Annotated in this window: 52 protein-coding genes (1 of these 52 only partly in view); 32 read left to right on the top strand and 20 right to left on the bottom strand. The window is 69.0% G+C overall.

Going from position 1 to position 57,498, the window contains the following annotated elements; translation table 11 throughout:
• Nucleotides 1–88: 88 nt before the first annotated feature.
• Nucleotides 89–394 (top strand): hypothetical protein, encoded by a 306-nt coding sequence (locus NGR01S_RS19300; protein ID WP_063038755.1) that lies wholly within the window; start codon nucleotides 89–91, stop codon nucleotides 392–394.
• A gap of 30 nt (nucleotides 395–424) precedes the next feature.
• On the opposite strand, the gene NGR01S_RS19295 is transcribed toward NGR01S_RS19300, so the two are convergent.
• The gene (locus tag NGR01S_RS19295) at nucleotides 425–1,312 is read right to left on the bottom strand and encodes a PAC2 family protein (protein ID WP_030521346.1); all 888 of its coding nucleotides are present in this window, start codon (nucleotides 1,310–1,312) and stop codon (nucleotides 425–427) included.
• Nucleotides 1,313–1,456: 144 nt separating this feature from the next.
• Here NGR01S_RS19295 and metH point away from each other — a divergent pair, with 144 nt between their 5' ends.
• The 8 genes from metH to hisG all read left to right on the top strand — a co-directional run bounded on the left by metH (nucleotide 1,457) and on the right by hisG (nucleotide 13,121).
• Entirely contained in the window at nucleotides 1,457–5,053 is a 3,597-nt protein-coding gene (gene metH / locus NGR01S_RS19290; RefSeq protein WP_063038753.1) for a methionine synthase, read from the top strand.
• A gap of 318 nt (nucleotides 5,054–5,371) precedes the next feature.
• Nucleotides 5,372–6,958 (top strand): serine/threonine-protein kinase, encoded by a 1,587-nt coding sequence (locus NGR01S_RS19285; protein WP_063038751.1) that lies wholly within the window; start codon nucleotides 5,372–5,374, stop codon nucleotides 6,956–6,958.
• 109 nt (nucleotides 6,959–7,067) lie between these two features.
• Complete coding sequence (locus NGR01S_RS19280) at nucleotides 7,068–7,766, top strand: HAD family hydrolase (protein WP_063038749.1); 699 nt, start codon at nucleotides 7,068–7,070, stop codon at nucleotides 7,764–7,766.
• 375 nt (nucleotides 7,767–8,141) lie between these two features.
• The gene (locus tag NGR01S_RS19275; RefSeq protein WP_063038747.1) at nucleotides 8,142–9,002 is read left to right on the top strand and encodes a HalD/BesD family halogenase; all 861 of its coding nucleotides are present in this window, start codon (nucleotides 8,142–8,144) and stop codon (nucleotides 9,000–9,002) included.
• 44 nt (nucleotides 9,003–9,046) lie between these two features.
• Nucleotides 9,047–9,868: a class I SAM-dependent methyltransferase gene (locus tag NGR01S_RS19270; RefSeq protein WP_063038986.1), complete on the top strand. Its 822-nt coding sequence runs from the start codon at nucleotides 9,047–9,049 to the stop codon at nucleotides 9,866–9,868.
• A 43-nt stretch (nucleotides 9,869–9,911) separates the two neighbouring features.
• Nucleotides 9,912–11,726, top strand: a complete 1,815-nt coding sequence (locus tag NGR01S_RS19265; protein ID WP_063038746.1) for a choline/carnitine O-acyltransferase — start codon at nucleotides 9,912–9,914, stop codon at nucleotides 11,724–11,726.
• A 244-nt stretch (nucleotides 11,727–11,970) separates the two neighbouring features.
• Nucleotides 11,971–12,234: a phosphoribosyl-ATP diphosphatase gene (locus tag NGR01S_RS19260; protein WP_030521337.1), complete on the top strand. Its 264-nt coding sequence runs from the start codon at nucleotides 11,971–11,973 to the stop codon at nucleotides 12,232–12,234.
• Nucleotides 12,235–12,269: 35 nt separating this feature from the next.
• On the top strand, nucleotides 12,270–13,121 hold the full coding sequence (gene hisG / locus NGR01S_RS19255) for an ATP phosphoribosyltransferase (RefSeq protein ID WP_063038744.1): 852 nt from the start codon (nucleotides 12,270–12,272) through the stop codon (nucleotides 13,119–13,121).
• A gap of 497 nt (nucleotides 13,122–13,618) precedes the next feature.
• On the opposite strand, the gene NGR01S_RS19250 is transcribed toward hisG, so the two are convergent.
• A complete protein-coding gene (locus NGR01S_RS19250) occupies nucleotides 13,619–14,515 on the bottom strand; it encodes a RecB family exonuclease (RefSeq protein WP_063038742.1) in 897 nt (298 codons plus the stop codon).
• Nucleotides 14,516–14,599: 84 nt separating this feature from the next.
• Here NGR01S_RS19250 and NGR01S_RS19245 point away from each other — a divergent pair, with 84 nt between their 5' ends.
• On the top strand, nucleotides 14,600–15,433 hold the full coding sequence (locus tag NGR01S_RS19245) for a tRNA (adenine-N1)-methyltransferase (RefSeq protein ID WP_063038740.1): 834 nt from the start codon (nucleotides 14,600–14,602) through the stop codon (nucleotides 15,431–15,433).
• 65 nt (nucleotides 15,434–15,498) lie between these two features.
• Here the strand turns inward: NGR01S_RS19245 and NGR01S_RS19240 are convergent, their stop codons facing one another.
• Nucleotides 15,499–16,035 carry a nuclear transport factor 2 family protein gene (locus tag NGR01S_RS19240; protein WP_063038738.1) on the bottom strand — a complete coding sequence of 179 codons (537 nt, stop codon included), beginning with the start codon at nucleotides 16,033–16,035 and terminating at the stop codon, nucleotides 15,499–15,501.
• A gap of 179 nt (nucleotides 16,036–16,214) precedes the next feature.
• Here NGR01S_RS19240 and arc point away from each other — a divergent pair, with 179 nt between their 5' ends.
• The 4 genes from arc (at nucleotide 16,215) to NGR01S_RS19220 (ending at nucleotide 20,830) form a co-directional block, all read left to right on the top strand.
• Entirely contained in the window at nucleotides 16,215–17,975 is a 1,761-nt protein-coding gene (gene arc / locus NGR01S_RS19235; RefSeq protein WP_063038736.1) for a proteasome ATPase, read from the top strand.
• Between the two features lie 193 nt (nucleotides 17,976–18,168).
• On the top strand, nucleotides 18,169–19,695 hold the full coding sequence (locus tag NGR01S_RS19230) for an ArnT family glycosyltransferase (protein WP_063038981.1): 1,527 nt from the start codon (nucleotides 18,169–18,171) through the stop codon (nucleotides 19,693–19,695).
• Between the two features lie 18 nt (nucleotides 19,696–19,713).
• Nucleotides 19,714–20,079, top strand: a complete 366-nt coding sequence (locus NGR01S_RS19225; RefSeq protein WP_063038734.1) for an arsenate reductase family protein — start codon at nucleotides 19,714–19,716, stop codon at nucleotides 20,077–20,079.
• 73 nt (nucleotides 20,080–20,152) lie between these two features.
• Nucleotides 20,153–20,830, top strand: a complete 678-nt coding sequence (locus tag NGR01S_RS19220) for a TIGR00266 family protein (protein ID WP_063038732.1) — start codon at nucleotides 20,153–20,155, stop codon at nucleotides 20,828–20,830.
• Nucleotides 20,831–21,141: 311 nt separating this feature from the next.
• On the opposite strand, the gene NGR01S_RS19215 is transcribed toward NGR01S_RS19220, so the two are convergent.
• The 4 genes from NGR01S_RS19215 to NGR01S_RS19200 all read right to left on the bottom strand — a co-directional run bounded on the left by NGR01S_RS19215 (nucleotide 21,142) and on the right by NGR01S_RS19200 (nucleotide 25,398).
• Complete coding sequence (locus tag NGR01S_RS19215) at nucleotides 21,142–21,702, bottom strand: dihydrofolate reductase family protein (RefSeq protein WP_063038731.1); 561 nt, start codon at nucleotides 21,700–21,702, stop codon at nucleotides 21,142–21,144.
• Complete coding sequence (locus NGR01S_RS19210) at nucleotides 21,703–22,623, bottom strand: helix-turn-helix domain-containing protein (RefSeq protein WP_063038728.1); 921 nt, start codon at nucleotides 22,621–22,623, stop codon at nucleotides 21,703–21,705. It lies immediately after the preceding gene.
• 87 nt (nucleotides 22,624–22,710) lie between these two features.
• Nucleotides 22,711–24,054, bottom strand: a complete 1,344-nt coding sequence (locus NGR01S_RS19205) for a YhgE/Pip domain-containing protein (protein WP_084481417.1) — start codon at nucleotides 24,052–24,054, stop codon at nucleotides 22,711–22,713.
• Nucleotides 24,055–24,210: 156 nt separating this feature from the next.
• Entirely contained in the window at nucleotides 24,211–25,398 is a 1,188-nt protein-coding gene (locus tag NGR01S_RS19200) for a DUF418 domain-containing protein (RefSeq protein WP_084481415.1), read from the bottom strand.
• Between the two features lie 92 nt (nucleotides 25,399–25,490).
• Between NGR01S_RS19200 and dop the strand changes: the two genes are divergently transcribed.
• The 11 genes from dop (at nucleotide 25,491) to NGR01S_RS19145 (ending at nucleotide 38,764) form a co-directional block, all read left to right on the top strand.
• A complete protein-coding gene (gene dop, locus NGR01S_RS19195) occupies nucleotides 25,491–26,990 on the top strand; it encodes a depupylase/deamidase Dop (RefSeq protein WP_039825236.1) in 1,500 nt (499 codons plus the stop codon).
• 165 nt (nucleotides 26,991–27,155) lie between these two features.
• Nucleotides 27,156–27,350: a ubiquitin-like protein Pup gene (locus tag NGR01S_RS19190; protein WP_030521323.1), complete on the top strand. Its 195-nt coding sequence runs from the start codon at nucleotides 27,156–27,158 to the stop codon at nucleotides 27,348–27,350.
• Entirely contained in the window at nucleotides 27,347–28,219 is an 873-nt protein-coding gene (gene prcB, locus NGR01S_RS19185; RefSeq protein WP_063038726.1) for a proteasome subunit beta, read from the top strand. The genes NGR01S_RS19190 and prcB overlap by 4 nt, the downstream gene beginning before the upstream one ends.
• Nucleotides 28,216–28,968 (top strand): proteasome subunit alpha, encoded by a 753-nt coding sequence (gene prcA, locus NGR01S_RS19180; RefSeq protein WP_063038724.1) that lies wholly within the window; start codon nucleotides 28,216–28,218, stop codon nucleotides 28,966–28,968. The genes prcB and prcA overlap by 4 nt, the downstream gene beginning before the upstream one ends.
• Before the next feature lie 759 nt (nucleotides 28,969–29,727).
• Nucleotides 29,728–31,086, top strand: coding sequence for a Pup--protein ligase (gene pafA / locus NGR01S_RS19175; protein WP_218020796.1), 1,359 nt, complete (start codon nucleotides 29,728–29,730; stop codon nucleotides 31,084–31,086).
• 496 nt (nucleotides 31,087–31,582) lie between these two features.
• A complete protein-coding gene (locus NGR01S_RS19170) occupies nucleotides 31,583–32,578 on the top strand; it encodes a helix-turn-helix transcriptional regulator (RefSeq protein WP_157107337.1) in 996 nt (331 codons plus the stop codon).
• A complete protein-coding gene (locus tag NGR01S_RS19165; protein ID WP_063038720.1) occupies nucleotides 32,575–33,558 on the top strand; it encodes a helix-turn-helix transcriptional regulator in 984 nt (327 codons plus the stop codon). Before NGR01S_RS19170 ends, NGR01S_RS19165 begins: the two co-directional genes overlap by 4 nt.
• A 156-nt stretch (nucleotides 33,559–33,714) precedes the next feature.
• The gene (tatA, locus tag NGR01S_RS19160) at nucleotides 33,715–33,969 is read left to right on the top strand and encodes a Sec-independent protein translocase subunit TatA (RefSeq protein WP_063038718.1); all 255 of its coding nucleotides are present in this window, start codon (nucleotides 33,715–33,717) and stop codon (nucleotides 33,967–33,969) included.
• Between the two features lie 169 nt (nucleotides 33,970–34,138).
• A complete protein-coding gene (tatC, locus tag NGR01S_RS19155; protein ID WP_063038716.1) occupies nucleotides 34,139–35,107 on the top strand; it encodes a twin-arginine translocase subunit TatC in 969 nt (322 codons plus the stop codon).
• A gap of 69 nt (nucleotides 35,108–35,176) precedes the next feature.
• Nucleotides 35,177–37,876: a DEAD/DEAH box helicase gene (locus NGR01S_RS19150; RefSeq protein WP_063038714.1), complete on the top strand. Its 2,700-nt coding sequence runs from the start codon at nucleotides 35,177–35,179 to the stop codon at nucleotides 37,874–37,876.
• 141 nt (nucleotides 37,877–38,017) lie between these two features.
• The gene (locus NGR01S_RS19145) at nucleotides 38,018–38,764 is read left to right on the top strand and encodes a DUF4333 domain-containing protein (RefSeq protein ID WP_063038976.1); all 747 of its coding nucleotides are present in this window, start codon (nucleotides 38,018–38,020) and stop codon (nucleotides 38,762–38,764) included.
• A gap of 63 nt (nucleotides 38,765–38,827) precedes the next feature.
• Here the strand turns inward: NGR01S_RS19145 and NGR01S_RS19140 are convergent, their stop codons facing one another.
• Nucleotides 38,828–39,796: a 5'-3' exonuclease gene (locus NGR01S_RS19140; protein ID WP_063038712.1), complete on the bottom strand. Its 969-nt coding sequence runs from the start codon at nucleotides 39,794–39,796 to the stop codon at nucleotides 38,828–38,830.
• Between the two features lie 71 nt (nucleotides 39,797–39,867).
• Here NGR01S_RS19140 and NGR01S_RS19135 point away from each other — a divergent pair, with 71 nt between their 5' ends.
• Entirely contained in the window at nucleotides 39,868–41,007 is a 1,140-nt protein-coding gene (locus tag NGR01S_RS19135) for a M24 family metallopeptidase (protein WP_063038710.1), read from the top strand.
• 184 nt (nucleotides 41,008–41,191) lie between these two features.
• Here NGR01S_RS19135 and NGR01S_RS19130 read toward each other — a convergent pair whose 3' ends face one another.
• Nucleotides 41,192–42,085 (bottom strand): NADP-dependent oxidoreductase, encoded by an 894-nt coding sequence (locus NGR01S_RS19130; protein WP_063038709.1) that lies wholly within the window; start codon nucleotides 42,083–42,085, stop codon nucleotides 41,192–41,194.
• A 76-nt stretch (nucleotides 42,086–42,161) separates the two neighbouring features.
• Here NGR01S_RS19130 and NGR01S_RS19125 point away from each other — a divergent pair, with 76 nt between their 5' ends.
• On the top strand, nucleotides 42,162–42,746 hold the full coding sequence (locus tag NGR01S_RS19125) for a TetR/AcrR family transcriptional regulator (RefSeq protein ID WP_245664677.1): 585 nt from the start codon (nucleotides 42,162–42,164) through the stop codon (nucleotides 42,744–42,746).
• Nucleotides 42,747–42,860: 114 nt separating this feature from the next.
• Here the strand turns inward: NGR01S_RS19125 and NGR01S_RS19120 are convergent, their stop codons facing one another.
• On the bottom strand, nucleotides 42,861–43,265 hold the full coding sequence (locus NGR01S_RS19120) for a PPOX class F420-dependent oxidoreductase (protein WP_063038705.1): 405 nt from the start codon (nucleotides 43,263–43,265) through the stop codon (nucleotides 42,861–42,863).
• Nucleotides 43,266–43,349: 84 nt separating this feature from the next.
• On the opposite strand from NGR01S_RS19120, the gene dprE2 reads away from it, so the two are divergent.
• From dprE2 to NGR01S_RS19100, 4 genes are all read left to right on the top strand, one after another.
• Nucleotides 43,350–44,114, top strand: coding sequence for a decaprenylphospho-beta-D-erythro-pentofuranosid-2-ulose 2-reductase (dprE2, locus tag NGR01S_RS19115; protein ID WP_063038703.1), 765 nt, complete (start codon nucleotides 43,350–43,352; stop codon nucleotides 44,112–44,114).
• On the top strand, nucleotides 44,111–45,379 hold the full coding sequence (locus NGR01S_RS19110) for a bifunctional cobalt-precorrin-7 (C(5))-methyltransferase/cobalt-precorrin-6B (C(15))-methyltransferase (RefSeq protein WP_063038701.1): 1,269 nt from the start codon (nucleotides 44,111–44,113) through the stop codon (nucleotides 45,377–45,379). The genes dprE2 and NGR01S_RS19110 overlap by 4 nt, the downstream gene beginning before the upstream one ends.
• Before the next feature lie 93 nt (nucleotides 45,380–45,472).
• Nucleotides 45,473–46,096, top strand: a complete 624-nt coding sequence (locus tag NGR01S_RS19105) for a DUF8020 domain-containing protein (RefSeq protein ID WP_063038699.1) — start codon at nucleotides 45,473–45,475, stop codon at nucleotides 46,094–46,096.
• Nucleotides 46,093–46,866, top strand: coding sequence for a cobalt-precorrin-6A reductase (locus tag NGR01S_RS19100; protein WP_063038975.1), 774 nt, complete (start codon nucleotides 46,093–46,095; stop codon nucleotides 46,864–46,866). Before NGR01S_RS19105 ends, NGR01S_RS19100 begins: the two co-directional genes overlap by 4 nt.
• A 170-nt stretch (nucleotides 46,867–47,036) precedes the next feature.
• Here NGR01S_RS19100 and NGR01S_RS19095 read toward each other — a convergent pair whose 3' ends face one another.
• The 10 genes from NGR01S_RS19095 to NGR01S_RS19050 all read right to left on the bottom strand — a co-directional run bounded on the left by NGR01S_RS19095 (nucleotide 47,037) and on the right by NGR01S_RS19050 (nucleotide 57,353).
• The gene (locus tag NGR01S_RS19095) at nucleotides 47,037–47,564 is read right to left on the bottom strand and encodes a PadR family transcriptional regulator (protein WP_063038697.1); all 528 of its coding nucleotides are present in this window, start codon (nucleotides 47,562–47,564) and stop codon (nucleotides 47,037–47,039) included.
• A gap of 57 nt (nucleotides 47,565–47,621) precedes the next feature.
• A complete protein-coding gene (locus NGR01S_RS19090; RefSeq protein ID WP_063038695.1) occupies nucleotides 47,622–49,196 on the bottom strand; it encodes a precorrin-2 C(20)-methyltransferase in 1,575 nt (524 codons plus the stop codon).
• Nucleotides 49,193–49,828, bottom strand: coding sequence for a precorrin-8X methylmutase (locus NGR01S_RS19085; RefSeq protein WP_063038693.1), 636 nt, complete (start codon nucleotides 49,826–49,828; stop codon nucleotides 49,193–49,195). The genes NGR01S_RS19090 and NGR01S_RS19085 overlap by 4 nt, the downstream gene beginning before the upstream one ends.
• 550 nt (nucleotides 49,829–50,378) lie before the next feature.
• Nucleotides 50,379–51,488, bottom strand: coding sequence for a 4Fe-4S binding protein (locus NGR01S_RS19080; RefSeq protein WP_084481411.1), 1,110 nt, complete (start codon nucleotides 51,486–51,488; stop codon nucleotides 50,379–50,381).
• Between the two features lie 67 nt (nucleotides 51,489–51,555).
• Nucleotides 51,556–52,566 (bottom strand): SDR family NAD(P)-dependent oxidoreductase, encoded by a 1,011-nt coding sequence (locus tag NGR01S_RS19075; RefSeq protein WP_063038691.1) that lies wholly within the window; start codon nucleotides 52,564–52,566, stop codon nucleotides 51,556–51,558.
• A gap of 4 nt (nucleotides 52,567–52,570) precedes the next feature.
• On the bottom strand, nucleotides 52,571–53,842 hold the full coding sequence (locus tag NGR01S_RS19070; protein WP_084481452.1) for an SAM-dependent methyltransferase: 1,272 nt from the start codon (nucleotides 53,840–53,842) through the stop codon (nucleotides 52,571–52,573).
• Nucleotides 53,843–53,844: 2 nt separating this feature from the next.
• Entirely contained in the window at nucleotides 53,845–54,567 is a 723-nt protein-coding gene (locus tag NGR01S_RS19065; protein WP_063038689.1) for a DUF1365 domain-containing protein, read from the bottom strand.
• The gene (locus NGR01S_RS19060) at nucleotides 54,564–55,889 is read right to left on the bottom strand and encodes an NAD(P)/FAD-dependent oxidoreductase (RefSeq protein WP_063038972.1); all 1,326 of its coding nucleotides are present in this window, start codon (nucleotides 55,887–55,889) and stop codon (nucleotides 54,564–54,566) included. Before NGR01S_RS19060 ends, NGR01S_RS19065 begins: the two co-directional genes overlap by 4 nt.
• A gap of 174 nt (nucleotides 55,890–56,063) precedes the next feature.
• A complete protein-coding gene (locus NGR01S_RS19055) occupies nucleotides 56,064–56,906 on the bottom strand; it encodes a MerR family transcriptional regulator (protein WP_063038687.1) in 843 nt (280 codons plus the stop codon).
• A gap of 81 nt (nucleotides 56,907–56,987) precedes the next feature.
• The gene (locus NGR01S_RS19050) at nucleotides 56,988–57,353 is read right to left on the bottom strand and encodes a hypothetical protein (protein WP_063038684.1); all 366 of its coding nucleotides are present in this window, start codon (nucleotides 57,351–57,353) and stop codon (nucleotides 56,988–56,990) included.
• Between the two features lie 88 nt (nucleotides 57,354–57,441).
• On the opposite strand from NGR01S_RS19050, the gene NGR01S_RS19045 reads away from it, so the two are divergent.
• Nucleotides 57,442–57,498 carry the start of a lipocalin family protein gene (locus NGR01S_RS19045; RefSeq protein ID WP_373861438.1) on the top strand. Its footprint extends 558 nt past the window's final position, so 57 of the gene's 615 nt are visible here — the first part of the coding sequence; the start codon lies at nucleotides 57,442–57,444; its stop codon lies off the right edge, out of view.

Below are 57,498 nucleotides of genomic sequence, written 5' to 3'. Positions count from 1 at the left end.
AAGCAACACCCCCGCGAATGCGGGGAGGTGATCCCGGAGCAGGAAATGGTTCCCCGCCCCCGTGTGGGGAAGGATTCAGGAGGTTCGGGTGGAAGCGTTGGTATACGGGTATTTACGCGACGATCTGGCCGCGGGCGACGGTGACGATATGGAGGCCGCGCTACGTGAGCTGGCCGAGGCCCGGGGACTGTGCTTCGCCGCGACGTTCCGCGAATCACGTCCCGGTGACGGGACGGCGTTCGCCGAACTGACCCGGGAGCTCCAGCGGGCGGACGCCCATCACGTGGTGGTTCCCTCGCTCGATCACCTCACCGGCCAGACGATTCCACGCGAACTGCTCATCGCGAAACTGGCCAGTGATGCCGCCGCCCGTATCTGGTCGGTGGCCGGCTGAACCGAGGACCCGGTGGCCCGGCGTACCCCCTCAGCGCCCGAAGCCGCCGGGTCCTCGTCTGCGCAGGTACTTCTCGAATTCGGCGGCCAGGGCGTCGCCGTCGATCTTGGCCATCACCTCGTTGACATCGATCGCGGCGTCGCCGCGCTCCTCCAGCGAATGCACGTACTCGGCGATCTCGTCGTCCGCGACGGTCATCTCGTTCACCGTCGACTCCCACTCCTCGGCCTGCTGGGGCAGCTCCCGCAGCGGCACCTCGATATCGAGGACGTCCTCGACCCGGTGCAGCAGCGCGATCGTCGCCTTCGGGTTCGGCGGCTGCGACACGTAATGCGGCACCGCGGCCCAGAACGACACCGCCGGGACCCCGGCCTTCACGCACTGGTCCTGGAGCACCCCGGTGATACCGGTGGGCCCCTCGTAGCGGGTCTGTTCCAGGCCGAACTGCTCGGCCGCCTCCTTGCTGTAGGCCGAACCCGTGACCGGCACCGGCCGGGTGTGCGGGGTATCGGCGAGCAGCGCCCCGAGGATCACCACGGTCTGCACGCCGAGCTGATCGATGAACTCCAGCAGATCCGCGCAGAAGCGCCGCCACCGCATATTCGGTTCGATCCCGCGTAAGAGCACCACATCGCGATCGCTGCCGGGCGGGGAGCACACCGACAGGACGGTCGCCGGCCAGACGATCTCCCGGGTGACGCCCTCCACCTGCCGGACCATCGGCCGGTTCACCTGGTAGTCGTAATAGTCCTCGGAATCGAGTTCGGCCAGCGGCCGCGCATCCCAGATCAACTCCAGATGCTCCACCGCGCCGCTGGCGGCGTCACCAGCGTCGTTCCAGCCTTCGAAGGCCGCAACGAGCACGGGGTCGCGCAGTGCGGGCAGTTCCCGATCCACCGGAGATTCACTCGAGCTCACCCCTGCCAGCCTACGGGGCAGGGCGCCACCGGCGCGCAGTATCGGTCCCGCCGCGCCTGTCGGCGGCGTCGCCGGTTGTGGTCGCCCGCACAGGGCAGGAAGGAGGGCGACACCGTGACGGAGGCGCACACTAGTCTGGAATCCATGTCTGCCTCCCGCTCCGCCGAGTTCGATACCACATTGCTCGACACTCTTACCAGGCGTGTCGTGATCGGTGACGGCGCGATGGGCACGATGCTGCAGGCCGTGGATCTCACGCTCGACGATTTCCGCGGGCTGGAGGGCTGCAACGAGATCCTCAACGACACCCGACCCGAGGTGCTGCGGCATATCCATCGTGCCTATTTCGAGGCCGGCGCCGATGCCGTGGAGACCAATACCTTCGGCTGCAACCTGCCCAATCTGGGCGACTACGGGATCGCCGACCGGGTTCGGGATCTCTCGGAGAAGGGGACCCGGCTGGCCCGCGAGGTCGCCGACGAGATGGGGCCGGATCCCGACGGCGTGCCGCGGTACGTGCTGGGCTCCATGGGGCCCGGGACCAAACTGCCTACGCTCGGCCACGCGCCGTACGCGGACCTGCGCGACGCCTACACCGAGGCCGCGCTCGGCATGCTCGACGGCGGCGCCGACGCGGTGCTGATCGAGACCTGTCAGGACCTGCTCCAGGTCAAGGCCGCCATCACCGGTACCCACCGCGCCATGGAGCGGGCCGGTCGCCGGATCCCGATCATCACCCACGTCACGGTGGAGACCACCGGCACCATGCTGGTCGGCAGTGAGATCGGCGCGGCGCTGACCGCGCTCGAACCGCTCGGTATCGACCTCATCGGCCTCAACTGCGCCACCGGCCCGGATGAGATGAGCGAACATCTGCGCTACCTGTCCCAGCACGCGCGCATCCCGGTGTCGGTGATGCCCAATGCGGGCCTGCCGGTGCTCGGCGCGCAGGGCGCCGAGTACCCGCTGACCCCGGAGGAACTGGCCACCGCGCTGCGCGGGTTCGTCGCCGACTACGGCCTGGCCCTGGTCGGGGGCTGCTGCGGTACCACCCCGGAACATATCCGCCAGGTGGCCGAGGCGGTCCGGGAGGTCGAGACCGGGCTGGCGCCGATCGGGCAGCGCCGCACGCCCGAACCCGAGCCGAGCATCTCGAGCATGTACACCGCGGTGCCGTTCCGGCAGGACGCGAGTGTGCTGATGATCGGCGAACGCACCAACGCCAACGGTTCGAAGGCGTTCCGGGAGGCGATGCTCGCCCAGGATTGGGCGAAATGCCTGGATATCGCCAAGGACCAGACCCGCGACGGCGCCCATATGCTCGACCTCTGCGTCGACTACGTGGGCCGCGACGGAACCGCCGATATGTCGGAACTGGCATCCCGGCTGGCCACGGCCTCCACCCTGCCGATCATGCTCGACTCCACCGAGACGCCGGTGCTGCGCGCGGGCCTGGAACACCTGGGCGGGCGCTGCGCGGTGAACTCGGTGAACTACGAGGACGGCGACGGCCCGGATTCCCGGTTCCAGCAGACCATGGCCCTGGTCGCCGAACACGGCGCCGCGGTGGTCGCGCTGACCATCGACGAGGAAGGGCAGGCCCGCACCGCCGAGCACAAGGTCGCCATCGCCGAACGACTCATCACCGATATCACCGGCAACTGGGGTCTGCGCGAGAGCGACATCATCATCGACACCCTAACCTTCACCCTGGGCACCGGACAGGAGGAGTCGCGTCGCGACGGCCTGGAGACCGTCGAGGCCATCCGGGAACTCAAACGCCGGCACCCCGATGTGCAGACCACGCTGGGTCTGTCCAATATCTCCTTCGGGCTCAATCCCGCCGCGCGCCAGGTGCTGAACTCGGTGTTCATGCACGAATGCGTGCAGGCCGGCCTGGACAGCGCCATCGTGCACGCCTCGAAGATCCTGCCGATGAGCCGGATTCCGGACGAGCAGCGGGAGACGGCTCTGGACCTGGTCTACGACCGGCGTCGTGAGGGCTACGACCCGCTGCAGAAACTCATGCAGTTGTTCGAAGGTGTGTCCACGGCCGACTCCCGCGCCTCGCGGGCCGACGAATTGGCCGCGCTACCGCTGTTCGACCGACTCGAACGGCGCATCGTCGACGGTGAGCGGGCCGGGATGGAAGCCGATCTCGACGAGGCCATGCGGGAAGTGCCGCCGCTGAAGATCATCAACGAGACCCTGCTGTCGGGGATGAAAACCGTCGGCGAGCTGTTCGGGTCCGGGCAGATGCAGCTGCCGTTCGTGCTGCAGTCGGCCGAGGTCATGAAAGGCGCGGTCGCCCACCTGGAACCGCATATGGAGGCCACCGACGACAGCGGTAAGGGGCGCGTCGTCCTCGCCACGGTCAAGGGCGATGTGCACGATATCGGCAAGAACCTGGTGGACATCATCCTGTCCAACAACGGCTACGAGGTGGTGAACCTCGGCATCAAACAGCCCATCGCGACCATCCTCGACGCCGCCCTGGACAAGAAGGCCGATGTGATCGGCATGTCCGGGCTGCTCGTGAAATCCACCGTGGTGATGAAGGAGAACTTGGAGGAGCTCAACTCCCGCGGGGTCGCCGACCAGTTCCCGGTGCTGCTGGGCGGTGCCGCGCTCACCCGGTCGTATGTGGAGAACGACCTCACCGACGTCTACGAGGGCGAGGTGCACTACGCCCGCGACGCCTTCGAGGGCCTGCGGCTGATGGACGAGATCATGTCGCAGAAGCGCGGTGAAGGTCCCGATCCGGACAGTCCGGAGGCGGTGGCCGCGCGCGAGAAGGCGGCCGAACGCAAAGCGCGGCACCAGCGCTCACGCCGGATCGCCGAACAGCGGCGGGCGACCGAGACACCGGTCGAGGTGCCCGACCGATCGGATGTGGCCGCCGATCTGCCGGTCCCGGTGCCGCCGTTCTGGGGCACCCGGGTGATCAAAGGTCTCCCGGTGCACGAGTATTCCGGGTTGCTGGACGAACGAGCGCTGTTCCTCGGCCAGTGGGGGCTGCGCGGCCAGCGCGGCGGCGACGGCCCCAGCTACGAGGAACTGGTGGAATCCGACGGCCGGCCCCGCCTGCGGGCCTGGCTCGACGAGCTCAGTACCGCGGGAGTGCTTCAGCACGCCGCGGTGGTGTACGGCTATTTCCCGGCGGTGTCCGAGGGCGACGATGTCGTGGTGCTCACCGAACCGGAACCCGATGCGCCGCAGCGGCACCGGTTCACCTTCCCGCGCCAGCAGCGGGACCGGTTCCTGTGCGTCGCCGATTTCCTCCGCTCGCGCGAGCGTGCCCGCGAGACCGGGCAGGTGGACGTCCTGCCGTTCCAGCTGGTCACCATGGGTCAGCCGATCGCCGATTACGCCAACCGGCTCTTCGCCGACAACAACTACCGCGACTATCTGGAGGTGCACGGCATCGGGGTGCAGCTCACCGAGGCGCTCGCCGAGTACTGGCATCGGCGTATCCGCGAGGAACTCACCCTGGAGGGGCATGCGATCGCCGATTCCGATCCGGCCGATATCGTCGACTACTTCTCGCTCGGTTATCGCGGCGCCCGGTACTCGTTCGGGTACGGCGCGTGCCCGGATCTCGAGGACCGCGCCAAACTGGTGGATCTACTCGACGCCGGGCGACTCGGGGTGACGCTGTCGGAGGAACTGCAGCTGCATCCCGAGCAGTCCACGGACGCGTTCGTTCTCTTGCACCCGGAGGCGAAGTACTTCAATGTCTGACAGCGCGGATAAACCTGCGGGCAATGTGATTGTCATCACTCATGCGGTGGGTCGGCTGCTCCGAACCGCCGTCAGAGATCGAAAACGCAGGTGATCGGGGTGCGACGGGCTCGGTAAACCCCTACTGCCCGCGCGGCTTCCGGGTGCCGGAGCGTAGGATTTCCGGGAATTTCCGCTGAGGTTACCGCCGAATCAGAAGTCTCGACAATGTTGTCGGGGGGTTCGGTCGCGCCGGGCCGGAGCGGAACCGTAGGCAGCCGCCTGTGACGCGCGGAGTGCTGGAAGACTCGGCGGCGAACAGAAGGGGCCACGACAGAGATGACCAAGGATCGGCTGATCGCCGGACGGTATCGGCTCACGGATCCCATCGGCACCGGCGCCATGGGGGTGGTGTGGCGGGCACTCGATATCCGGCTCCAGCGCACCGTCGCGGTCAAGCAGGTGCTGCTCGGACCCAACCTGACCGAGCAGCAGACCTCGGAGGCGCGCAAACGCGCACTGCGCGAGGGCCGGATCGCCGCGCGCCTGCACCACCCCAATGCCATCTCGGTGTTCGATGTCGCCGAAGAGGACGGCCAGCCCTGGCTGGTCATGGAGTACATGAACGCGCCGAGCCTGGCGAGCCGGTTGAATCTCGACGGCACCATGAGCCCGCTCGAGGTCGCCGGACTCGGTGCCCAGGCGGCGGCCGCACTGGCGGCCGCGCACGACGCCGGAATCGTGCACCGCGATGTGAAACCGGCGAATCTGCTGGTGGGTGATGACGGCACGGTGAAGATCACCGATTTCGGAATCTCGCGTGCCACCGGCGATGTGACCGTCACGGCCACCGGGTTCCTGGCCGGCACCCCCGCGTATCTGGCCCCCGAGGTCGCCCGTGGTGAGCAGCCGATACCCGCCTCCGATGTGTTCGCGCTCGGATCCACGCTGTACCACGCGCATACCGGCCGCCCGCCCTTCGGCGACGGCGACAATCCGCTGGCGGTACTGCACGCGGTGGCCGGTGGACAGGTCGAACCGCCCGCCGGCGCCGGGGCCCTGGGGCCGGTGCTGATGCGCCTGCTGGCGACCGAGGTCGCCATCCGTCCCACCATGCACGAGGCGCAGGTCATGCTCGAGGAGGTGGCCGCCGGGCGAGCACCGGAACCGGTCGATCCGGTGGCCCCCGCCGCCACCAAGATCCTGCCCGCCGATGCGGCCGCGACCACCCCGCTGTCGCCGGACGCCGCTGCCGCAGCCCCGGTGCCGCCGCCGGGCGGCACCCCGCCGGCGTTCCGCGGTGCCCCGCCGCCCGCCGCGGCGGCCGTTCCGGCGGGTGCCCCCGCTCCGGCGCCGCAAACCGCACCGGCCCGCGGTGGTTCCGGGAACCGCACCAGGACGGCGCTGCTGGCGGGTGCCGCCGCATTGATCCTGGTGGTCGTCGCGGGATTGGTCCTCGCGAACTTCGCCGGCGGCGACGACCCCGACGATCCGGCGGCGCTCGGCCCGGACACCTCACAGGCACTCGCCTCCGAAGCCTCCGAATCGGATACGGAGACCACCGCCCGGTCGTCGACCACCACACCGTCGCCGACCACCACGGCGGAGACCGGTCCGCCCTCGGCGGCCCGCGTCGAACAGTTCGTCCGCGGGTACTACGGCCTGCTGCCCGGTAACCCGTCCGCTGCCTGGTCCCAGCTCTCGCCCGCATACCAGGCCACCACCGGCGGCTACGCCGAGTACACCCGCTTCTGGTCGACCATCTCCGCCGTCAGCATCGGCGCGGTGACGCCGTCGGGCACCGGCTCGGCCGTGGCCACCATCACCTACACGATGAGCAACGGTTCCGTGCAGTCGGAGAGCCGGTCGTTCCAGGTGGTACCGGAGGGGGGCCAGTTGGTGATCACCGCGTCCCAGCTGCAGTGAGCCGCCGCCCGAGACCTTCCCACCGGCCACGCGCCCGCGAGGGTCGGCCGGGGGTTCCGGGTCTCCCGGGCACAGACGATGTGACCGACCGCGACGAAAGGCCGTACATATGAACCGGGTTGCCGGAGTGCTGTGGGATATGGACGGCACCCTGCTCGATTCGGAGAAGCTCTGGGATATCGGGGTGCGGGAGCTGGCGCGGGAACTGGGCCGGGAGATGACCCAGGAGATCCGGCACGCCCTGATCGGGGCGTCCGGGGCGAACGCGCTGCGGATCATCTTCACCGAGCTCGGTCTGCCCCCGGAGCCCGAGGCCGTGGCGGCGGCCGGACATTTCCTGGAACAGCGCGTCACGGAACTGATGAGCGGGCCGATTCCGTGGCGGCCGGGCGCGGTGGAAGCGCTGGAGATGGTGCGTGCCGCGAGCCTGCCCACCGCGCTGGTGACCAACACCAAACGGTCCCTCACCGAGCTGGCGCTGGAGACCCTGGGCCGCGATCGCTTCGACGTCTCGGTCTGCGGTGACGAGGTTCCGCACGGGAAACCGGACCCGGCCGTGTATCTGCGGGCGGCAGAGCTACTCGGCCTCGAGCCCGGTGATTGTGTGGCCGTGGAGGATTCCGTCACCGGGGTGGCGGCCGCGACGGCCGCGGGGTGCGCGGTACTGGTGGTGCCGTGTGAGATCCCCGTCGAGGCGCACCCGTCCCGCGTGCACCGCGACAGTCTGATCGGGCTGTCGCACACCGACCTCGACGAGGTGTTGCGGACCTGCCGCGCGGTCGCCGCGGGCGATCCTTCCGTGTCCTGAACAGGTCACTTCCCCCCGGGCGGTATCCACAAATCTCGGATCGGCACGGGTTCTCACCACGGTCACGGCCGCGCTGTGCCGGGACGACGACGAACTACTCGTGTGCCCCCCGACCCTCGACGATGTACCGCCTGCTCGTCCTCCAGCAGGTACACGAATGTGCTCCCCACACGGTGCCGTTCGGGTCCGCGCGCCCGGACATCCGATGATGGGCTGCTTTTCGCGCCGTATCGGTCGCCAACGCTGTGATCAGGGACGAACAGCGGTCGCGAACGATGTTGTGGAACAACAAGACCGAACGGTCCGTGACCGGACTCACCTGCTGTCTCCGGCAAACCCCGGGCGTGTCGCAGACAGTCCGATAACAATGTCGCTATGGCCGCCACGGTGACCTTGAACGACATCGTCGACACATCCCGCTACCCGCTCGCGGAGCCCGATTCCCCCGGCCGGCGTGCCGCGGTGGCGGCGGCCCGGGCCGATCTCGCCGAGGACGGCTGCACCGTCCTGCGCGAGTTCATCCGGCCCGAACTGCACGCCCTGCTCGCCGAGCAGGGGCAGCGGATGGCGCCGCACGCCTACTATCGCACCGAGCGGGTCAACGCCTACAACATCCCGCTCGACAGCGCATTACCCGAAGGCCATCCCGGCCGGATCGTGTTCGAACGCGGTAACGCCTTCGTGCCGCGCGACCGCATCCCCGCCGACGCGCTCATCCACCGCCTGTACACCGATGTGCTGTTCCAGCGTTTCCTCGCCGACTGTTTCGGCCGGGACCGGCTGCACGAATTCGCCGACCCCTTGGCGGGGCTGGTTCTCAATGTGGTCTCCCCGGGGCAATCGCATCCCTGGCATTTCGATACCAACGAGTTCACCGTCAGCATGCTGACCGCCACCCCCGAGATGGGTGGCGTTTTCGAATACTGTCCCGGTATCCGTTCCCCGCAGGCCGAGAACCTGGCGGATGTGCACGCGGTCCTGACCGGATCGGGTGAACGTCTCATCCGGCGCCTCGTACTGCGCCCGGGCGATCTGCAACTCTTCCAGGGCCGCTTCTCGCTGCACCGGGTCTCCCCGGTGGCGGGCGCGGCCGCGCGGCATACGGCGATCTTCGCCTACAGCGACCGTCCCGGTGTCATCGGCACCGTGGAACGCACCCGTCAACTGTTCGGACGGGTGCTCCCCGATCATCTCGCCGCGGCCGACGCCGTCCGGGGTGACCGGCTGCTCGATTGACCGGACGCGATCGAGTGGATACCGCCCGAGGAGAGGAACACACCGTGCCAGTTCCGTTGCACACCACCGGGAAAGCATCCTTCGACGACATCTACTCGAGGCCCGACCCACGCGACTACTACGCGCGGATGTCGGAGCTGGGCTATCGCATTCCGGAACTGGCGAAACCGCATCTGTGGCGGCAGATCGCCGAATGCGCCGCGGCCCGGGGGGCCGCACCCGGCGTGCTGGATATCGGCTGCTCCTACGGCGTGAACGCGGCCCTGCTGCGCTGGGATACCACCCTCGCCGAGCTGGCCGGATGGTATGCGGACGGCGACATGGATACGGACGAGCTGATCGCGCGGGACCGCGCCCGGCCGGCCGGCGCCCACGCGCTGCCCGGGGTGCGGTTCCTCGGTATGGATGCCTCCGCGCCCGCACTGGACTACGCGCGCGCGGCGGGGTTGCTCGACGCCGTGGTGCACGCCGACCTCGAGGCCACCGACCCCAGCGACGAACAACGCGCGATCCTCGCCTCGGCGGACCTGGTCGTCTCGACCGGCTGTATCGGATATGTCACCGAGAAGACAATCGTGCGCATCGCCACGGCCCATCCCGACCGGCGCCCCTGGATGGCCCATTTCGTGCTGCGTATGTACGGTTTCGAACCCATCGAGGCGGAGCTGGCCGCCCTGGGTTACCGCACCGAGCGGATGCCCGGCGAGTTCGCCCAGCGCAGGTTCGCCTCGGCGGCCGAGCAGGAGCAGGTGCTGAGTACGCTGGCCGGTAACGGCATCGATACCACCGGCCTGGAGAACGACGGTTGGCTGTATGCCAATCTCTATGTGTCCCGGCCACTTTCGGCGCCCGAATCCATGGCTTGACGCCGGGCGAACCCGACGACCGACAACCGAACCGGAGAACGACTTGACCGAACCCACCTTCGCCGCCGAGGATCAGCTCCCGAGGGTCCCGTTGCCGACCCTCGAGGACAGTTGCGCGCGTTTCGTCCAGTGGTGTACCCCGCTGCTGACCACCGAGCAGCTCGCCGCCACCGAGGCGGCCGTGGCGGATCTGCTACGCCCCGGCGGCCCCGGCCGCGTGCTGCACGCCGCGCTGCGCGAATACGACGAGACCCCGGGCGTGGGCAGCTGGCTCGACCGGTTCTGGCCCTCGCGCTACCTGGGCCGGCGGGACCGGATCGCGTTGAACGCCAACTTCTTCTTCCTGTTCCGTGACGATACGGCGCTGGCGAGTTCCACCGCGGCCGGCCAGGCCGAACACGCCGCCGCGCTGGTCGCCGCCGCGGTCGACTACAAGCTGGCCCTGGACCGGGAGGAGATCCCGCCGATCACCCAGCGCGGGCAGCGCCTGTCCATGTGGCAGAACAAGTACTTGTTCTCCGAGACCCGGATTCCCGGCCTCGAGCAGGACACCGTGCGGGTGCCCTACAGCGAGGCCGAACCCGGCCCGTCCACCGCCCGGCATATCCTCGTACTGCACCGCGGAGCCATGTTCCGGCTGGATGTTCTCGGGCCCGACGGCGACCCGTACGCCTTCGAGGACGTGACCGCGGGTCTGCGCACGATCCTGAAATCGGCCACCGAGCCGGCCCCGGCGGGGACCTCGGTGGGACAGCTGACCACCGCGGCGCGCGCCGACTGGGCCCGCGCCCGCGCCCGGCTGCTGACCGACCCGCACAATGCCGAAGCGCTCGACACCATCGAAACGGCGCTGTTCGCCGTCTGCCTCGAGGATTTCGCCCCGCGCGACGACCTGCACGCCGCCGACACGCTACTGCACGGTGACAGCGCCAACCGGTGGTTCGACAAGTCGATCTCGTTCATCGTCTTCGCCGACGGCCGGGCCGGGATCAATGTCGAACACTGCGGCTTGGACGGCACCACGATCCTGTCCTTCGTCGATACCCTGCTGGAGACCCCCGTCGGCGAACATCTCCAGCGGTCCGGGGCGCGGGAGCAGGGGCTGCCGCCGGCCGAGCCGATCGAGTTCCGACTCGACGCGGAGCAGCAGGCCGAAGTGGTCGCGGCCGGGTCGGCGTTCGGGCAGTACGCCGCGGACAATGCCACCACGGTGGTCTCGTTCACCGATTTCGGCACCGCCCGGGCCAAACAGCTCGGTATCTCCCCGGACGCGTTCGCTCAGCTCAGCTACCAGCTGGCGCACCGGCGCAGTAAAGGCGTCACCGGCGCCACCTACGAATCCATCGCCACCAGGCAGTACCGCAACGGCCGCACCGAGGCGATGCGGGTGGTGACCCCGGAGATGGTGACTTTCGCCGACACCATGACGGACCCGACGGCCGATAACGCCGCGAAACTGGCCGCCGCCCGCGCCGCCGCCACCGCGCATGTGGAACGGGCGAAACAGTGCCAGTCCGGTGCGGCGCCGGAACAGCATCTGTGGGAACTCGAATGGATCCAGCGGCGCCGCGGCGCCGAACTCGGCGTCACCGACCCGATTCCGCTGTACTCCAGCCCCGGCTGGACCGTCCTGCGCGACGACTATCTGAGCACCAGCTCCGCGCCGTCGGTGAACATCAGCTACTTCGGTTTCGGGTCCACCAGCCCGAAATGCATCGGTATCGCCTACGTACTGCTGCCCGACCGGTGGAATCTTTACCTGGCCACCCCGGCGGCTGTCGCCGATCGGATGCACGCGTTCGCCGGGCACCTGCGCACCGCCGTCGCCGAACTGGAGGCGCTGCTCTCCGGAGCATGAGCGAGTCGGGCCCGGAGGCGGTAGCGCAGTGTGACCACGTAGGGCCCTCGCTCATGCGCGATAGGCACAGCATGAGCGAGTCGGGCCCGGAGGCGGTAGCGCAGTGTGACCACGTAGGGGCCCTCGCTCATGCGCGATAGGCACAGCATGAGCGGTACTCGCCGGTCGCCCGAGTGGGTGCCACGACACAGTGGCGCCCACTCGGGCGGAGTCGTGTGGCGGTGGTCTGAAACAATGACCTGCCGTGAAGACTTTCGAGGCCCTGTTCGCCGAGCTCCAGGATCGCGCAGCCACCCGCCCCGCCGGGTCGGGCACCGTCGCCGCGCTGGACGCGGGCGTCCATACCCAGGGCAAGAAGGTGCTGGAGGAGGCCGGTGAGGTGTGGCTGGCCGCCGAACACGAGGGCGACGAGGCGCTCGCCGAGGAGATCTCCCAGCTCCTCTACTGGGTGCAGGTTCTGATGGTGGGCCGCGGGCTGCGGCTGGAGGACGTCTACCGACATCTGTAGACGCCCCGACCGTTCCTCCGACCGAAAGGACCATCATGTTGCGCGTCGCAGTACCCAACAAGGGCGCACTCTCCGAATCCGCGGTCGCCATCCTCACCGAGGCCGGCTACCGTAAACGCACCGACTCCCGCGATCTCACCGTGCTCGATCCGGCCAACCAGGTGGAGTTCTTCTTCCTGCGGCCCAAGGACATCGCCATCTACGTAGGTTCCGGCGAACTCGACCTGGGGATCACCGGCCGCGATCTGTCACTGGATTCGGGCGCACCCGTGCACGAGCGGCTCTCGCTCGGCTTCGGCGGTTCGACTTTCCGCTACGCCGCCCCGCAGGGCCAGGATTGGAAGGTCGAGGATCTGCAGGACAAGCGGATCGCCACCTCCTACCCCAACCTGGTGCTGGCGGATCTGGCGCGCCGCGGGATCGAAGCCGAGGTGATCCGGCTGGACGGGGCCGTCGAGATCTCCATCCAGCTCGGGGTGGCCGATGCGATCGCCGATGTGGTCGGCTCCGGCCGCACCCTGCGCCAGCACAATTTGGTCGCCTTCGGTGAATCGCTGTGCGATTCGGAGGCCGTGCTGATCGAACGAGCCGGGTCCGACCAGCGCGACCGGGCGCGTAACCAGCTGATCGCCAGGGTCAAGGGCGTGGTGTTCGCTCAGCAATACCTGATGCTCGATTACGACTGCCCGAAGAACCTGCTGGAACGTGCCGCCGAGCTCACCCCGGGCCTGGAATCCCCGACGGTCGCCCCGCTGGCCGACCCCGGCTGGGTCGCGGTCCGGGCGCTGGTGCCGCGGAGGCAGGGTAACGAGCTGATGGATCAGCTGGCGGAACTGGGCGCGCGGGCCATCCTGGCCACCGATATCCGCTCCTGCCGCGCTTTCTGAATCAGCGGGCGTAGGGACGGTCTGTTCCGACTCGGCGCCGAGGCCCGACTCGGCGCCGAGCGCCCGTGATGTGTGTTGTGGGCTGTCACCTTGCGTGAGCGGCATAACCCCGGACCTCCCTACCCAGCCCGAATCAGCGCTGTGCCGGTTCTCCGTCCCGGTCCTGGCACATGTCGGCGACTGCTCGTACGGCGGCGACCACTGAGGTCTCGGCCCGCCCCGATTCTGAACTGACGGGGTGAAGGAGCGCAGTGACCGAGCGTGTGCAGCCGACCATCCATGGATCGGTGACCATTGAGCACTTACAGTGCTGTGAGCCTCCCCGGACTGGTCGAGGAGCACGACAGCCTGCACCTTCTGTCTATTCCGGATGGTCTACCTCAGTGGTCGGGGCCCGCCCCCGATTCTGGACCGACGCAGCGACTGAGCGGAGGAGGGAAGAATCGGGGTCACAGTGCCCCGACCCGCGCGCCGGAGGCGCGCAAATGAACACAGTCTCAATCCGATACCGATTCGGCGAAGGATTCGGCCGGGGGTTCGTCGTCCGCGGGCCAGCCGGGGTAGGACGGGGGCGTGCCGTCGAATGCCGGGCACAGGCTTTTGTAGGCGCAGTAATCACACAGCCAACTCGGATTCGGCGGAAAATCTCCGGTCCGGCCCGCTGCGCGCACCGCGTCCCACAGGGCGGTGAGGGTGCGTTCGAAGCGGAGTAGTTCGTCCTCGTCGGGGGTGTAGGTGAGCAGTTCGGCGTCGGCCAGGTAGATCAACCGCAGCTGGGTGGGAACCACGCCGCGGGTGCGCAGCAGCATCAGCGCGTAGAACTTCAACTGGAACAGCGCCCGCGTCTCCTGGGTGGGCCCCGGCGCCCGGCCGGTCTTGTAGTCCACCACCCGCAGTTCGCCGCTGGGTGCCACGTCGATGCGGTCCACGAAACCGCGAAGCGGGGCGCCGTCGGGCAGGTGGACCTCGAGCCGGGTCTCGCAGGATTCGGGATCGAACCGGCGGGGGTCCTCGAGCCGGTAGTAGGTACGCACCAGGGCGCGGACCTCGTCGAGGAAGGGCGCGACGGCGAGGCCGGTGGCGAGGAGTTCGGCCGCTTCGGGGCGTTCGGCCAGCACCCGGGTCCAGGCCGGTTCGGCCAGCGTGCTCGCGCGGTCGGGATCACGTTCGGCGGCCGGCAGGGCATAGAGATCTTCGAGAACGGCGTGTACGACGGTGCCGCGCACCGCCTGGCGGGTCGGCGGCTCGGGAATGCGATCGATGGTGCGGAGCCGGTACTTCAGCGGGCACTGTTTGAAATCGGCTGCGCGCGAAGGGGACAACGCCGGTCGGGCGGAGGCGGGTGCCGGTTCGAGGCCGGAACCGGCCGGGGGCGTGCTCGGTGGCGCTGACATACCTGGCAGGCTATCCGGCGGCACCGACACGGTGCCGCGCCCGGTGATCGTCCCGGGCGCAGTCCTCATCGGGAACGGAGATCCATGACGGCCAGACGGACCGGGCCATTCGTCGTCGGCGACCGCGTGCAGCTGACCGACGCCAAGGGCAGGCTGTACACGGTGCTGCTGGAACCGGGTAAACAGTTCCACACCCACCGCGGCGCCATCGCCCACGACGACCTGATCGGCGCCGACGAGGGCACCCTCGCGCATTCCAACAACGGCACGCCGTATCTGGCCCTGCGCCCGCTGCTGACCGACTACGTGATGTCCATGCCGCGCGGGGCGGCGGTGATCTACCCCAAGGACGCCGCGCAGATCGTGCACGAGGGCGATATGTTCCCCGGTGCCCGGGTGCTGGAGGCGGGGGCGGGGTCGGGCGCGCTGACCTGCTCGCTGCTGCGCGCGGTGGGATCGGACGGGGCGGTCGTGTCCTACGAGATCCGCGAGGATCACGCCGAGCACGCCGTCCGCAATGTGGAGCGCTTCTTCGGCGAACGGCCTGCGAACTGGCAGCTCACCGTCGGCGATGTGGCCGATTACGAGGGGGAGCGGGTGGACCGCGTGGTGCTGGACATGCTGGCGCCGTGGGACGCGCTACCGGCCGTATCGCGGGCCATCGTGCCCGGCGGGGTGCTGATGGTCTACGTCGCGACGGTGACCCAGCTCTCCCGGTTGGTGGAGGCCCTGCGTGAGCAGCAGTGCTGGACCGAACCGCGGTCCTGGGAGTCGATGGTGCGCGGCTGGCACGTGGTGGGCCTGGCGGTGCGTCCCGAGCACCGGATGCAGGGCCATACGGCCTTTCTGGTGAGCGCGCGGCGGCTCGCCGAGGGAGTGGTCACCCCGAAACCGCAGCGCCGGCCGTCGAAGGGCTGAGCGGGCGCTACGGACGGTCGCGGGACCACGGGGCCGGATCACCGGCTCCCGTGGCCCCGTCGTGGTCAGGCGGGGGAGCAGGGGAGCTGCGCGAACCCGAACAGCACACAGGCGCTCGCGTCCGACAGCTTCCAGGTGCCGTCCTCGTATTCCCAGGTCAGCGGCATGGGCGGTGCGCTCTGACCGGAGGGACTGGTGATGGTGGTCCGGCCGGTGGCGGTATCGCCGTCGACGGTGACCTCGTCGACCTGGTAGCTGATCCCGCGATAGGTCTGCAGGGCGGCATTGAGCTTCTCGAGCATGTCCCGCCGGTTCTCGCCGTCGTCGATCAGCTTCACCTTCTCGTCCACCGGGATATCCGGGTTGGTGATCTGCTCGAGGCCGGCCTGTAGGCTCGCCGCGGTGGGCGCGGGCGCGGTCTCACCGTGATCGTCATCGTGGTCGTGCGCCGCGGCGCTGGTGGAGACCGCGACACTGCTGGCGGCGGCGGTATCGCCGCCGTCGTCGGACCCGCAGGCCGTGAGGCCCAGCGCCAGGGCGGCGGCCGCGGCGGTAGCCGCCGCGACGCGGGACAATCGCCGTGTCCGTGCGGGAAGTTGCATATCTGGCAACCTTTCGGCTAGTCGGTGAGCGTGCCCACCATTGTTGGGTTAGGGGAGGCTAACATGGTGTGACCTGCAGAGGGCCGCGGACCAGATGTGATCACGACGAAATCGTGTCGGACAGCGCAAACGGGCCGCGCCCGGTAGCGTTGATAGACCGGGACTGGGAGGAGCAGCACATGAGCCCCATCGAGAATTCGGATTCGGCGGCCTGGAGAGAACTCGAGGCAGTACGCGCCGAAGCGGCTGCACTCCGGAGGCAACTCGCCGACTCACCGGATCGCACACGGGAATTGGAAGCCCGTATCGATTCGCTGACCATTCGCAACACCAAGCTGATGGATACCCTGAAAGAAGCGCGGCAGCAGCTCGTCGCGTTGCGTGAGGAGGTCGACCGGCTCGGTCAGCCACCGAGCGGTTACGGGATTCTGATCGGGGTGTACGAGGATCAGACCGTCGACGTCTTCACCTCCGGCCGCAAGATGCGATTGACCTGCTCGCCGAACATCGAGACCACGACCCTGGCCTACGGCCAGACCGTCCGCCTCAACGAGGCGCTGACGGTGGTCGAGGCCGGCATGTTCGACGCGATCGGGGAGATCGGCACGCTGCGGGAGATCCTCGACGGAGGCCGCCGCGCGCTGGTCGTCGGGCATGCCGACGAGGAGCGGGTGGTCTGGCTGTCCGGTCCACTGGCCAAACTCGCCGACGCCGATGATCTGGCCGATCCGGACTCACCGATCCGCAAGCTGCGGCCCGGTGACTCCCTGCTGGTCGATACGAAGGCCGGGTTCGCGTTCGAACGCATCCCCAAGGCCGAGGTCGAGGATCTGGTGCTGGAAGAGGTTCCCGACGTCGGATACGAGGACATCGGTGGTCTCGGGCGCCAGATCGAGCAGATCCGCGACGCCGTGGAGCTGCCGTTCCTGCACAAGGATCTCTTCCGCGAGTACGCGCTGCGCCCACCCAAGGGTGTGCTGCTCTACGGTCCGCCCGGCTGCGGTAAGACGCTGATCGCCAAGGCGGTGGCGAACTCGCTGGCCAAGAAGATCGCCGAGGCCCGTGGCGAGGATGCCAAGGAGGCGAAGTCCTACTTCCTGAACATCAAGGGTCCCGAGCTGCTGAACAAGTTCGTCGGTGAGACCGAACGCCATATCCGGATCATCTTCCAGCGGGCCCGGGAGAAGGCGTCGGAAGGGACGCCGGTGATCGTGTTCTTCGATGAGATGGACTCGATCTTCCGCACCCGTGGTTCCGGTGTCTCCTCGGATGTGGAGACCACGGTGGTACCGCAGCTGCTGAGCGAGATCGACGGTGTGGAAGGGCTGGAGAACGTCATCGTCATCGGCGCCTCCAACCGTGAGGACATGATCGATCCCGCGATTCTGCGGCCCGGCCGCCTGGACGTGAAGATCAAGATCGAGCGGCCGGACGCCGAATCCGCGCAGGACATCTTCTCGAAGTACCTCACCGAGGGGCTGCCGCTGCACGCCGACGATCTGGAGGAGTTCAAGGGCGACAAGGTGGCCTGCGTCCGCGCGATGATCGAGCGGGTGGTGGACCGGATGTACGCCGAGAGCGAGGACAACCGCTTCCTGGAGGTCACCTACGCCAACGGCGACAAGGAGGTCCTGTACTTCAAGGACTTCAACTCCGGCGCCATGATCCAGAACATCGTGGACCGGTCCAAGAAGTACGCCATCAAGGCGGTGCTCGACACCGGTAACCCGGGTCTGCGGATCCAGCATCTCTACGATTCGATCGTGGACGAGTTCTCCGAGAACGAGGACCTGCCCAACACCACGAATCCGGATGACTGGGCCCGTATCTCGGGTAAGAAGGGCGAGCGGATCGTCTACATCCGCACACTGGTCACCGGGAAGAACGCCAGTGCCAGCCGGGCGATCGACACCGAGTCGAACACCGGCCAGTACCTGTAACCGGCACCGACACCGAGGCCGCGCTCCCGTGGGGGCGCGGCCTCGGTCGTTGCCGGGGTCCATCTCGCGGCGTACGCGGGTACACCGTGTGTCCGACGGGATTCCACCGATAGGTGGACGCCGGAGGGGTGCGGTCGCGGATATGTTCCGAGGGCCAGGTATCACGAAACCCAGGAGTACCTCCGTGACCACGATGACCGATTCCGTCCCGCCACGGCCCGATGCGTATGCCGACCGTCCCTTCGCCACCGCCCCCGTACTCGGTGTGGCCGCCGTGGCGGCCGTCGTCCTGTTGCTCTCGGCGACCCGATACGGCTATTTCGGCGACGAACTGTACTTCCTGGCCGCGGGTCGGCGGCTGTCGTTCGGCTACGCCGATCAGGGCCCGGTACTGCCCCTGCTCGCGGCGCTGGGGGATAGCGTCGCCCCGGGTTCGCTGCTGGTGCTGCGGTTGCCCGCGATCCTCCTGACGGTGGCCGCGATCGTGGTCGCCGCACTCGTCGCGCGGGAGTTCGGTGGCGGTCGCGGCGCCCAGGTTCTGACTGCCGTCGGCTACGCGACCTCGCCGTTCCTGCTCATGCAGGCCAAGAATCTGTCCACCAACGCGATCGACTCCGCCCTGTGGGTACTGATCGCCTGGCTGGTGGTGCGCTGGGTGCGGACCCGCCGCGACGGGCTGCTGTTCGCCGCCACCCTCGTCACCGCGCTGGATATGCAGGTCAAATGGCTGATCCCCTTCTTCTGGCTCGCGGTGGTGGCGAGTTCACTGGTCTTCGGTCCACGGGAGTTGGTGCGCCGACCGCTGCTCTGGGTGGGCGGGCTGGTCGTGCTGCTGGTCTCGGTCCCCGCCCTGCTCTGGCAGGCCCGGCACGGGTGGCCCCAGCTGGGCCTGGGTGCGGTGGTGCGCGCGGAACAGCAGTACTCCGGCGGCCCGATGGCCTTCATACCCTTGGCCGTGCTGCTCGCGGGAGCGCTGGGCGCGGTGCTGCTGTGCTACGGCCTGTGGGCGCTGCTGCGGCACGAATCGCTGCGCCCGTACCGTTTCCTCGGTGTGGCCACGGTGCTGCTGCTCGTGGTGTTCCTCGTCTCCGGTGGTCGTGTCTACTATCTGGCCGGGATGTACGGCGTGGTCTTCGCGGCCGGTGCGGTCGCCCTGGCGGCGGCGGTGCGGCGGGTCGGATCGGCCCGTCGGCGGGCGCTCCTCGGCTCGGGCGCGGCGGTGGTAGCGGTATCGCTCGCCCTGATCGCCGGCTCCACACCCTGGCGGGAACCCGACGCGATCGACCCGCCCGCGAACGATACCGAGGCCGCGTTGAACATCGGGTTGTACGGCGAATTCGGCTGGACCGAACTGGCGGACGCGGTGGTGACGGCCTACCGCTCGCTGCCCGCGGCCGAACAGGCTCGATCGGCGGTGATCACGGAAAGCTACTGGCAGGCAGGTGCATTGGATCAGCTGGCGCGGACGGAATTGCCGCAGGTGCACAGTCCCTCGCGCGGTTTCGGATATTTCGGCGCGCCCGCCGAATCGGCCACCACCCTGGTGTGTGTCGGCGGCGACGAGCACCTGTTGCGCGCGCAGTTCGCCACCCTCGAACCGATCGGCCACGTCGACACCCGGCTCGGCTTCCTGGGCAACACCCGCGATGTCACGCTCTGGAAATGCGCGCAGCCCCGGCGGGCGTGGTCGCAGGTGTGGCCGGAATGGATGCACCTGTAGCGGGCTACGCTCACCCTCATGAGCACTCCGGAGACCGAGATCTGGCATAACCCGCGCTGCAGCAAGAGCCGGGCCGCCGTGGCCCATCTGGACGCCGCCGGCATCGAGTATTCGGTCCGCCGGTACCTCGACGAGCCGCCCACCGTCGCGGAACTCCGTGCGGCACTCGACCGGCTCGGCGCGCAACCCTGGGATATCACCCGCACCGGTGAGGATATCGCGAAGGAACTGGGTATGGCCGCGTGGGGCCGGACCGAGGCGGACCGGGACCGCTGGCTCGCGGCGCTGACCGAGCATCCGCGGCTGATCCAGCGTCCGCTCGTGTTCACCGCCGGGCGTGGGGTCATCGCCCGGGACGCGGAAGCTCTGGATTCGCTGGGCTGAGTCCGCGGCGGTTCGCCGGGGTGTAGCGCTAACGTTGGCGGACTCTCACCCGCGGTGGCGGTAGTGTCGGCTCATGAAAGTTGAACTGCGGCACAACCCGTCGTCGACGGTTGCCCGGTGTGTCCTCGCGGGCGGTGAGCCGGTCCGCGTGGAATCCGGTGCCATGGTGGCGCATTCGGCAGGAGTCGGCCTGGAGGCCAAGGCCGAGGGCGGCGTCCTGGCCGGTATGAGACGGTTGATGTTGTCGGGTGAATCGTTTTTCGTCTCCACCTTCACCGCGCCGCAGCAGGGCGGCTGGGTGGATGTGGCGCCTTCGCTGCCCGGGGACATGCTCGCACTGCAGATCGCTCCGGACCGGCCGTATTTCATCAGCCGCGGCGGCTGGATCGCCAATTCGACCGGCGTCCAGGTGGAGAGCAAATGGGGTGGTTTCGCCAATCTGTTCGGCGGTGAGGGCGGCTTCGGCCTGCGCGCCTCGGGCCAGGGCGAAGTCGTGGTCGGCGTATTCGGAGCCATCGATGTCATCGATCTGGCGCCCGGCGAGCCGGTCACCATCGATACCGGGCATGTGGTCGCCTACGATCTGTCGATCCGGTTCACCATCCGGCGCGCGGTCTCCGGTCGCTCTCTCCAGTCGCTCAAATCCGGTGAAGGCCTGGTCTTCGACTTCGTCGGTCCCGGCCGGGTCCTGCTGCAGACGCGCAACCCCAGCGCCTTCGCCTCCTGGACGGCCTCGGTTTCCTCCGGGTAGGCGTACCGCCGCCTCCGCGCCGGCCAGGTGCTTTCCGGGCGAACTCCGCGCTCGCTCCGGCCGTGCGCTCTGTGCGTACCGCGACCCTCGCTCCGGCCGTGTGTCGTCCGCGTGGCTTCGCGTCGGCGCCGGCCGGGCGCGGGCTGCCGAGGGGGCTCGCCGATCGCGCCGATCCGGGTACCTCCGCATTCGCTCGGTCCGTGTGCGTCCGGGTGTGACCTTCGCGTCCGGCCTGGCGCGGATCGCGGTGGTTTCGCCGCCCGCATCCGCCGGGCGGTGCGGTCGCCCCCCGGCCGACCGCACCGCGCCGTTCATTCGTTCGGCGCGACCACCGTGTAGCGCACGCAGGCGAATTCCCCGTTGCCGGCCACCTCGTCGACCCGCAGCTCCAGCCGGCGTGGCAGCAGCGGTGCGCCGGCGCCCAGGGTCACCGGCGCGATCGAGACGATCACCTCGTCGAGCAGGCCGCGATCGGCGAACTGTCCCGCCAGTTCGCCGCCGCCGACGACCCACAGGTTCTTACCGGCCGCCGCCTCGGTCATCGACTTGTGGACGAGTTCGACCGGATCCTGGGTGAATCGCACATCGCCATCGGTGCGCGGGGCGAATTCGCGATGGGTGCAGACCCAGGTCGCTACCTCGTAGGGCCAGGGTCGCCCGGCCTCGTTGTCGAGCAGCCACTGGTAGGTGTTGGCGCCCATGACGATCGCGCCGACACCGGCCATGAACTCGGTCATTCCCATGGGGCCGTTGTCGTTGTCGGCCTCCCGGGACAGCAGCCAGTCCAGCGAGTGGTCGGGGGTGGCGATGAAGCCGTCGAGGCTGGTCGCCGTGTAGTAGATGGTCCGGGGTCCGGTCGCCGGGGTGGTCATTCACTCTCTCCTTCGCAGCCAGTCGATCGGGTCGCCCCATCCGACGGGATCATCGGGTGCGGTACCGCGTATCCAGTACCGCACCAGCTGGCGGCGATACGCGGAGTAGGTGAGCACATGCGCGACCACGCTGCCGAGGACGAAACTCTCCGGCGGCTCGCACAGCGCATCGATCAGGGTGTCGCCCCAGCCGCCGCGCCGATCGATCTCGCGGACCGTATCCAGCCACCGCGGACCCACCTCGTCGAGGCGGGCCGCGAGCGCGGGCGGGTCGTCGCCGCCGGCTACCGGCGTGTCGGCGCCTTCGATCGAGGCCAGCCAGCACTCCTTGCTGCGGATCAGATGGTGCAATACCGCGGCGACCGAGTCCTCGGGACCGTCCCAGGGCAGCACGGTCCCGGTGCTGCCCCGGGGCCGCCGGTACTGTTCCTCGGTCAATCCGGCGGCCGCCTTCACCAGGAGGGCGGTGTCCTCGAGGTCGTGGTGCAGCAGCAGCGCGGTCGGGTCCATATCGGATCGTCCTCTCGGTTCACCCTCCACCCACAGCGACATGGGCGGGTGGAAGTGGATGCCGTTCGCCGCGGGCAGCCAGCGCGGTGTCCGGCCCGTCAGCGGCGGGGTCGCACTCGGCGGGTGACCGAACGCACGGGTGAACGCCCTGCTGAACCCTTCCACCGTGTCGTAGCCCGCGGCGAAGGCCACCTCGGTGACCGCCGCGCCGCCGCCGAGTTGCCAGCACGCGCGCTCGAGCAGCACGCGCCGCCGCAGGCCCACCGGGGACTCGCCGGTTCCGCGGCTGAACTGCCGTGCGAAGTGATACCGCGAGCTGTACGCGTCGGCGGCCATCTGCCCGAGCGTGGTGTTGTCTTCGTCGAGAACGGCGTCGAGCAGTTCCCGCAGTCGGTCCCGTCGGTTGTTCACCCGTCGAGTCTGACGGATCGGCCGGCCGGTGCGCTTGACCGATCTTGCGCAGACGGCCGGTGTCGCCGGCCGGAGCCGCGCCGACGCTCAGCGGTCGCTGCGGCGCTCCAGGCCCTTGCGGTCGTAGAGGATCGTGAAGACGAGCCCCAGCACCAGCCCGATGGCCAGCCCGGCCAGGCTCATCCAGACCCCGCGCGCCAGTCCGGGGTTGCCGTGTGCGTCGAAGTACAGGATGGCGCGGATGCCCAGGTAGATCTGGTGCATGGGTTCGAAGGCGGCCAACCAGGCCATGTAGTGCGGGGTGGCCTCCAGCGGGATGGTGGCGCCCGCCGAGGGCAGCCCGAGCACGATGAACAGGATCAGGTTGATCAGCAGCCCCGCCGAGCCGAACACCGCGAGTACGGACAGTGCCGTCACCCCGACCGCGAGGATCGCCAGGGTGCCGAAGAGGAACAGCGCCAGGCCGTGTTCGAGCGGTACGTCCAGCAGGGTGGCGATACCGACGAACAACCCGGAGGCGATCGGGGCCACCACGGCCATCACCCCCCACTTCAGCAGCAGGGTGCGGGCCCGGGAATGCGGCGAGGTCGGATGGTGGACGAACCACGGCCCATATTCGGTGGGGACGAAACCGAGCGCCGAATCCACCATGGTGTGCACGATCATGGCGCCGGTGAAACCGGCCAGCACCACCAGCAGGGTGTAGAAGAACGCGGACAGGCCCTGCCCGGTCCCTTCCGGAAGCGGCCGGTACTGCTCGATGAGCACATCGATCGGTTCGGCCAGTATCAGCCTGGACGCGCCGGAGACCTGGGTGCCGCCACCTGGGCCGGAACTCAGCTCGCTGTCGACAGTTGCGGTGAGTTGTCTGCCGACCTCGGCGTTCACCTGGGTGAGCGCCTGCCGGGCGATGAGCTGGGTGATCTGGGTGGCGAAGGTCCCGGTACGCGGATTGGTCACCACGGTGATCACCGGCTGCTGGATATCGCCGGGCACCACACTGCCCGCACCGAGGATCGACAGTCGTTTGGACAGATCGCTGGGCAGGATGATCGCGCCGTAGACCTCGCCGTTGTCGAGCAGGCGCTGGGCCTCACCGATACCGGTCACGCGCAGATCCACCTTGTCGGCCGGGACACGCTCGGTGAGCGCCGCGGTGATCTGATCACCGATATCGATCTGCTGTCCATCGCGGATATCGCCGTCGTCCTGGTTCACCAGCGCGATCGGGAAATCATGCAGATTCTCTTCCGGGTTGACGACGTAGCCCAGATACATCGTCGACAACAGTGCCATCAGCAGCGTGACCACCACGATCGGACCGGCCCAGATACGGATACGGCGCCGCACCCGGGCGCGGGTGTCGGTATCGCCCGTCTCGTCCGGTACGGCGTGTGCGCCCGGGTCGTCGCCGGTGCTGTCGGTCCCCATCGCGTCCTCCGTCGAAGCTGCGCGTCCGGCCCTGGTGTGCGGGCCGGGCGTCTGCCGGTACGGCCGGGTCAATGGTGGCAGCTACCCGGGCGCGCAGTGGTACCGCGACCGGGTGTGTCTGCTCACTGTGGCGGGCGTATCAGCGCAGCGCAGCGGCTATGCCCGATTCAGCAGCCGGTAGCTCGAATGCCACAGCCACTCCACCGGACCGCGTGCGAACCGGCGCAGCCAGCAGTGCGCGAACAGCGCGATCACCGTGCATACGGTCACATAGACGACGACGGTGAAAGGTACCCGGGACTCCGGCGCGAACCGCGCGGCCAGCCCGAACCCCCAGCCGTAACACAGGATCGACGCCACCAGGTTCTGCAGGATATAGCAGCTCAGCGCGGCCCGGCCGATCTCGCTCAGCCGGCGTCCGGCGAAGCCGGTGTGGGAGCGGCGCGCATAGAACTCCGCGACCAGCGCGAGAATGCCCAGCGAGACCACCGGCGCCACGACGTAGCGGGTGATCAGTACCAGATCGCCCCCGCCGGCCAGTCCGGCGAGCAGGTCGACCGGCGCGGCCACGCCGAAGCCCAGAAACAGGAGCCGGCGCCGCAGTCGCGCCCCCTCGGGCCGGAACACACCGGCGTGGAACAGGCGAGCGCCCACCAGGAACAGCACGACGGACAGCGGCAGGATGACGATCGCTTCGGCGCGGAACGCCAGTGCGTGCTCGGCCCGGAACAGCACCAGATCCCAGAACGAGCCGTCGGCGTACGGGTTGGGGTCCAGCGGTGCCCGCTCGCGCGGCGCGGAAGGCTCCGCCAAGACCAGCGAGACGACGTAGAGCGCGATCAAGGTGAGGTGCACGCCGAGCATCGTGTAGAGCCACCGGCCCTGTGCCCGCCCACTGCGGGTGAGCAGGAACGCGACGACCGCCGCCGTCACGGCATACCCCATGAGCACGTCGAACTCGGCGATCAGGAGGAAATTGAGCAGGCCGTCGAGGAACAGCAGTGCGGCGCGCCAGGGGTACCCGCCCGGCCAGGGGCGCCCGGCTCGGCGGGCCGAGCGCTGCTGGATGGCCAGGCCGATACCGAACATCACCGTCAGCAGCCCCAGGAATTTGCCCTGGGCCAGTTGTTGGAGCACCTTCTCGGCCCACATCCAACCGTCGGTGGGGGACATCGAGATCCGGTGCAGATATCCGCTCAGGCCCTCGGGGTCGGTCAGGATCCAGACATTCGTGCCCAGCGTGCCCAGGATGGCGATTCCGCGCAGCACATCCAGGGCCGCGAGCCGGGACGGGCGCGGCGGATTCGGTCCGGGGACGAGCGGGTCGGCGACGGTGCGGGTCATGGTCAGAGCATGTGGTCGCGGGCTACGCCGCGGCATCGGCCGGAAGTACCACTCGACGGATGATTCGCCGTCCTTCGCCTACGCTCGAACTCATGCAGCGCATCATCGGTATCGAGGTCGAATACGGGATCTCCACCCCCACCGAGCCGTCGGCCAACCCGATCCTCACCTCTACCCAGGCGGTTCTGGCCTACGCCGCGGCCGAGGGGGTGCCGCGTGCCAAGCGCACCCGATGGGACTACGAGGTCGAGTCGCCACTGCGCGATGCCCGCGGTTTCGACCTGAGCCGGATGAACGGTCCGGCGCCGGTGATCGATGCCGACGAGGTCGGCGCGGCGAATATGATCCTCACCAACGGCGCCCGCCTCTACGTCGACCACGCGCATCCGGAATATTCCGCGCCGGAGGTCACCGATCCGCTCGACGCGGTGATCTGGGACAAGGCCGGTGAACGAGTGATGGAGGCGGCCGCCCGGCACGCGTCCAGCGTGCCCGGCGCGCCCCGGATGCAGCTGTACAAGAACAATGTCGACGGCAAGGGCGCCTCCTACGGCACCCACGAGAACTATCTGATGAGCCGCGAAACCCCGTTCAACGCGGTAATTCTCGGGCTCACCCCGTTCTTCGTCTCGCGGCAGGTGATCTGCGGTTCCGGCCGGGTCGGGATCGGGCAGTCCGGCGATAACGCGGGCTACCAGCTCTCGCAGCGCTCGGACTACATCGAGGTCGAGGTCGGGCTGGAGACCACGCTCAAACGCGGCATCATCAACACCCGCGACGAACCACACGCCGACGCCGACAAATACCGCCGGCTGCACGTCATCATCGGCGACGCCAATCTGGCCGAGATGTCGACCTATCTGAAGGTCGGGACGACCGCGCTGGTCCTGGACCTGATCGAATCCGGTGCCGATCTGTCCGATCTGCAGTTGGCCCGCCCGGTCACCGCGGTCCACACCATCAGCCACGATCCCACCCTCCGCGCCACGGTCGCCCTGGCCGACGGTCGGGAGCTCACCGGGCTGGCGATCCAGCGGCTCTATCACGAACGGGTCGCGAAGTTCGTCGAGGAGCAGGGCAACGACGACGAGCGGGTACGCGATGTGCTCGACAACTGGTCGATGGTGCTCGACCTACTGGAACGCGATCCGATGGAATGCGCCGACCTGCTGGACTGGCCGGCCAAGCTGCGCCTGCTCGAGGGGATGCGCAGCCGCGAGGGCCTGGGCTGGGCGGCGCCGAAACTGCATCTGATGGATCTGCAGTACTCGGATGTGCGCCTGGACAAGGGCCTGTACAACCGCCTCGTGGCGCGCGGATCCATGAAACGGCTGGTCACCGAACAGCAGGTGCTCGACGCCATGACCAAACCGCCCACCGATACCCGCGCCTACTTCCGCGGGGAATGCCTGCGCCGGTTCGGGGCCGATATCGCCGCCGCGAGCTGGGACTCGGTGATCTTCGACCTGGGTGGCGATTCGCTGGTCCGTATTCCCACCCTGGAGCCTCGCCGCGGTACCAAAGCGCACGTCGGGAAACTGCTCGACGGGGTCGATACCGCTGCTGACCTGGTGCAACAGCTCACCACCTGAGTGTTCGCCGGGAATGTTCCCGGAGGTCGCGACCACCGGGGTGGGACGTAATCCGACTACGTGTCGTCCCGGCTGGGTACTGTTGAAGAACGAGCACAGAGGTGCTCACGATTCGTCCGGTACGCGAGCGCGGCCGGTCGGTGGAAACAGAGGAGGTCGGCTGCGATGGCACAAGAGCAGACCAAACGCGCCGGGGGCGGCGACGATGACGAAGGCGTCGACGGCGTAGACGCCGCGGGTCAGGAGCGGCGCGAGAAGCTGGCGGAGGACACCGACGACCTGCTCGACGAGATCGACGATGTGCTCGAAGAGAACGCCGAAGACTTCGTTCGTGCCTACGTGCAGAAAGGTGGCCAGTGACCGCAGGTGACCCCTTGCGTCTCCAACTGGGGTACGCCCTCTCGTCCTTTTCCGAACATCTGCGTCAACATGCCCCGGATCTCTTGCCGGGAAGCGGATTCGACGCCCTGAGCCAGCCCACCGCCGCCGGAAACCCCGGCGGCGGTGCCGCGGGGGATATCGCACCGCACGGCACCACCGTGGTGGCGGTGTCCTATCGCGGCGGTGTCCTGATCGCCGGTGACCGGCGCTCCACCCAGGGCAATCTGCTGGCGGGCCGCGATGTGGAGAAGGTCCATATCACCGATACCTACTCGGCGACCGGTATCGCCGGGACCGTGGGCATGGCCATCGAACTGGTCCGCCTGTTCGCGGTGGAGCTCGAGCACTACGAGAAGATCGAAGGTGTTTCCCTCACTTTCGACGGCAAGGCCAACAAACTGTCGAAGATGGTGCGCGACAACCTGCCGGCCGCCATGCAGGGCCTGGCGGTGGTGCCGCTGCTGGTCGGCTACGACCAGCAGGCCACCGATCCGGACCGGGCCGGGCGCATCGTCTCCTACGATGTGGTGGGCGGGCGCAGCGAGGAGCGGTTCGGATTCACCGCCGTCGGGTCCGGCTCCATGTTCGCGCGGACCTCGCTGAAGAAGCTGTACGCCAAGGGGATCGACGCCGATCGCGCCCTCCGTATCGCGGTCGAGGCCCTGGTGGACGCCGCCGATGACGATACCGCCACCGGCGGGCCGGATCTGCTGCGGGGGATCTATCCGACCGCGATCCTGATCGATGACGAGGGCGCCGTCGAGGTGGCCGAATCCCGGCTCGAGGAGATCGCGCGCGGTATCGCCGCCGACCGTCAGGCCGCAGAGGAAGGGAGCGCCCGGGCATGACCCTGCCGCTGTATGCATCCGCCGAGCAGATCATGCGCGACAAGACCGAGCTCGCGCGCAAAGGTATCGCCCGGGGCCGCAGTGTCGTGGTGCTCGCCTACGACAAGGGTGTGGTGTTCGTGGCGGAGAATCCGTCGGCGACCCTGCACAAGGTCAGCGAACTCTACGACCGGACCGGTTTCGCCGCCGTCGGCAAGTACAACGAATTCGAGAACCTGCGCCGGGGCGGCATCCTGCAGGCCGATCTGCGCGGCTACCAGTACGACCGCCGCGATGTCACCGGCCGAGCGCTGGCCAACGCCTACGCCCAGACGCTGGGCTCGATATTCACCGATCAGCTCAAACCCTACGAGGTGGAGATCTGCGTCGCCGAGGTGAGCTATTCGGACCAGGAACCCGAATCGGTCCTCTACCGGATCACCTTCGACGGATCGATCGTCGACGAGCGTGAATACGTGGTGATGGGCGGTACCACCGAACCCATCGTCAGCGCGCTCAAAGAGTCCTACCGGCGGGGGCTGGACCTGGCCGGGGCGATCCGGGTCGCGGTGGAGGCGTTGCAGTCCAGCGAGGGCGCGGACAAGGACAAGCGTGCCCTCGGCGTCGGCACGCTGGAGGTCGCCACCCTGGAACAGGCACGGCCGCGGCGGGCGTTCCGCCGGATCGGCCGCGCCTCCCTCGAAGAGCTGCTCGGCTCGGCGGGTGAGGCCGGCTCGGCGGAGCCGGAAACCGGCGGCAAGCCGGACTGAACAGGCCGGCTCCGCGCCGGACGAGAATCCACGGGTCGCGCACCGACAACGGTGCGCGACCCGCTTTCGTGCCGTGCGATGTGCGGTTGGCCGTCCATAGATCGGCGACCATTGAGCACTTACAGTGTTGTGCGCCTGCTCAGGCTGGTCATGACGTAGCCCGCACCCACCTTCTGTCTACTCCCGACGGTTGGCGTCCTGGTCGGGGCCTGTGCCCCGACTCGGAGGCACAGAGCGAAGGAGTGAGCGCGCGGCCTGCCGTCCATGGATCGGTGACCGTTGGGCACTTACAGTGCTGTGCGCCTCTTCGGGCCGGTCCAGGTGCACGGCAGCGTGCGCCTTCTGTCTGTTTCGGATGGTCGGCGTTCGTGGTCGGGGCCCGCCCCCGGTTCTGGAGCGACGGGAGCGAGGGAGCGCAGCGACTGAGTGTGTGTGCAGTCGACCGTCCATGGATCGGTGACCGTTGGGCACTTACAGTGCTGTGCGCCTCTTCGGGCCGGTCCAGGTGCACGGCAGCGTGCGCCTTCTGTCTGTTTCGGATGGTCGGCGTTCGTGGTCGGGGCCCCGCCCCCGATTCTGGACCGACGGAGCGAAGGAGCGCAGCGACTGAGCGGAGGAGGGAAGAATCGGGGTCACAGGGCCCCGACCCGCCCCGCCGGAGGCGGGGCCGATAAACACAGCCCAATCGTTGCCAAGCCGTATACATCGGGTTTTGCGCACTGACCCGCAGGAATCCGTCCGCGCTGTAACCTCGATAGTGTGCAGCGACGAATTATGGGGATCGAGACCGAATTCGGTGTGACGTGCACCTTTCACGGACACCGCCGGCTCAGTCCCGACGAGGTGGCCCGGTATCTGTTCCGCCGGGTGGTTTCCTGGGGGCGCAGCTCCAATGTGTTCCTGCGAAACGGCGCCCGGCTCTACCTCGACGTCGGTTCGCATCCGGAGTACGCCACCGCCGAATGCGACAGCCTGGTCCAGCTGGTCACTCATGACCGGGCCGGGGAGCGAGTACTGGAGGAGTTGCTCATCGACGCCGAGCAGCGCCTCGCGGAGGAGGGGATCGGCGGGGACATATACCTGTTCAAGAACAACACCGATTCGGCGGGCAACTCCTACGGCTGCCACGAGAACTTCCTGGTGGTGCGGGCCGGCGAGTTCTCCCGGATCTCCGACGTGCTGCTGCCGTTCCTGGTGACCCGGCAGCTGATCTGCGGGGCCGGCAAGGTGCTGCAGACGCCGAAGGCGGCCACGTTCTGCCTGTCGCAGCGGGCCGAGCACATCTGGGAGGGCGTCTCCTCGGCGACCACCCGCTCGCGTCCGATCATCAACACCCGGGACGAGCCGCATGCCGACGCGGAGAAGTATCGGCGTCTGCACGTGATCGTGGGCGATTCCAATATGGCCGAGACGACCACCATGCTCAAGGTCGGCACCGCCGCCCTGGTGCTGGAGATGATCGAGGCCGGGGTGTCGTTCCGCGATTTCGCGCTCGACAATCCCATCCGGGCCATCCGGGAGGTCAGTCACGACCTCACCGGCCGCCGCCCGGTGCGGCTGGCGGGTGGCCGGCAGGCCAGCGCCCTGGATATCCAGCGCGAGTACTACGCCCGCGCCGTGGAGCATCTACGCAATCGGGACCGTGATCCGCAGGTCGATCAGGTGGTCGATTTGTGGGGCCGCACCCTGGACGCGGTGGAGTCGCAGGATTTCGCCAAGGTCGACACCGAGATCGACTGGGTGATCAAGCGCAAACTGTTCCAGCGCTACCAGGACCGCTACAACATGGAGCTGTCCGATCCCAAGATCGCCCAGCTGGATCTGGCCTACCACGACATCAAACGTGGCCGCGGCGTCTTCGACCTGCTGCAGCGCAAGGGTCTGGCCAAGCGGATCACCGAGGACGACGCGGTCGACGCCGCGGTCGACACCCCACCGCAGACCACCCGGGCGAAACTGCGCGGTGATTTCATCACCGCCGCCCAGGCGGCCGGCCGGGACTTCACGGTCGATTGGGTCCATCTCAAGCTGAACGACCAGGCCCAGCGCACCGTGCTGTGCAAGGACCCGTTCCGCTCGGTGGACGAGCGAGTGGACCGTTTGATCGCCTCGATGTAGTGCGCGTCGCCTGGGGCCGGTCAGGCTGTGGTCCGGCCGGTCCCAGGCGCGTGTTCTCCGCCTGTCCGCTTCGCGCCGAGGTACCGGGCGAGCCTCCGGAAGTCACTCGTTCGCGAAGGCGAAGGTGGTGGGCTCACTCGCGAAGGTGCTGTGTTTATTGCGGCGCCTGCGGCGCCGCGGGGTCGAGGACCCTTCGGTCCCGCCGTTCGTGAAAGCGATCAGACACCAGGTCGGCCGGGCGGTCGAGTCGGCATCCGGCCAGGACTTCGAATGCCGACGTAACCCGCATGTGTCGAGCCTTACGAGATATTTCGACGGGTTGAGGCCCGTCTCGCCCCTTGGCCGAAGGTGCTCAACAGTTGCACTCTGTGGACGGCTCACCGCACATCGCATGAGCCGAAGGCTCGAGTCTCGAAGCCGAAACGGCGAGACCAAGGGGGCGGCAACCCCGCGACGCCGCAGGCGGCGCCAATAGACACTGCATTATTCTGCTCGGGTGGCGATATCCAAGGTCGAGCGCCTGATGAATCTGGTCATCGCGCTGCTGTCGACTCGGCAGTTCCTGACTGCGGAGCGTATCCGGGAGAGTGTCGCGGGCTATGAGGACTGTGCCAGCGACGAGGCATTCAGCCGGATGTTCGAGCGGGACAAGAACGAGCTCCGGGATCTGGGCATACCTCTCGAGGTGGGCCCGTCCGGTCGTTTTTCGACGGTGGAGGGTTACCGGATCAACCGGGATGCCTATGAGCTGCCGGATATCGATCTGACCAGTGAGGAGTCGGCGGCGGTGGCGGTGGCTCTGCAGATGTGGGAGTCGCCGGAGCTGGCGGCGGCCGCGGCGGGGGCACTGCTGAAATTGCGGGCGGGAGGTGTGCACGTAGAGACCGATACCGCGTTCGCGGCGATTCCGGCGGTGCCGGCGCGGACGCGCGGGTCGGAGCCGGTGCTGGGTAAGTTACTGGCGGCGATCGATGCCGGGCAGGCAGTGCGGTTCGAGCATCGTGGGGCCAGTAATGCGCCGTTTTTGATGCGGGATGTGGAGCCGTGGGGGGTGGTGACGTGGCGGGGGCGCTGGTATCTGGTGGGGCACGACCGCGACCGGGATGCGGTGCGGACGTTCCGGTTGTCCCGGATCGGGGAGGAGATCGCCGCGTACGGGCCGCGTAATGCCGTGCATCCGCCCGCCGGGACCGATCTGCGGGAAATCGTGACCAGGGTGACCGGTAGTGCTCCGGTCACCGGGTCGGCCACGATCTGGGTGGCGCAGGGCCGAGGCCGGGATCTGCGCCGGATCGGCGAGGTGGTGGGTAGCCGGACCGTCGGTGACCGGCCGGGCAGTGTGCTGGAGGTGCCGATCCGGTCGCAGCACTGGCTGGCCCGGTTGATCACGGGGTTGGGTGCCGATGCGCTGGTGCTCGAACCGGCGGAGTTGCGGGCCGATGTGGTGGCGCGGTTGCGTTCGGTGATCGACCGGACGGAGGTGGCGTTGTGAGCACGCGGTTGTCGGCGCGGCTGTCGCGGCTGTTGAATATGGTCCCGTATTTCGTGGCCAATCCGGGGATCAGTGCGGCCGAGGCCGCGGCCGATCTGGGGGTCACGACCAAGCAGTTGATGGCCGATCTGAATCAGTTGTGGATGTGCGGGCTGCCCGGCTACGGTCCCGGTGACCTGATAGATCTGTCCTTTTCGGAGGAGAGTGTGCAGGTCACGTTTACCGCGGGTATCGAGCGGCCGTTGCGGCTGACCTCGATCGAGGCCACGGCGGTGCTGGTGGCGTTGCGGTCGATCGTCGATCTGCCGGGCATGGTGGATCCGACCGCCGCCCATTCGGCCATCGCGAAGCTCGAGGCGGCGATCTCCGGTGCGGCGCCGGCCGAGGACACGGGGGGCGTGCCGGGCGGCGGACTTCCCGCCGAGGCTCCGGCGGTGACCACGGTGCGGTCCGCGGTGGCGGCGCGCCGGGCGCTGCGACTGGAGTACTACTCGGCGAGCCGCGATGTGGTGTCGGACCGGGTAGTCGATCCCATTCGGATCGTGGCCGTCGACGACAACAGCTATCTGCAGGCGTGGTGCCGGCAGGCCGAGGGCGTGCGACTGTTCCGATTCGACCGCATCGAATCGGCGGCCGAGCTCGACGAACCGGCCCGCCCGCCGCGGGAGGCGCGCGATACGGAGGCGGGGCTGGATCTGTTCCAGGACGATCCCGCGGTCCCGTTGGCCCGGCTGCTGATCGCCGCCGATCACGGCTGGGTACTGGACCAGTACCCGATGCACCGGGTAGCGGTGCACGTCGACGGGAGTATCGAGGCGACCATGCGTTTCGCCACACTGGACTGGATGGCGCGCTTGGCGCTCGGGTTCGGACCCGGGGTGACGGTGCTGGGCCCGCCCGATCTGGTGGCGGCGGTCCGGGACCGCTCCGATGCCGCACTGGCGGCATATGCGGCCGCGGGGCTCGACGAGTCCACCTGACAACCGGCGGCCTCCGCGCGCGCCCGCGACCACCGGATGCGGCGGTGAACGGCGGTCTACCGGCGGGTGACGTGCGGGCATCTGCCCAGGTTGCGTTCGATGCGGCTGTCTGGGCAGGTAGCATCGGGAAGACCACAGTCTTGGGAGGTAACCACAATGGGCAGTCTGAGCATCTGGCACTGGCTGATCATCGCGGCGCTGTTCGTGGTGTTCTTCGGCGCGAAGCGGATGCCCGACGCGGCCCGCAGTCTCGGCCGGTCGCTGCGCATCTTCAAGAGCGAAGTGAGCGAGATGCACAACGACGGCAAGCCCGCGAGCACCGCGTCCGCGCAGCCCGCTCCGGAACTGCCGGCCGGCCGGGAGGCGGCGCCGCCGGTCACGGAGACGCGGAGCGAGTCGAAAACGCTCTGAGCCCGTATTCGCGGGTCCGGGTGGTACACCCGGACCCCGATACGACGCTGTCGACCCGGCGCTGCCGACCGGGCCCTGACCGAAAACCGGGCGGAGTATCGCCGGGGCACCGGGCAGCGCCGCAGGCCGAGCGGAGCGAGGCACGCTGATACGAGGGCATCCACACACCATGCGAATTCCGTTCGACCCCCGGCACAGCAAGCGCCGGACCAATCCCGATGGCACCATGTCCCTGGTCGACCATCTGCGGGAGTTGCGCACCCGGCTGTTGATCTCGTTGGCGGCCGTGCTGGTCACCACGATCGTGGGTTTCCTCTGGTACGCGCATTCGTTTTTCGGGCTGGAGAGCCTCGGCGAGATCCTGCGCGGTCCCTACTGTTCGCTACCCGATTCGGCGCGTGCCTCGCTGACTCCCGGCGGTGAGTGCCGCCTGCTGGCCACGGCGCCGTTCGAGCAGTTCATGCTCCGGTTGAAGGTCGGCCTGACCGCCGGTGTGGTGCTGGCCTGCCCGGTCTGGCTGTATCAGGCGTGGGCGTTCATCACGCCGGGTCTGTATCCGAAGGAACGCAGGTACGCGGTCGGTTTTGTGGTGACCGGCTCGTTGCTGTTCGTCGGCGGCGCGGTGCTGGCCTACTGGGTCATCTCGCACGCGCTGAGTTTCCTGCTCAGTATCGGCGACAATGTGCAGATCACCGCGCTGAGCGGTTCCCAGTACTTCAGTTTCATCATCCAGCTGCTGGTCATCTTCGGTGTCAGTTTCGAAACCCCCCTGCTGATCGTGGGTCTCAACCTGATCGGGGTGCTGCCGTACGAGAAGCTGAAGGCATGGCGGCGCGGCATCATCTTCGGCCTGTTCGTGTTCGCGGCGATCGTCACCCCGCAGGATCCGTTCTCCATGCTGGCGCTGGCGCTGGCACTGACGGTGCTGTTCGAGTTCGCGGTGCAGTTCGCCCGGTTCAACGACCGGCGCCGGGCCCGGATCGAGGAGCAGCAGCTGGGCGCGCTCGACGACGAGGAGGCCTCGCGGATCGAGGCGCCGAACGCGGTCGATCCGGCGACGCCTATTCCGTCGGCCGATACGGTGCCCGCCCCGGAGCGGCCCGGCCGGACGACCACGGACTATTCGGACACACTCTGACCGCTGCGGGCCCGTCCCCGGGAGTTATCGGCGCGACCGGTGTCGGATTCCTCGATTAGTCTCGGAGCCGTGACACCGAACGCGTCGCTGACCGCCGAATTGTCCCGGTTCGCCGCCCAGCTGCCATTCGAGCTGGACCCCTTCCAGCGCCAGGCCTGTACCGCCCTCGAGGAGGGGCACGGGGTACTCGTTTGCGCGCCGACCGGCGCCGGGAAGACCGTCGTCGGCGAATTCGCGGTGCATCTGGCATTGGCATCGGGCGGGAAATGCTTTTACACCACGCCCATCAAGGCGCTGTCGAACCAGAAGTTCGCCGATCTCACCGAACGGTACGGCCGCGATCTGGTGGGTCTGCTCACCGGCGATCAGTCGATCAATGCCGATGCCCCGGTCGTGGTGATGACCACCGAGGTGCTGCGGAATATGATCTACGCCTCGTCCGACGCGTTGCGCTCCCTGTCCCATGTGGTGATGGACGAGGTGCACTACCTGGCCGACCGGTTCCGCGGCGCGGTTTGGGAAGAGGTGATCCTGCATCTGCCGCCGGAGGTGCGGCTGGTGAGCCTGTCGGCCACGGTGTCCAATGCCGAGGAGTTCGGCGCCTGGATGGAGACCGTGCGTGGTAATACCGCCGTGGTGGTGGACGAGACCCGGCCGGTGCCGCTGTGGCAGCACGTGATGGTCGGGCGCCGGATGTTCGACCTGTTCGACAGCGAATCCTCCGATCAGCGGGTACTGGTCGATTCGGATCTGGTCCGCTACATCAAACAGCGGGAGAGCGCCGACCGGATGGAGGGCTGGGGTGGTCCGCGCGGGCGCGGCGGGCCGCGGCGGTTCTTCCGGCCGCTGCCGCGGCCCGAGGTTCTGGCCCGGCTCGACGAAGAGGGCCTGCTGCCCGCCATCACCTTCATCTTCAGCCGGGCCGGCTGTGACGGCGCGCTGGCCCAGTGCCTGCGGTCCGGGCTGGATCTGAGTGGCGCGGCGGATCCGGAGGTGGTCGACGCGATCATCGACAAGCACACCGGCGAACTGCCGCGCGCCGATCTCGAGGTGCTCGGGTTCTGGGAGTGGCGGGAGGCGCTGCACCGCGGGCTGGCCGCCCATCACGCCGGAATGCTGCCCGCGTTCCGGCACACCGTCGAGGAACTGTTCGTCAAGGGCTTGGTCCGGGCGGTATTCGCGACCGAGACGCTGGCGCTGGGGATCAATATGCCCGCGCGCACGGTGGTGCTCGAACGGCTGGTGAAGTTCAACGGCGAGACCCACGCCGAACTGACTCCGGGGGAGTACACCCAGCTCACCGGCCGGGCCGGTCGGCGCGGGATCGACGTGGAGGGCCACGCGGTCGTGCTGTGGCAGCCCGAGGTCGATACCAGCGCGGTCGCCGGTCTGGCCTCGACCCGCACCTATCCGCTGCGCAGTTCCTTCAAACCCGGCTACAACATGTCGATCAACCTCATCGATCGGCTCGGTGCCGAGGAGGCGCGGCTGCTGCTGGAGCGTTCCTTCGCCCAATTCCAGGCCGACCGGTCGGTGGTCGGCCTGGTCCGCGGTATCGAACGCAATGAGGGCCAGTTGCGTAAACTCGCCGCCCAACTCGGCGGCGAGGACGGGGAATTCCTGGAGTACATCGGCCTGCGGGAACGGATCAAACAGCGGGAACGCCACCTCAACCAGCAGACCCGTACCGATCGGCGCACCGCCGGTGTCGCCGCGCTGACCGAATTGCGCCGCGGTGATGTGGTCGCCATCGGTGCCGGGCGCCGGGCGGGGCTGGCCGTGATCCTGGAACCCGACGCCACCCCCGGCGATCCGCGCCCGCTGGTGCTCACCGAGGACAAATGGGCGGGACGGGTGTCGGTGGCCGATTTCCCGGTGCCGGCCCAGCCGCTGGGCCGGATGCGGCTGCCGCGCCGGGTGGACCATCGCACCGCGCGCACCCGCCGCGATCTCGCCTCGGCGCTGCGTAGCACCGGGATTACCGCACCGCATCGGCCGCGCCGGGACAAGCGGGCCGCGGGTGCCGACGATCCCGAACTGGGCGCCCTGCGCCGGGCGCTGCGCGCCCATCCCGCCCATACCCGGCCGGACCGGGAGCAGCTGGCCCGGATCGGGGAGCGCTACAACCGGGTGGCGCGGGAGACCGAGTCGATGCGGCAGAAGGTCGCGACGACTACGAATTCGCTGGCCCGTACCTTCGACCGGATTGTCGGGCTGCTGGAGGAACGCGGTTTCGTGCACGAGGGGGAGGTCACCGCGGACGGGCGGCGGCTGGCCCGTATCTACGCGGAAAGCGATCTGCTCGTGGCCGAATGTCTGCGGCAGGGGCTGTGGCGCGGACTCGGCGCGGCCGAGCTGGCGGCCGTGGTGTCGATTCTGGTGTACGAATCACGTTCGGAGGGAGGCTATCTCGGTGCCACCGGGCCGACCGCGCCGATCCGGCGCGCGGTCGCCGACACCCTCGCCGAATGGTCACGGTTGCGTATCGACGAATCCGAGCACCGGCTGGCCCCCAGTCGCGAACCGGATCTCGGGTTCGTGGGCGGTATCTACAAATGGGCGCGCGGTGACGCACTGGCGGATTCACTGCTGGCCAGTGGTGATCAGGGCACACCGCTGTCGGCCGGGGATTTCGTGCGCTGGTGCCGGCAGGTGATCGACCTGCTCGATCAGATCCACACCACCGCAGACGATACCGAGGTCGCGGCCACCGCGGCCAAGGCCGTCCGGGCGATCCGGCGTGGTGTCGTCGCGGTGGACGCGGCATGAGAGAGGCGGTAGCGGAGCACAACCACGCAGGGCCCTCGCTCATGGTTCGGTAGGCACAGCGTGAGACCATCGATTGTGATTTGATTTCTACCGCACGCGGGGGGCTACCGTGTGTTGGACAATGCGAGTGGAGGCAACCAGATGAGCGGGCCGTACGGACCGAACGACGCCCCGGGCACCGGGGAGGGACGTAACGATCCCACCCAGGTCTGGGGTGGGCAGCAGCCGCCCGGCGCGGCGCCGCAGTGGGGGAACCAGCCGCCCGCGCAGCATCCGGTGCCCGATCCGCAGCAGGCGCAGCCCACCCAGCAGTGGGGTAGCGACCCGGGCGGTCAGCAGTGGCAGCCCGCCCCGCCGCAGCAACAGTGGAGCCAGCCGCAACCGCAACCGCAGCCGCAGCAGTGGAACGACCCCAATCAGCAGCAGTGGGGGCAGCAGCCGCAGTGGGGCGACCCGAATCAACAGCAGCCGCAGTGGAGTGACCCGAATCAGCAGCAGTGGGGGCAGCAGCCGCAGCAGCAGTGGGGTCAGCCGAATCAGCAGCAGTGGGGGCAGCAGCCGCAGCAGTCGGGCGGTGGTAAGAAAACCGGTCTCATCATCGGCGTGGCCGTGCTGGTGGTGGTACTCGTGGTCGGTGCGGTCGTCGGCATTCTGACCCTCACCGCCAAGGACCAGCTGGATCAGGCCGCCGTGCAGACGGGCGTGGCGCAGGTCCTCGCGGATTCCTACGGTATCGACGATGTCAAGGATGTCCAGTGCCCCGCGGGCCAGGAGGTCGCGGTGGACGCCACGTTCACCTGTGATCTGAAGGTCGGCGGCGAAGCCAAGAAGGTCAACATCAAGATCACCAAGGACGACGGCACCTACGAGGTCGGCCGCCCGAGCTGATCGCCTTGTCGGACGAACCCGCCGGACGCTGCCCTCCGGCGGGTTTTCGCTGTCCCGGACCGGTCAGGCGCAGTTCGCCAGCGCGGTGATCAACCGCTCGACCGGGCTCTCCGCGTTGTAGGCACGGGCGAGTTCCCGCAGCGCGTCGGTATCGGCCGGAATGGGGTGCAGGGTGTCGGGCCGGGACAGGATCACATCGGCGTCGCGTACCACCCGCACCACCGGTGCCGCCGCGTCGAGATAGCCGGCGGCCGTGCGCAGTTTGGTCCGGATGCCCTGGGCCAGCTCGGCCGCGGGATCGTCGACCGCCGCCCGCAGCGCCTCGAGCGAACCGAACCTGCTGATCAGGGTGGCGGCGGTCTTCTCGCCGATCCCCGCGGCGCCCGGGAGCCCGTCCGAGGAATCCCCGCGCAGCGTCGCCATATCCGCGTAGGCCGGTCCCGCGTTCTGCTCCGGGACATTGTATTTCGCGGCGACCTCGGCCGGCCCGAACAATTCGGCCTTGGCCAGCCCGCGGCCCGCGTACAGCACCCGCACCGGCGGTTCGGGGGTATCGCGGACCAATTGCAGCAGGTCCCGGTCGCCGCTGACCACGATCACCGGATCGGTGAGTTCGGTGGAGGCCAGGGTGCCCAGCACATCGTCGGCTTCCAGGCCCTCCGCACCGCCGGTGGCGATCCCGGCGGCGGCCAGCAGCTCGAGAATCATGTCGACCTGCGGGGTGAGCCGGTCCGGTACTTCCTCGGCGCCCGGTGCGGCCGTGGCGGAGGTGTCGAGACGATGGGCCTTATAGGTGGGCACCAGATCCACTCTGAACTTCGGCCGCCAGTCCAGGTCCAGGCACACCACGAGCCGGGCGGGGCGATGCCTGGTGACGAGGGACGCGACCATATCGGTGAACCCCCGCAGGGCGTTCACCGACCGGCCGTCGGACGCGGTGATCTTGTCCGGGATCGCGTAGAAGGCCCGGAACCACAGACTCGCGCCGTCCAGCAGCAGCAGGGGACGCGGCGTGGGTTCGGTCGTAGTCACCCGGTGAATCTACAAGGACCCACCGACGTATCCGATGTGCCGCCCCCCGGGTGCGAGGTAGGTTCGAGGTCATGAGCGCGCACACGGAGTCACGGTTCGCGGCGGAGGTCTACGGGCAGCGATTGGAGCGGGCGGTCCAGTTGATCCGCGACGCCCATCTCGACGCCCTGCTCATCACCCCCGGCCCGGACCTGCGGTACCTCATCGGATCGGCGGCCCAATCGTTCGAACGGCTGACCTGTCTGGTGATCACCTCCGACAAGGCCACCCCCTCGGTGGTGATCCCCAAACTCGAGGTGTCGGGGCTGGCGGAGTCCGCGGTGGACGAACTCGGCCTGCGGGTGCTGGACTGGGTGGACGGGGTGGATCCGTACCAGCTGGTGCGGTCGGCCCTGCATATCGGCTCCCGGGTCGCGGTGGCCGATTCCATGCCCGCGCTGCATCTGCTGCCGCTGGCGCATAGTTTCAGCGGGCTCCCGGTGTCGGCGACCCCGGTACTGCGCGAATTGCGCATGATCAAGGACGACGCCGAGATCGCGGCGCTGCGCCGGGCGGGCGCGGCCATCGACCGCGTACACGCGCGGATGGGTGAGTTCCTGCGGGTCGGGCGGACCGAAGCCGAGGTCGGAAGGGATATCACCGACGCCATCGTGGCCGAGGGGCATACCGAGGCCGCGTTCGTGATCGTGGGTAGCGGGCCCAACGGAGCGAACCCGCACCACGAGGTGTCGGAGCGCCGCATCGAGGCCGGTGACGTGGTGGTGATCGATATCGGCGGCCCGGTGGATCCCGGTTACTACTCCGATTCCACCCGGACCTATGTGCTGGGCGAACCCGATCCGGAGATCGCCGCGCGCTGCGCCGAACTGGAACGCGCCCAGGCCGCCGCGGTGGCCGCCGTGCGGCCCGGTGTCCGGGCCGAGGCCGTGGACGCGGCCGCCCGCGAGCCGTTGGAAGCCGCCGGGTTCGGGCCCGCGTTCGTGCACCGGACCGGGCACGGTATCGGCCTGTCGGTGCACGAGGAGCCCTATATCGTCGCGGGCAACGACCTGGAACTGCGCCCGGGTATGGCGTTCAGTATCGAACCCGGGATCTACTATCCGGGCGAATGGGGCGCCCGGATCGAGGACATCGTGGTCGTCACCGAGGACGGCTGCGTTGCGATGAACGAGCGTCCGCACGGACTGACGGTGCTACCGGCCGACAGCTAGAGGTACTGACCATGGACGTCGGCGGCGGGTAGGGTCTCGAAACTCGTGGCCGAATCTCGGAGTGTTCGGCCACGGCTCGGCCGAGCGGCCACGAGTTTCGCGATCCGGCTCCGTTCGCCGACCGGTCGGTGGCCGGTCTTCGCCGGCAATGTTCCGTGGCAGGGGGATCGATCGGGCGACCTGCTCAGATGACTATGACCCGGCGGCCGCGCGTGTGACCGGCTCGGCTGTCGATGTGTGCGGCCGCGGCTTCGGCGAGCGTGTACGACTTTTCCACCGGGATGTGAAGATTTCCTTCGGAGATGAGTTCGGCGGCCGCGGCGAGAGCGGTCGACATACTCCCGGCCACCCCGGAGAATCGGACACCGAACTCCGGCGCGCTGAGATCGGCGATGGAGACCACCTTCTGTGGATTCCCGACCAGTTCGACAAGTTCAGGGATTACGCCCGAGCCGGCCAGGTCGAGAGCCGCGTCGACCCGCCCGAACTGCCGAACGCGCTCGACCCAGCCTTCGCCGTATGTCGTGGCAACAGCCCCCAGACTCCGTAGATAGTCCTGGTTGGCTGCCCCGCCCGTGGCGATCACGGCGATACCTCGGCCCCGGGCGATCTGCAGCACCGCGGACCCTACGCCCCCGGCCCCGCCGCTGACCAGCAATCTCTGCCCGGGCTCCACACCGACCTGGCCGATGATCCGCAGTGCGGTCTCGACCACCGAGGGATACCCTGCCGCCTCTTCGAACGTCAGGCCTTCGGGCATATGGGCCCACACCGAAAGCACGGCGAACTCGGCATAAGTGCTCGAGCCTTCGCCGAACACGTGATCGCCGATCTCGACACCGTCGATGCCCGCACCGATCTCGTCCACCACCCCGGCGGCATCCAGCCCGACGCCGGACGGCAGTTCGACCGGATGGGCCCCGAGGATCTGGCCTTCCCGAATCCGCCAATCGGCAGGGTTCACACCCGCCGCTCGCACAGCGATGCGCACCTGACCCGGGCCTGGGTGGGGTGCTTCGGCATCGACGAGTTCGAGTACGTCCGGACCGCCGAATTCGGCGAAGATCACTTGCTTCATGCGAGCGACGTTAACACTAACAGCTACATTTTTGAATCTGGTATCTTATTGTTTCTGATAGTGTCAAGAAGTGACCATGCCGTCCGGACGCCGTGCGCGTAAGAAGGCCGCGACCCGCCAGAAGATCGCCGACACCGCTCTACGACTGTTCCTGGAACGCGGATATGACGCAGTGGGCATCCGTGATGTGGCCGCCGCGGCGGACGTGGCCGTAACCACTCTCTTTTCCCACTTCGCCTCGAAAGAGGCCCTGGTGTTCGAGCAGGACGAGAACTTCGAGCAAAGCCTCACACAGGCGGTCGTCGCCCGGACGCCGCATGAGCCGCTCATCCCCGCGCTGCGCCGCGAGATCCGAGCCCAGGTGCGATACTGCACCGCGGCGGACGGCGGCGCGCAAATCTGGAACTTGATCGACGAATCGCCCAACCTGCGCAAATACGAGGAGTCGATGAGGCTGCGCCACGCTGAGTCGCTGGCAACCGCCATCGCCGCCGACCTCGGGCTGGCACGGCCGACAACGGCTTGTCGGGCGATCGCGAGGTTTGTGATCGACGCCCATTCACTGGCCCGTGCGGCGGCCGATCCAGAGGCCGCGGTGGACGAGATCTTCCGGATGATCGAGGCGGCTTGGGAAACCACCGACCCCTCTCGGCATACGTGAGGGATGCTACTCGACGCAACCGAGATCCTTACCGTGACCCCGGCCTCATGAGGGAATGCCACTGACTCGACGCAGACACCCACGTCACGCAAGGCAACTGCGTAGCTATAGCTTTCAGGCCTCGCGCAACCGGGCCCCACACAGCACCCGCTGGACCTCGATGGCCAGCACCACCCGGGTCGGGTTCTCCCGCGGCACCCGGTAGCGCTCGGCGTAACGCCGTTCGGCGTCCCGGACCGCGGCCGGGTCGTCGAGGACAACCGCCGGACCCTCCAGAGTCAGCCAGCGGGCACCGTCCACCTGGCCGACGGCGGCATAGCCCGATCGCCGGACGTTTCGGGCCTTCACCGAGGCGCCGTCGGTGATGATCCGGGCCAATCCGGCGTCGGGGTCCCAGGTGAAGCCCACCGGTACCATATGCGGGGTGCCGTCGGCCCGCAGAGTCGTGAGGGTCGCCAGATGCCGTTCGGTGAGGAACTCGACGGCCGCCGGGGACAATTCGGCAGTACGCAGCGTCATGGATCGACCGTAGCGGGTCGCCGCGCGCGCCCGGCACGTCTCCCGGTTCCGCGCACCGCCGCGTGCGGATGACAGACTGAGCGCATGGTTGTGCGTCGAACACGAGGGATCGACCCGGGCACGGTGCTGGTGCTGGGTGGACGCAGTGAGATCGGGCTGCAGGTGGCACTGCGGCTCGCGCCCGGGCGGGCGGTGGTGCTGGCCGCGCGGCGCTGCGAGGATCTGGACGCCGAGACCGCGGCGCTCACCGCCGCCGGCGCGACCGCGGTGCATCCGGTGGAATTCGACGCCGACGACACCGCGAGCCATCCCGCCCTGCTCGGCAAGATCGCCGCCGACTACGGACCGATCGGGGTCGCGGTACTGGCCTTCGGGGTGCTGGGCGAACAGTCCCGCGCCGAGGCCGACCCCGCCCACGCGCTGGCGGTGGTGCACACCGACTACACCGCCCAGCTCAGCGTGCTGACCATCCTGGCCAACGAGATGCGGTCCAGGGGCAGCGGTCAGCTGGTGGTGTTCAGTTCGGTGGCCGGGGTCCGGGTGCGGCGCGCGAACTACGTCTACGGATCCGCCAAGGCCGGATTGGACGGGTTCGCCTCCGGGCTCGCCGATGCGCTGCACGGGAGCGGGGTGCAATTGCTGCTGGCGCGGCCGGGCTTCGTGGTGGGCAAGATGACCGAGGGGATGACCCCGGCCCCGTTCTCCAGCACGCCGGACCAGGTGGCCGCCGCGGTGGTGACCGCGCTGGGCCGCCGCTCGGCTCGGGTCTGGATTCCGGGGATCCTGCGCCCGGTGTTCTTCGGCATGCGCCTGCTGCCGCAGGCCGTCTGGCGGCGGCTGCCCCGGTGACCGCCGACCCCGCGCTCTCCTGGGCGGGGCCCCCGATTCCGGTGGTGGGTATCGGCGCCGACGGCTGGGCGGGGCTGCCCGACCGTTCCCGGCAGATGCTGCGCGACTGCGCGGTACTGTTCGGTTCGGCGCGGCAGCTGGCGCTGCTCCCCGATGAGGTGACCGCGCGGCGGGAAGCGTGGCCGTCGCCGCTGGTCCCCGCGCTGCCCGGGCTGCTGGCCGAGTATCGCGACACCCGCCTCGGGATTCTCGCCAGCGGCGACCCCATGTTCTACGGAATCGGTGTCACCCTCGCCCGGTTGCTCGGGCCCGGCGCGCTGCGGGTGTTCCCGCAACCGTCGGCGGCCTCGCTGGCGTGTGCCCGGCTGGGCTGGCCGGTGGCCGAGGTGGGGATCGTCAGCGCGGTCGGCCGGCCGGTGGAGCGGTTGCTGCCCGACCTGACCGACGGGCGGCGGTTCCTCGTGCTCAGCGCCGACGCCGGTACCCCGGAGCGGATCGCGGAGTTGCTGCGCCGCCACGGGTTCGGTCCCTCCGCGCTGACCGTGCTGGAGCAGCTGGGCGGGCCCGCCGAGCGATCGGTGTCCGGTACCGCCGCCACCTGGCGGGAGCCCGCGGGCGACCCCCTCAATATCGTCGCCGTCACCGCGGCGGGTGAGCCCGGGCGTACCCGCCTCACCCGGCTGCCCGGCCTGCCCGACGATGCGTACGGCGGGGACGGCCAGCTCACCAAGACCGAGATCCGGGCGCTCACCCTGGCGGCGCTCGCCCCCGGACCCGGGGAGACGCTGTGGGATATCGGCGGCGGTTCGGGCAGTATCGCCATCGAATGGTGCCGCACCGATCCCACCTGCCACGCGATCACATTCGAGATCCTGGCGCGGCGCCGGGCGCAGATCGCCGCCAATGCCGTCACGCTCGGCGTCCCCGGAATCGAGGTGCGCGGCGAGGCGGTGGCCGAACTCGCCGGGGACGCGGTGGCCGGCCATCCCGACGCCATCTTCCTCGGCGGCGGACTCACCACGCCCGCGCTGTTCGAGCACTGCTGGTCCCGATTGCCCGTCGGCGGCCGGCTGGTGGCGAACGCGGTGACCGCGGAATCGGAGGCGTTGCTCCTGGACTGGTCCGCGGCGCACGGCGGCGGGCTGCGCCGCTTCCAGGTGTACCGCGGGGAACCGCTGGGGCGCTTCACCACGTGGCGGCCCCAGTTGCCGGTGACCCAATGGTCGGTGGTGAAAGGGCGCGCCGGCAGGACTTCCCCTATGTGACAACACGAATGGACGAATCGGGCATCGGGAGTAAGGTCACGGGGGTTCCTAGCGCGGGTCACGACGGATTCGCGCGCGACGGGGAGATCGATAGTGAAATACAAGAAGTTCGCCGCGACCGCGATCATGGCGGCGGCGGCCACGGGTATCGCCGCGGGCACGGGTTACGCGGCGCCCGCACCGACGGCGCCCGCTGTCGAGCAGCAGCAGAACGCGGTTCCGGAGGTTACCGGTCACGATCGCGGCGTCGACTACACCCTGACGCTGGCCGAGGCCGGAAAATCACTGGTCACGACGGTGTCGGGCGGTGCGTTCAGCCTGGACGCCGCCAATGACGCGGTGGTACTGAGCAACGCCGCCGGGGAGCGCCTGACCAGTATCCCGCTGACCCAGACCACCGACGGACAGGTCGTCGCCGTCGCCGCCACCATCGATGAGGGCGACAGCCGGCTGACATTGACCCCGCGGGCCACCCCGGTCGCGGGTGCGCCGTCGCAGGCGCAGTTCATCGGGGCCCAGCAGTGGTTCATGACCGAACTGCAGGCGGCCTCGCTGGGTGCGGCCGTGGGCGCGGCGATCGGCGCTGCCGTCGGCCTCCTGTTCCTGGGGGTCGGATTCATCCCGGGCGCGATCATCGGCGCGGGTATCGGGCTCGCCGTCGCCGGCGGCCCGCCGCTGCTGGATTCGGCCATCGCCTACTTCAGCGGCCAGCCCTGAGAATTCTGCTACTGGGCGGCACCGGGGAAGCCCGGGAACTCGCCCGACTGCTTACCGGCGAGCGGGAACACGAGATCGTGTCCTCGCTCGCCGGTCGGGTCTCCGCGCCGATCCGGCCCGTCGGCGAGGTGCGGGTCGGCGGCTTCGGTGGCGCCGACGGGCTGCGCGATTGGCTGGCGGACAATCGGATGGAACTCGTCATCGACGCCACCCACCCCTTCGCCGGGGTGATCACCGCCAATGCCGCGCAGGCCACCGCGCGACTCGGGCTGCCCATGATCCGGTTGAGCCGTCCGGGCTGGACCGCCGGCCCCGGCGACCGCTGGTACCGGGTCCCCGACCTGGCCGCCGCCGCGGACACCGCCGCCGGACTGGGGGACCGGGTCCTACTCACTATCGGCCGTCAGGGGGTGGCGGCCTTCGCCGGCCATACCCGGCCCTGGTATCTGATCCGAGCCATCGACCCGCCCACGGACCAACTTCCCCCGCGGCACGAAATACTCTTGGCCCGCGGGCCTTTCACCGTGTCCGACGAATCGGAGTTGTTGACCCGGCACCGGATCGATGTCGTGGTCACCAAGGACAGCGGAGGTACGGCGACCGCCGCGAAGCTCACCGCCGCGCGTATCGCCGGTATTCCGGTGGTGGTCGTGGACCGGCCGACCCTGCCGTCCGGGGTCACGGTGGTGACCACCGTCGACGAGGCGCGGGAAGTGCTGTCCGCGTGGGTCGCCGCGGGCCGCAGTGGGCGGCCGGGCGGAAGGCGCTGATCGATTTCGGATTCCACTTCCGGGCGCTACCCGGCCGGACTGCTCCGCGTGCTCGGCGGTATCCGCACACAGGCGCTGTTCGGCGGGCACCGCAGTCGCCCGGAACGGCCCGGGACCGGCTGCCGATCACGGGTTGCCGCGAAGAGCCGCGCGAGATCGATAGTGCGCCTTCAGGAGCCGAGCAGGTCGGGTAGGCGGTCGAACCAGTGCAGGACCGCGCGCTCGTATCCGATACCGAATTCCAGTGTCGCCCGGGAATGCGGGGACAGGTCCGGGCCCGCTTCCTCGGCGCGGTAACGGTCCAGCCTTTCCTGGTGGATCTTACGAGCGTTGTCGATGATCGAGGCCAGATGCGCAGGCTCGATATGACCCCCGAAATGCAGGGTGAGCAGCAGCGGGAACCGGATGGTTTCCGGGCTGGGATCGCGCGCGATCCACTCGGCGAATTCGGCGCGGCCGGCCTCGGTGATGTGGTACGGAGTGCGTTCGCGGGCACCGGTTTCGCCCTTGACCACCAGGCCCGCCGAGTCCATGCTGGCGAGTTCCCGATAGACCTGGCTCTGGGTGATGGTCCAGAAATCGCCGATCCGGTCCTGGGCCAGCGTCACCAGATCCCAGCCCGACATAGGACCCTCGTGCAGAAAACCCAGAAGTGAGGCGGCCGTGGAGTTCAGCGGCCGCTTCTGTTTGCCGTTCACCGCATTGTCCTTCCACCGAGACTATTCCATAGTGGAATGCTATCGGATGGGGGGCGCTCAGGCGTTGTAGCGTCGCGCGGTGTAGACCCGCGGTGCCCCGGTGCCGTCGACCACCGCGGTGGTGGAGGCGCCGATGATCAGCAGCGTCCGCATATCGACCTCGGCGGGTTCCAGTTCACCCAGCGGCACCACCCGCACCGATTCGCCCGGGCCACCCACATCGCGGCCGAGAACCACCGGGGTGTCCGGCGCGCGGTGCGCGAGCAGGATGTCCTTCATTGCCCCCACCTGCCAGGTGCGTTTGCTCGAGGCGGGGTTGTAGACGGCGATGGCCATATCGGCCGCGGCCACCGCCGCCAGGCGCCGGGCCACCACGTCCCACGGTTTGAGGCGGTCGGACAGGGAGATCGTGGCGTAGTCGTGCCCGAGCGGGGCACCGACGCGGCTCGCCACCGCGTTCGCCGCCGTCATTCCGGGCAGGACCCGCACCGGCACCCCCGCCCACTGCGGGTCCGCGGATTCTTCCAGGACGGCCGCCGCCATCGCGAAAACGCCCGGGTCGCCCGAGGACACCACGGCGACCCGGCCGCCGCGGCGGGCCAGGTCCAGGGCCATGGCGGCGCGTTCGGATTCGACCCGGTTGTCGCTGCTGTGCCGCCGTTGACCGGGGCGGGCCGGGACGCGGTCGATATAGGTGGTGTAGCCGACGAGGTCGGTGGCGACGGCGAGCGCGGCGGATACCTCCGGTGTGGTCCATTGCGTATCGCCCGGGCCCAGGCCGACGACCACCACCTCCCCGACGCCCGGCGCGCAACTGGACGCGGTGCCTTCGGCCACCGGGGTGCGCACCGCGCGGGTCGCCGGCTCGGCGGCCGCCGGATCCCGGCGGGCGGGGACCGGGGTGGTCGGTTCGGGGCCCGGGACGATGGTGATAGCGAAATACGGGACCTGGGCGTCGTCCACCTCCCCGGCGGGAAGCACTCGCTCGCGTCCGGTGCTGGCCCGTTCGATGTAGTAGGCACGGTCGAGGCGGCCGGAGTCGGCGAGCGCCTTGCGGACGCCCGGGTAGGTGCGACCGAGTTTCATGATCGCGGCGGCGTCGCTGTCGGCGAGGCGGCGGGTCAGTTCGTCGGTGGGCAGGGTGGCGGGCAGTATCGTCAGTACCTGCTCACCCTCCACCAGGGGAGTGGCCAGTGCCGCCGACGCGGCGCTCACCGAGGTGATCCCGGGGACGATCTCCGCCTCGAACCGGTCCGCCAGCCGCCGGTGCATATGCATATAGGAGCTGTAGAACAGCGGGTCCCCGGCGGCCAGCAGCGCCACCGACCGGCCCGCCGCCAGATGCGCGGCCAGCCGTTCGGCCGCCGTGGCGTAGAACTCGTCGATCGCGCCCTGGTAACCGCCGGGATGATCGGTGGTCTCGGTGGTGACCGGATAGATGAGGTGTTCCTCGAGCTGGCCCGGCCGCATATACGGTTCGGCGATCCCGCGCGAGATACTGCGGCCGTGCCGGGCACTGTGGAATGCGATGACATCGGCCTCGGCGATCACGCGGGCCGCCTTCACCGTCACCAGTTCCGGATCGCCCGGGCCCAGGCCGACCCCCCACAGTTTTCCCGTAGCCACCGTCATTCCAGTTCGCTCGCAATCGCATTCAGGGCGGACGCGGTGATGGCGCTGCCACCGCGCCGCCCGCGCACCGTCAGATACTCTACGCCCGTGCCCGCGGCGAGCGCGTCCTTCGATTCGGCCGCGCCGACGAAGCCCACCGGGATACCGAGTACGGCGGCCGGTTTCGGTGCCCCCGCCGCGATCATGTCCAGCAGGTGGAACAGAGCGGTCGGCGCATTACCGATCGCCACCACCGCGCCGTCGAGCCGCTCCCGCCACAACTCCAGTGCCGCCGCCGACCGGGTGGTCCCGAGCTCGGTGGCCAGCTTCGGCACCCTGGGGTCACGCAGTAGGCACAGCACCTCGTTGTCCGCGGGCAGCCGGGTCCGGGTGACTCCCGAGGCCACCATGTTCGCATCGCACAGAATCGGCGCGCCGGCGCGCAGTGCGGCCCGCGCCGCGGCCACCACTCCCGGGGTGAACAGCACGTCGCCGGCCAGGTCGACCTGGCCGCAACCGTGGATCATCCGCACCACGACCTGCGCGATATCGGCCGGGAAGCGGTCCAGTTCGGCCTCGGCTCGGATGATCGCGAACGACCGGCGGTAGATCTCGGCCGCGTCGGTGACGTAGCTGGTGCGCGTGTCGGGCATGCGGACACCCTATGCCGGGCCGGGCGCACCGGGCCGGTGTGGGTGGGCCTCGGTCACCGGGGTGCCCGGGTGACCGCCGGCCACCGCCCACCAGCGGCCGACGATCTCCTGCCCGGTGTGGTGCGGCCAGGAGATATCGGGGACGACCAGCCCCGGCCGGGGTCGTCGAAGGAGACCGTGAACAGACCGGTGCCGGGATAGTCGCTCCAGCGCTGCCGCCCTCGCTCCGAGGGACGTGTCCACGTTTGTTCCCGGGTGCTGTCGTTGTCGATATCGGTGGCGAAGGTGGAGTCGCGTCGCGGATCGCGCGCCTGAAGGACCGGACGTAGTAGATGAGGTCATTGTCCTGGGCGTATTCCACGGCCGGTGCGCCGCCGTTGTTCAGGACGTCGAGATCGGCGCAGGGCGCCCTGGTAGCCGGTATCGGCCGGGGGCCGGCAGCAGGCCGGGTATCCGGCGAATATCGCCCCCGCGGCCGACGTCACGCCTCGACCTCCTGCGGACAACGCTACCGGAGCGGCACCCGTCTCACCGGGGGAGCGGGCCGGGCTTACGCGGTCCCACCGGCGCCACCCCGCGGGCGCGGGCCGATCTGGTCGAGCAGATCGTTGACCTCGTCCGGGAAACCATTGGTGACCTGCTGCGGTGTCTTGTTCGGGAAGCGGCGCGCGACATGCTCTTCGGCCGCCGAACCGGGGAGCACGTACACGGGTTCGGTCTTGCTCTGCAGCGGCCGGACCACCTCGTCGAGATGGGCTCGGCGATCGTCGAGGTAGGCACCGATCACATCCTCGCCGGCCGGGCACACGGCCATGCAGTAGCCGGCCTTGTAGTTCGGTTTGAACGACAGGCTCTGCCACATCGAGAACGATTCCCCGGTGGTGACCCGCTGCCGGTACTCGTCCCGATCGGCACTGTCGGCGACCGTTTCCGCCCAATCGGTGAAGCCGCCCATGAATTCCCGGTAGTTGTGCGTGTAGCACGCCTGGAAATCGAAACCCCCGCCCGGGGTGATCGCGCCCACCGGGCAGGCGGAGACACACAGTTTGCATTCGAGGCAGGGATTGAAATCCAGCGGCGCGCTCGGGGTATCGATCACCGCGTCGGTGACCACGGTGCCGAGCAGGATGAAATTGCCGAACCGGGGGTGGATCACATTGCGGTGAATGCCCATGACCCCCAGCCCGGCGGCCTCGGCGACCACCTTGTGCGCGATCACCCATATACGCCCGGGAAACTGCTGCACTTCCATCGGATATCCCGGCGCGGGATAGACCGCGCGATAACCGGCGTCCTGGAGTGCCCGGGTGATCCGGCGGGATACCGCGTTGGTCTCGTCGTCCGCGTGATTGAACTCGGTATTGGCGAGACTGCGCTGCGTGCTGCGCAGATTATCCCGGTTCATCCGCACACAGAACGAGACGAAAGTGCGTGCGGCGGGCAGGATCGCCCGGGCGTGCTCGAGTTCGTCGGCGACCCGGGGGTCGGTGACGGCGACGAACCCCATATCGTCGGCGCCGGCCGTGCGGCAGATCTCGCGGAGCCGGTCGGCGGCGAGGACCGGGTCGGGTTTCTCGCGCTCCCGACCGGCCATCCGCCGGACGGTCGGATGCTGTGCCAGCCGCCGCGGGGCGGCCGGTTCGTGCTCGGTATCCGGCATCGGGACTCCTTACTCGCGACGAGATCCACGCGGGCTCACTGTGAACGACGGCGTGGGCGAGCGGAATTCATCGGCCGCCGTGCCACCGGCCCGGCCGGCGGGCGGGTGGGCGGCAGGACGGATGCAAGGGCACTTCCGCCGCGTCGAGGCAGTACTCCCACAGCGACAGGAGGTGGCCCTCGGTATAGCGGGTGTGGCGCAGGTAGTGTTCGTCACGGATACGCCGGTCGTGCCAGAAATGGCCCGACAGCGGCGCCGGGGTAGTGGTTGCCAGCCAGACCGCGGTATCGGCGCCCTCGGCGGCGGTGCGCATCGCCGGGCGCAGCGCGGAACTGAAACGGGGGAGCGCGGCGGTGATCCCCGGTGTGGCGACCCAGCCCGGATGCATACTGTGCACGCTCACCCCGTGATCGGCGAGACGCCCGTCCAGCAGCGGCCCGAACGCCACCTGCATCCGTTTGGTGCGGGCATAGGCGGTGGCGCCCCGGTATGCGCCGTGGCGATACTGCGGATCCCGGAACGGCAGCGGCTGGGTGTACATCCCACCGGAGGCCACGAAGATGACACGGGCGTCGCCGGAGCCGGCGAGCAGCGGGGCGAGGCGGTCGGTGAGGCGTAACGGGCCGAGGACATGGGTGGCCAGGGTCAGTTCGTGCCCGGCGGAGTTCTCGGTGCGGTCGCCGGGCAGGACGCCCGCATTGTGGACGAGCACATCCAGCGCCTCGTGGCGTGCGTGCAGGGCCCGAGCGCAGGCATCGATACTGCCGGGTTCGGCGATATCGCATATCTCCAGTTCCACCTGCGCCCCGGGGACGGCGTCGCGGATCTCCCGGCGGGCCCGCTCGCCGCGGCCCGCGTCCCGGACCGCGAGCACGGTGCGCGCGCCCAGGCCCGCGAAGCGGGTGGCGATCGATTTCCCGATTCCCGAATTCGCGCCGGTGACCAGGACGGTTCGCCCGCGCAGAGCGTCGGTGGCCGGATCGTCCCGGGTCCAGGAGACCTTGCGCAGGTGGTAGCCGAGGCGGGTGTAGCCGGGCACTATCGTCCGGTCGAGCAGAGCGTCGACTGTACGGATCATCGGATCACACCTCGCCTCGTCTCATCAGCACGAACTGCTCGACATCCAGATAGCCGCTGCGAAAGCCCGCCCCGGCATACGCCAGATAGAACCGCCACATGCGCTGGAACACGGAGTCGAAGCCGAGCGCGCTCATCTCTTCGATATACCCATCGAATCGCTCTTGCCACAGCCGCAGTGTGTGCGCATAATGCTCGCCCATCGAGAATCGCTGGGTGACCCGCAGACCGGTGCCCGCGGCGACGGTCTCGGCGATCAACCGGTCGGAGGGTATGAATCCACCGGGGAAGATGTACTTCTGAATCCAGGTGTAGGTGTCGCGGGTGGCGTGCATGCGGTGGTCGGCCATGGTGATCGCCTGCAGCGCCGCGCGGCCACCGGGGGCGAGCAATCCCTCGATGCAGCGAAAGTAGATATCGAGATATTCGCATCCGACAGCTTCGATCATCTCGACGGAGACCACGGCGTCGTATTCGCCGTCCACCAGGCGGTAGTCGAGCAGGTCGACCCGGACGCGGTCGGCCACGCCCGCCGCCTCGATCCGGGCCAGGGCGAGCCGGCGCTGTTCGGCCGAGAGCGTCACCGACCGTACGCGGGCGCCCCGCGCGGCGGCCCGGACGGCCAGCGCCCCCCATCCGGTGCCGATCTCGAGCAACCGTGTCCCGGGACCGACTCGCGCCGCGTCGAGAATGCGGTCGATCTTGCGGTGTTGGGCGCCGGCCAGGTCGGCCCACTGCGGGGCGGGGGTGGTCGCCGGGAAGAGCGCGCTCGAATAGGTCATGGTCTCGTCCAGGAAGAGTGCGAAGAACTCGTTGGACAGGTCGTAGTGGTGGGCGATGTGGGCGCGACTGTTGGCTCGGGTGTTGCGTTCGGAGCCGGGATGTTTCGCGACATAGAGCCCGCGCAGTGTCTGCAGGACCGGCGGGACCAGGTGCTCGATATTCGCGGCGAGCACGGTGAGGGCCGCCGCCGGATCGGGTGCCGACCAGTCACCGGCCATATATGACTCGCCGAAACCGATCAGTCCGCCGATACCGAGGCGGGCGGCGAAGTCGTCGGGCCGGTGCAGGACGAGGGTAGGGGCGGTGCGGTCGTCCGGGTGCTGCCCGAGCACGGTCCCGTCCGGGTATTCGACCCGCAGGGGCAACCGGCGGACCGCCCGGCGGAAGAGCCCGCCGGCGACGGCCGCGGCGACGGTGGCGCGCAAGCCCGCGGGCGCCCGGTCGATATCGGGCCGGCGCAGGGTGGGGGGCGGGATCGGGGTCGACAGATCGATGGTCACCGGGACGGCTCCTGAAGCGGCGAGACGGGGCGGGGAACAAGGGGAAGACGGCGTAACCAGAGCCGGATGCCCTGCACGCGGATCCGGGCGGCCACGGTGAGCGGGGCCAGCGGCATGGTCAACGCGGCGGCGAGGACGGCGCCGGTGGTCGCGGGGCGGCAGTCCCCGGTCATCGACGCGGTGAGCACCGGCCGGTCGCGGTGCAGGGTGATGGACAGGCGCAGCCGGTCCCCGGGTTCGGGCAGCGACATCCGGTACCCACCGGACACCTCGTCGAACGGCGAGACATAGAACTGCTTGGCGGTTTCGGCGCCTCCGCTGCCGTCGGTCCGCAGCAGGTAGCGGTGCCGCTCGCGGTAGGTGTTGTGTACCTCGGCCACTACGCACACCGGGATTCCGGCGCGGTCGCGGCACCAGTACAGCGTGAGCGGATTGAATACGAAACCGAGTACGCGCGCGTTGGTGAGCATGAGGATCCGGCCGCCCGGTAGCGCGATGTCGTGCGTGGCCAGGTAATCGTCGATATTGGCGCGCAGGCTGCGCTCCGGATCGCCGAGGTGGTCGCGGGAACTCAGGCGGGCCAGCGGCCGCAGCGGGCGGGGCAGCCGCGGCAGATCGTCGAGGTCGACCAGCCAGCTGTAGCTGCGATAGCGGAACCGGTGATTAATCGGCGTCTGGCGTACATGGTCGATAGTCGTGTAGACGATCCGCGCGCTCATGACGCCGGGACCGGACGGAGGGCGCGGACGGGCCAGCGGGCGCCGAGGCGCTCGGCAGCACGCAGGCCCGACAGCGCCCCGTCCTCGTGGAAGCCCCAGCCGTGGTATGCGCCGGCGAACGCGATCCGGTCGTCGCCGATTTCGCCGAGTCGCCGCTGGGCGGCCACGGAGTCGGGGGTGTATTGCGGATGCTCGTAGACCATCCGGTCCAGTACGGCGGCGGGGTCGATGCGGTCGGCGTCGCCGAGGGTGACCACGAATCGGGGTTCGCCGGACTCGCCGAGCCAGTGCAGGCGGGTGAGGTCGTAGCTCACCAGGACCCGGTCGGGGGTGGCGTCACAGGCGGGAAGCCGGTAGTTCCACGAGGCGCGCGCCCGGTGGGCGCCGGGAAGCACGGTGGTGTCGGTGTGCAGCACGGTGTGGTTCACCGAGTAGGGCATGGCGGACAGGACCGCGCGTTCGGTGGCGGTGGGTTCGGCCAGTATCCGCAGTGCCTGGCCGGGGTGGGTCGCGATGACCGCCGCATCGAATACCGCGACCTCGTCACCGTCGTCGCGGATCGCCACGCCGTCGGCCAGTCGGTCCACGCTGCGTACCGGGGTGGCGGTGCGGACCGAATCGAGGCGTTCGGCGACCGCCCGCACATAGGTGGCCGATCCACCGCGGACCGTGCGCCAGGTGGGGGAGCCGAAAACCGTGAGCATGCCGTGGTGTTCGAGGAAGGTGAACAGATAGCGGGCGGGGTAGCGCAACGCGGTCGCCGGATCGCACGACCAGACCGCCGACACCAGCGGAGTCAGAAAGTGGCTGATGAAGTAGCCGGAGAAGCGGCCACGGCGCCCGAATTCGCCGAGGGTGAGCTCATGTTCCGGCGCGGCGGCGAGTTCGGCGCGGGCCAGCCGGTGGAAGCGCGGCACTTCGGCGAGCAACCGCAGGTAGCGGCCCCGCGTGAACGTCCCGGGAGTGGGGAACAGGCCACCGGGACCGCGGGCTCCCGCGTATTCGAGTCCGCAGCCGTCGCAGCGGACCGACATGCTCATATCGGTCTCCTGGGTTCGGATTCCCAGCTCGGCGAACAGTCGCAGCAGGGTCGGGTAGGTCCGGTCGTTGTGCACGATGAATCCGGTGTCCACCCCGATCTCGCGGCCCGCGGCCGTGCGGACCGTATGGGTATCGGCGTGGCCGCCGAGCCGCGGGTCGGCTTCGTAGAGAGTCACCCGTGCCGAGCCGGACAGCACCCAGGCGGCCGTGAGACCCGCCACCCCGCTGCCCACGACCGCGACCCGGCGCCCGGACCGGTCCGGTTTGCCCTGATCGACCATCACACTCCTCTGCTCGGCGACCACCGGCCGCTTGTCTGCATCGAGTATGCATCGTTTTATGGTCTATGGCGACCCCGGTCCGGTAGACGGGCCGTTGGGCACGCGGCCGCGAGGTGGTTCGCGGTGTCCGGGATGCCGGATGGGTGCGCCGGGTGGGTGAGAGGAGGAGCGGACTCAGCCGAGTCGCCGGACCGCTTCTGGGAGGCCCGCCAGGCGTTCGACCGCCGCCGGGAGGATGACCGCGTCCCAGCCCGGGCCGCCCACGAAGACCTGTGCGCCGGCGTCGGTACCGGCCCGCACACTGGAGGTCAGCGCGGTCGACTCGTGCTGCGACCACAGCACCAGCTCGGCCGGCCGGTCCAGCCGCGCCAGGGTATCGGCGAGGGCGGTGGTGGGCACATCCGCGCCGAGCATCTGCGCCCCGATCTCGCGCTCGGCCAGCGCGGCCCGCAGCACCTCGAGGGGGAGCGCGTGGGATTCGCCGCCGGTGCAGGCGAGCACGATCGGCCGCGGGCGCAGCCGGTCGGGCGGGCTGTTGCGGTGCAGCGCCGAGGTGATGCACCAGGAGAGCAGATGCTCGACGTCGATACAGCCCTCGCCGCCCAGTTGGCGGGCGACGATCTCGGCGAAGGCGGGGCGGCACAGCCGTTCCCAGGTGTCGACCACGCCGTAGATTCGTAGTGCGCCGGCCAATTGCGCTGTCACCGAACGGTAGTCGAGGGCGAAGGCTGCGGTCAGCAGCGAGGGTAGGTCACCCGGCGCGACGGCCGGTGCCCGCACCGCGGACGCGGCACCGGCCGGGGTGGCGCCGCCGCGGATGAGTCCGAGCATCCGATCGAGCTGGGCGATATCGGCTTCGGTGTACAGCCGGTGGGTACCCGGCCGGTGGCCGGTGGGGCCGATCTCGTAGCGACGGTTCCAGCTGCGCAGGGTGGCGGTCGGGATACCGAGCCGCTCGGCGACCGCGCGGACGGTGTAGCCGGCCGCGTCGGAAGCGGAGCTGGAACCGTCGGGCATCGTCTTATTCTGCCTGTCCCGATTCGCCGGCCGGGGCGGACCCGGGACTTCGGCGTGGGCGCCCCGGCACTACGTCCGTATTCACCGGGTCCGCGACGCGGTCAGGCCCGCCGTGCCGCACAGTAGGCCCCAGCCGGCGGCCACCGCGACGGCCTTGGTGCGCTGCGGCCGGTCGCGCAGCGCGGCGGCGAGGACCACGGCGTCGGACAGGTCGGCGAGCACCCGGCAGCCCGTGGCCACCCGCAGGGCGGCCGGGGTCGGGGCGAGGGCCATCCCGAGGCCCGAGACGATATCCCGGCAGGCGGTCATCCGCGCCAGCGCGCGGGCGGCGGGATCGTCCTCGGTCCAGCCGCACGGGCGCAGCAGCACCGCCGGGCGGATCGCCACGGCCAGTCCGTAACACGCCGTGGCCGCTCCCGCGAATCCGGCGAGTCCCATAGCTACCATCGATCCTCCTGTACCGACTGGGGATGCATCGATTATGCATCTATATGGGTTAGAGTGGTCGCACACCGCCGATACGCGAGGAGTTTCCGTGACAGCACATCGCGCAGTTCGCCGCACCGCCGGCCTCGTGGCCGCCCTGCTGACC

This window comes from Nocardia grenadensis NBRC 108939, from assembly GCF_001613445.1.
Lineage (GTDB): Bacteria > Actinomycetota > Actinomycetes > Mycobacteriales > Mycobacteriaceae > Nocardia > Nocardia grenadensis.
This window is presented reverse-complemented; position numbering and strand designations above follow the sequence as displayed.

Excerpts from the sequence above, each read along its gene's own strand:
- NGR01S_RS19085 (WP_063038693.1), bottom strand. The coding sequence starts at position 49,828 with ATGCCCGACACGCGCACCAGCTACGTCACCGACGCGGCCGAGATCTAC.
- NGR01S_RS19075 (WP_063038691.1), bottom strand. The coding sequence starts at position 52,566 with ATGATCCGTACAGTCGACGCTCTGCTCGACCGGACGATAGTGCCCGGC.
- NGR01S_RS19120 (WP_063038705.1), bottom strand. The coding sequence starts at position 43,265 with ATGACGCTGCGTACTGCCGAATTGTCCCCGGCGGCCGTCGAGTTCCTC.
- NGR01S_RS19245 (WP_063038740.1), top strand. The coding sequence starts at position 14,600 with ATGACGGCCAGACGGACCGGGCCATTCGTCGTCGGCGACCGCGTGCAG.
- dprE2 (WP_063038703.1), top strand. The coding sequence starts at position 43,350 with ATGGTTGTGCGTCGAACACGAGGGATCGACCCGGGCACGGTGCTGGTG.
- hisG (WP_063038744.1), top strand. The coding sequence starts at position 12,270 with ATGTTGCGCGTCGCAGTACCCAACAAGGGCGCACTCTCCGAATCCGCG.
- NGR01S_RS19275 (WP_063038747.1), top strand. The coding sequence starts at position 8,142 with ATGGCCGCCACGGTGACCTTGAACGACATCGTCGACACATCCCGCTAC.
- NGR01S_RS19080 (WP_084481411.1), bottom strand. The coding sequence starts at position 51,488 with ATGCCGGATACCGAGCACGAACCGGCCGCCCCGCGGCGGCTGGCACAG.
- metH (WP_063038753.1), top strand. The coding sequence starts at position 1,457 with ATGTCTGCCTCCCGCTCCGCCGAGTTCGATACCACATTGCTCGACACT.
- NGR01S_RS19205 (WP_084481417.1), bottom strand. The coding sequence starts at position 24,054 with ATGGGGACCGACAGCACCGGCGACGACCCGGGCGCACACGCCGTACCG.
- NGR01S_RS19090 (WP_063038695.1), bottom strand. The coding sequence starts at position 49,196 with ATGACGGTGGCTACGGGAAAACTGTGGGGGGTCGGCCTGGGCCCGGGC.
- NGR01S_RS19240 (WP_063038738.1), bottom strand. The coding sequence starts at position 16,035 with ATGCAACTTCCCGCACGGACACGGCGATTGTCCCGCGTCGCGGCGGCT.
- NGR01S_RS19065 (WP_063038689.1), bottom strand. The coding sequence starts at position 54,567 with ATGAGCGCGCGGATCGTCTACACGACTATCGACCATGTACGCCAGACG.
- NGR01S_RS19285 (WP_063038751.1), top strand. The coding sequence starts at position 5,372 with ATGACCAAGGATCGGCTGATCGCCGGACGGTATCGGCTCACGGATCCC.
- NGR01S_RS19215 (WP_063038731.1), bottom strand. The coding sequence starts at position 21,702 with ATGACCACCCCGGCGACCGGACCCCGGACCATCTACTACACGGCGACC.
- NGR01S_RS19190 (WP_030521323.1), top strand. The coding sequence starts at position 27,156 with ATGGCACAAGAGCAGACCAAACGCGCCGGGGGCGGCGACGATGACGAA.
- NGR01S_RS19225 (WP_063038734.1), top strand. The coding sequence starts at position 19,714 with ATGAGCACTCCGGAGACCGAGATCTGGCATAACCCGCGCTGCAGCAAG.
- arc (WP_063038736.1), top strand. The coding sequence starts at position 16,215 with ATGAGCCCCATCGAGAATTCGGATTCGGCGGCCTGGAGAGAACTCGAG.
- NGR01S_RS19130 (WP_063038709.1), bottom strand. The coding sequence starts at position 42,085 with ATGAAGCAAGTGATCTTCGCCGAATTCGGCGGTCCGGACGTACTCGAA.
- NGR01S_RS19050 (WP_063038684.1), bottom strand. The coding sequence starts at position 57,353 with ATGGTAGCTATGGGACTCGCCGGATTCGCGGGAGCGGCCACGGCGTGT.
- NGR01S_RS19060 (WP_063038972.1), bottom strand. The coding sequence starts at position 55,889 with ATGGTCGATCAGGGCAAACCGGACCGGTCCGGGCGCCGGGTCGCGGTC.
- NGR01S_RS19220 (WP_063038732.1), top strand. The coding sequence starts at position 20,153 with ATGAAAGTTGAACTGCGGCACAACCCGTCGTCGACGGTTGCCCGGTGT.
- prcA (WP_063038724.1), top strand. The coding sequence starts at position 28,216 with ATGACCCTGCCGCTGTATGCATCCGCCGAGCAGATCATGCGCGACAAG.
- NGR01S_RS19145 (WP_063038976.1), top strand. The coding sequence starts at position 38,018 with ATGAGCGGGCCGTACGGACCGAACGACGCCCCGGGCACCGGGGAGGGA.
- NGR01S_RS19280 (WP_063038749.1), top strand. The coding sequence starts at position 7,068 with ATGAACCGGGTTGCCGGAGTGCTGTGGGATATGGACGGCACCCTGCTC.
- NGR01S_RS19055 (WP_063038687.1), bottom strand. The coding sequence starts at position 56,906 with ATGCCCGACGGTTCCAGCTCCGCTTCCGACGCGGCCGGCTACACCGTC.
- dop (WP_039825236.1), top strand. The coding sequence starts at position 25,491 with ATGCAGCGCATCATCGGTATCGAGGTCGAATACGGGATCTCCACCCCC.
- tatA (WP_063038718.1), top strand. The coding sequence starts at position 33,715 with ATGGGCAGTCTGAGCATCTGGCACTGGCTGATCATCGCGGCGCTGTTC.
- NGR01S_RS19200 (WP_084481415.1), bottom strand. The coding sequence starts at position 25,398 with ATGACCCGCACCGTCGCCGACCCGCTCGTCCCCGGACCGAATCCGCCG.
- NGR01S_RS19230 (WP_063038981.1), top strand. The coding sequence starts at position 18,169 with ATGACCGATTCCGTCCCGCCACGGCCCGATGCGTATGCCGACCGTCCC.
- tatC (WP_063038716.1), top strand. The coding sequence starts at position 34,139 with ATGCGAATTCCGTTCGACCCCCGGCACAGCAAGCGCCGGACCAATCCC.
- NGR01S_RS19250 (WP_063038742.1), bottom strand. The coding sequence starts at position 14,515 with ATGTCAGCGCCACCGAGCACGCCCCCGGCCGGTTCCGGCCTCGAACCG.
- NGR01S_RS19125 (WP_245664677.1), top strand. The coding sequence starts at position 42,162 with ATGCCGTCCGGACGCCGTGCGCGTAAGAAGGCCGCGACCCGCCAGAAG.
- NGR01S_RS19135 (WP_063038710.1), top strand. The coding sequence starts at position 39,868 with ATGAGCGCGCACACGGAGTCACGGTTCGCGGCGGAGGTCTACGGGCAG.